This window comes from Pseudomonas sp. CGJS7, from assembly GCF_036961695.1.
Window position 1 is genome coordinate 1 of sequence record NZ_JBAMDI010000102.1, and the last position, 41,135, is coordinate 41,135.

Below are 41,135 nucleotides of genomic sequence, written 5' to 3' on the forward strand. Positions count from 1 at the left end.
CACCCCGCCCACCGCCGAGAACGACCAGTGACCCGCATTCGCCACCAATGGGTGCTGCCGGTCAGTCTGCTCGCCGCGCTGGCGCTGAGCCTGCTGCCGATGCCGCAGGTGCTGCTGCCGCTGCGCCCGTACTGGCTCGGCCTGGTGCTGGCGTATTGGGTGATCGAAGACCCAGACCGCGTCGGCCTGGGCTTCGCCTTCATCGTCGGCTTGTGCGGCGACCTGGTCTCCGACGGCCTGCTCGGCGAACAAGCGCTGCGGCTGGTGGTGATGGCCTTCATCCTGCAACGCTTCCGCGCGCGGCTGCGGTTCTTCCCGCTGTCGCAGCAAGCATTGGCGGTCGGCGGCCTGATGCTCAACGACCGCATCGTCACCGCCGCCGTGCACATGGTGCTGCGCGAGCCTTCGCTGCCGTCGGCCTACTGGCTCTCGCCGCTGACCGGCATGGCGCTGTGGCCGCTGATCTTCCTGCTGCTCGACGGGCTGCGCTTGGGCAGCTGGCGGAAACGCTGACATGGGCCCGCGCCGCCGCCTGCTGCACAGCAAACGGGTGTTGAAGAACACCGCGGCCGAAGCCGACCAATTCCGCTTCCGCGCCGCCATCGCCTTCGCCTGCGTGCTGATCGGCGTGATCGGCCTGGGCCTGTGGTACTTCCGCCTGCAAGTGTGGGAGCACGACGACTACGCGATGCGTTCGGAACAGAACCGGGTCAAACTGCGCCCGGTGGTGCCTGGCCGCGGCCTGATCTACGACCGCCAGGGCCGCATCCTGGCCGACAACGTCCCCGCGTTCCGGATCGAAGTCACCCCCACCGAAGCCGGCGACAGCGAAAAATGGTTGCCGCAGCTGGCCAAGGTGATCGCGCTGACGCCCGAGGACATCGCCCGCTTCGAATCCGAGCGCAAAGCTACCCGCGGCTTCAAACCGATCGTGCTCAAGCTGCGGGTGAGCGACGCCGAAGTCGCCGCGTTCGCGGTCGACCGCTGGCGCTTCCCCGGCGTGGAACTGGTCTCCTACCTCAACCGCCGCTATCCCTACGGCGAACTGTTCGCCCACGTGATCGGCTACGTCGGCCGCATCGACACCAAAGACCAAGAGACGATGGGCCGCAACGGCGTGCTCACCCACACCGGCAAGACCGGCCTGGAGCGCTCCTACGAAGACCAGTTGCGCGGCCAGATCGGTTACGAGCAAATCGAAACCAACGTCGACGGCCGCCCGATCCGCCAGGTCGGCCACGTCCCGGCCAAACCCGGCGCCGACCTGCGCCTGAGCATCGACCTGGACCTGCAACGCGCCATGGTCACCGCCTTCGGCGACATGGACGGCTCGGCGGTGGCGGTGGACCCGCGCACCGGCGAAGTGCTGGGCATGGTCAGCCTGCCCAGCTACGACAGCAACCTGTTCGTCAACGGCATCTCCAGCGCCAACTACAAAGCGCTCAACGACGACCCCTCGCGCCCGCAGTTCAACCGCAACGTCCTCGGCGGCGGCCCGCCGGGTTCGACCATGAAACCGTTCATGGCTCTGGCCGGCCTGGACAGCGGCGCGCGCCGCGCCGAAGACAAAACCCTGTCGACCGGTGAGTTCCACATCGCCGGACAGAAACGCGGCTACCGCGACTCGCATGGCGGCGGCCATGGCTGGGTCGACCTGCGCGAATCCATCGCCCAATCGGTCAACACCTACTACTACAAGCTCGCGCTCGACATGGGCATCGACAAAGTCGATACCTACATGACCCGTTACGGCTTCGGCCAGAAAACCGGCATCGACCTGCTCGGCGAAAACGTCGGCATCCTGCCGTCGCCGGCGTGGAAGGCCAAGCGCAACAAGAAAGAAGGCTGGTACCCGGGCGAAACCGTCATCGCCGGCATCGGCCAGGGCTATTGGGTGGTGACCGCGCTGCAACTCGCGCGCGGCACCGCCGCCATCGCCGACGGCGGCAGGCTGCGGCAACTGCATCTGGTCCGCGAAATCCGCACCGGCTACGAATCGCCGTGGGTGCCCAAGGTGTTGCAGCCGACCACGCTCATCACCGACAACCCCGGCCACCTGCAAGCCGTGCACGAAGGCATGGAATCGACCATCCACGGCGGCCGCGGCACTGCGCGGATCATGGCGCGCGGCGCGCCGTACCGCATGGCCGGCAAGACCGGCACCGCGCAGAAAGTCAGCCGCAAAGGCAACGTCAGCATGAATCCGCATTCGCTGCCGTTCCACCTGCGCCACCAGGCCTTGTTCGTCGGCTACGCGCCCGCCGAAAACCCGACCATCGCCGTGGCGGTGGTGGTGGAACACGGCGGCTACGGCGGCAGCACCGCCGCGCCGATCGCGCGCAAGATCTTCGACGCGTGGCTGCTCGGCAAAATGCCCGAACCCGAACCGGCCAAACCCGGCCAAGGCCCGGCCGTGGCACCGCTGGCCGCCACGCCTAACGCGACGCCTGCCGGCGCCACCGCCGCCACGCCCGAAGCCGCCGCGCAAGACGCCGCGCGTCCCGTGCCGGTGCCGGTCAACGGCGCATGGGCCGCGTCGGTGGCTGCGGTCAACGCACGCGTCGCCGCCCAGCCCGGCCACACCCCGCAAATTCTGCAGCGCCCGGAAATGCGTCGCCCCGCGTGGCCCGGCTACACGCCCGAAGACGACACTCGCGATCCGCCGGCCCGCAACGACGACGCCCTGATCGAACCCGACGTCGACCCCGAACCCGAACAAGACGCCGTCCCCTCGACGGAGCCGCGTCGATGAAAGTGATTCTGCGCTACCTGTGGGACATGAGCCTGCGCTTCACCCGCACGCTCGACCTGATGATGCTCGCCGCCTTGCTCGCGCTGATGGCCATCGGCCTGGCCGTGCTCTACAGCGCCGGCGAACACTCCACCCGCATGGTCTTCGCCCAGGGCTCGCGCTTCGCCGTCGGCCTGGCCGCGATGTGGGGCCTGTCGCGCATGTCGATGCCGCAACTGCGCAACTGGACCCCGGTGATCTACGCCGTCTCGTTGGTCCCGCTGCTGCTGGTGCTGCTGATCGGCACCGGCAAACACGGCCGCCACTGGATCGACCTGAAAGTCTTCTACTTCCAGCCGGCGGAGCTGCTGAAACTCAGCCTGCCGATGATGGTGGCCTGGTACCTCAACCGCCAGCAACTGCCGCCCAAGTTCAGCACCGTGCTGATCGCCGGCGTGCTGATCGGCGTACCGACCGTACTGATCCTGCTGCAACCCGACTTCGGCACCGCGATGCTGGTCGGCATCAGCGGCGCGTTTGCGCTGTACCTGGCCGGGTTGTCGTGGTGGTGGTTCGTCGCCGCGTTCGGCGCTGTGTCCGCGATCGCGCCGGTTGCGTGGTTCTGGTTGCTGCGGCCGTATCAGAAGGATCGGATTTTGACCTTCTTGAACCCGGAGACCGATCCGCTGGGGACTGGGTGGAACATCATTCAGTCGAAGATTGCGATTGGCGCGGGCGGGATGACCGGCAAGGGGTGGCTGCAGGGGTCGCAGTCGCATTTGAACTACCTGCCCGAACACACCACCGACTTCATCTTTGCGGTGCTTAGCGAAGAGTTCGGGTGGGTGGGTGTTGTTACCGTGCTGGCCCTGTACCTGTTCGTTGTTGGGCGGTGCTTGTGGATTGCGGCCGATGCGCGTGATGGCTACTCGCGTTTGATCGCTGGCGCGTTGGGGCTTGCGTTCTTCGTCTACGTCATCGTCAACGGAGGCATGATTTCTGGCCTGCTGCCGGTGGTCGGCGTGCCGATGCCGCTGCTGAGTTACGGCGGCACCTCGGCTGTTTCGTTGCTTGCCGGCTTGGGCGTGGTGATGGCGGTTCGCGCCCACAAACCCGTACACGGCGGCCGCTGACTGCGCCGCCTCGGCCGCTCCCTGTAGGAGCGGCGCGAGCCGCGACCGCGAAGCCGCAACTACGCCGTAACTCGCATCAAAGTTCCGCACAGCCAAAACCTATGCTCCGAATATGGATATCCGATGAGCACAACCCAGCCCGAACCCAACGACGCCCGATCCCAGTGGCCCGCCCGCTCATTGGCAACCCGATTCGCCGTCGCCTTAGTGGCTTTCCTTTCCTTTGGCCCGCTCATGACCGGCCTGGGGCTGCTGTTCGGCTTCTTGCCGAAGCAGTTTCCCGCCATTCAAAACCTGTACGCCGCCGGCGCCATGGCGCAATCGGTGTGGGTTGGCGCGGGAGTACTGGGGATTATGGCGATCGTTGCCTTGTTGCGATCGCCCCGGATTGCGATCGCCATGTGCATGGCGTTCGCTACTGCTCATGTCTTTGGCAGTTTGTGGGCGTGGGGCCAGTTTACCTTCGGTGCTTGGGCTGCGATTGCAGCGGTGCCGCTGTCTATAGTGGCGGGAGTTGTCGAGGCGCGTAGGGCGAACTCGGCGTAAGAAAGGCTTCAGGGTTAGGTGCCGTCACTCGTGACGCCGAAGCAAAACTTCGTCGCGCCCCGGGGCACTGGCAAGTGTCAGCCACGAACCGGCAACAACGCCGTACCTCGATCCATCTTCAGCAAGGAATCACGCCATGGGCTGCGACATAGACCTGTATGCGGAGTGCAGGGACAGCGAAGGCAAGTTCCGAGTCATGCCCGCGCCGAGCACGCTGCAGCAGCGCAACTACTGGCGCTACAGCTTCCTCGCCGGTGCCCGCAACTCGTTCAATATCGTTCCCATCAGCGAACCGCGTGGTCTGCCCGACGACGTCAGCGGCAAGATCGCAGACGAATCCGAGCGCCAGGAAGGCGATGCGCTGATGCATTCCTGGCTGACCCTGGAAGAACTGATTGCGTTCGACTACGACGCGCCACTACGGTTCAAGCAAGGCGGGCGAGGCGAGAACTGCACCGAAGCGACCTACCGAGAGTTTCTGGATGAGCACTTTGTGGAAGACATGCGCGAACTGCAGACACTGGGCGCTGAGCGTATCGTTTTCTGGTTTGTAGGCTGAGCTACCCAAATCCCCTGTAGGAGCGGCGCGAGCCGCGACCGCGAACCCGCAACGACGACGCAACCCCAAACGCCCACTGTAAGGACCCCGCCATGGGCTGCGACATCCACATCTACCTCGAACGCCGCGACGAAACCGGCAGCTACGTAGAAATCCCCGATATGCCCACGAACTACCCGTTGGGCACGCGCATCTACACCCGCTTCGCCTTCTTGGCGGACGTGCGCAACTCCTTCAACATCGTCCCGATCAGTTCGCCGCGCGGCTTGCCGTACGATATCAGCCCAAAGGTTCTCCACGAATCCGAAGGCTGCGAGGGCCTAGACCATGATTATTCGTGGCTGAGCATCGACGAACTCTTGAGCTTCGACTACGACCAACCTTTGCGCTTCCGCGAAGGAGGCCGCGGCCCCGGTTGTACCGCCGCCACCTATCGCGAACTGCTCGACGACGATTTCCTGCCTGAAGTGCGTCAACTCCAAGCCCTGGGCGCTACCCGCTTGGTGTTCTGGTTCGACAACTGATCTGCTGCATTGTCTCGCTCGCCCCTGTAGGAGCGGCGCGAGCCGCCCTCGCGAGCCCACAGCCACGACGCGACCGACACTCATGCTCTATAGCCGCCAAGGCGAGTACCTGACCATCAGCCGCATCACGGGTCCAAGTCATAACCTGCTGCAACTGCGACTCACAGAAGTGCTCGACGCCGAGCCGCAGATCGAGCGCATGCCCGCCATGGGCACCTGCGTACACGGCCGCTTGTCCGACCAAGCCGTACTCGACGCGGTCAAGGCCGGCATCGCCCGGGCAAACGCTGAGTTGGGCACCGCTTACGCCATCGATCGCGTCCGCTTCGTCGACAACGACTGCCCGCCAGAAGGGGTGTATGGAATGCTGGCTGCGCTCGTGATTCGCCGCCTGCATGCGGGCGCCGAATTCGCAGGGAGCTGAACCCGTAATCGAGCGACACGCCCCGCCCAGGAGCCCCGCCTCAGCTGCGCGCTGTGCGTTCCCGCCTTGCACGCCGTTGCGCCGATGGCTTGGCACCATCGATGGCTTCTGCATCCGGTACCTCGCCTTCATGCGAATCCCCAGCCAACTCTCGCGCCAACTCCGGGTGCTCCCGACAAAACCGCGCGTTCGCCGCCAACTCGCCCCAGCGCTGAGAGGATGCTAGTTCGTCGTCCGCTCGCTCGATCAAGCGGCGTTGGTGTTCGGGCTGTAAGGAGTGTTCCAGCGATTCCAATGCGACATCCAGCAGGTCGCGGGCTTCCGCGATTGCGCGATGGTGCAGGTCTATGGCTTTGCCATGAATGTGGTCAATAGCTGCTCTATCGAGCTTCACCAGAGGTATAGCCGCTCCAGGCTGGCCGGGGATGAATTGAAGCAACTGCAGTAACAGATCGGCTGAAATGGATAGTGGCGTTGGGTTCGGCATGGCGGAGTTCCTCGCTTTAAGCGCATCGGCAGGGAACACAACAGTAATAGCCGATCTCGAATATCTGAAAAGGAGATACTCCGAGAGAAGGGTAGGTTAGCCTCCCGGCCATGAGTCGAGCCGATCGATCAGGCGATTGCGGTGATGCCAAGGTGCCCGGTTGCGAGGTCACCCTCGGTGATTTGGACCGCGGAGGATGGACGTTGTCTGTTGTGTGCCCAGATGAGCTATCGATCGAGTAAGGCGAGAGGTCGAAGTTTATGATCCAGGTCAATGCGGATATCACTAAAATTGAGCCTTGTTCTGATTCCGATACTCAGGCAACGTTGTCGATATTGAGGAACAAGTTACGCCCTGGATCTACGGACTTCATTCGAACGATCCTTCGGTCATAAGATGAAGAACAATCCCTTTCCCGCAAGCGGGCAACGACATGCGAACTCAAAGGCTGTTCGGCTTAGCATCCGCGCTCTTGCTAGCGCTACCAGTGTATCCGTTTGCCAAAGAGCGCACGTCGGCAACGTCAAGCTCCGTTAAGACCGCCACAGCCGTAAAAGGTCCGTCCTACCCGACTGCACTTATAGGGCAATGGGAGCCAGGGTCCACCCCTTGCAAGCTTCCGTTGACGTATGACAGCGACGGCGGATTCAAGATCGCAGCACGAATGCTGCAGGGCTACGAGCACTCCGACACACCGAAGAAGGTCCAGATGATCTCTCAGGCGCCGAAGGCATGGCGTATCGAGGCGATTGAGGAATATGGAGAAGACAGGAACGCCGTGGTCGATATCTATGTTCTGAACGGTGACTACTTGACTGTAACCGACGGCGAGCGATCCACGACTTACAACCGCTGCCGTTGATGCGAGGGCAATAGGGGAGGGATACCCAATGAACGATACGGCACGCACGACCTACCGCGTCATCCAGAAAGGCGTGACGGTCAATGAACCCGTAACCGACTTCGATAGTTTGGTTACCCATCACCCAAGTGATAACAGAAATGCCCGCATGGTCGACGGCGTGATCGTTCGCGCTGAGGTCGGCAGGCGGCATGCCTACATCGGCGGCGAGATTCAGGAGGTGGAGTTCGCCAAGCCGGGCAACAGCTACGGATTGAAGCCGGATCAGGTATTGCTCAAGAAGGACTTCATTATCGAGCACCCCGATCACCCGACCATGAGCGACAAGGCAAGGGATGTGCCGGTTCCATCGCCTTTGGCCGGTTACGTCGGACGCGTGGATGCGACTCAGGGTCTGGTAGACATCTACGACAAAAAGGACGGTGATGTCATAGCTCGCGTACGCCACATGAGCGACATCGCGGTATCCGCGGATCAGACGATCGAATACGGACAGTCCCTGGGAACGCAAAGCAATATCAAGACTGGGGCTAAGCACGTCCATCTGGAACTGGACACTCGGTACTACCAGCAGTACGAAAACTACATTGCCGACTTGACCAATGGCCGCCTTCCGTTGGAAGCAGAACATCGGGCAGGGGTGCAGGCGCTTCCGGTGGTAGACGACGGCGTCGTTCGCCTGGGCGAGTCGGGGGAGCGAGTCAAAGACTTGCAGCGGGTAATGGCTGACGAAGGTTATAGAGCTGTCGGCGATCGGCCATTGGATCGGGACGGTGTCTACAGGTTGAGCATGCAGGGCGCATTGCTCGACTTTCAGCGCGATCATGGGCTGCCTCAAACCGGCGACATCGACGACGCCACGCTGCAGATGGCGCCCATGCTGCCGGATCGAGCCAGAGATATGGACCGCCCCGATCACACGGTTCCAGGCCGGTGGCTACCTGCGGATCAATCCACGCCTACGCCCACTGCTCCGGGCCATCCTGATCATCGGGATCACCGTCCGGGATTGGTCGAGCCCTTGCCGCCCGCGCTCAACCAGTCCAGTCGAGAACGCAGCGCCGGTTTGCTGGGGCCCGCCGACCTGGAAATGCTTGAGCAAATTCGTTCTGGTGTTCGCAAGATCGATGAGGGGCTAGGAAAGCCTTACGACGATGCGAGTGAAAAGATCAGTCGCAACTTGTTGGCGGCGTGTCGTGACAACAGCGATGCATATCGGCAGTCAAGCGGTTACTCGTTGTCTGAGAATGCGCTGACTCGTGTAGATCACGTCGTTCTAGGCAAGTCTGGGCAGTTGTTCGCTGTTCAAGGCGACTTGAACGATCCCGCGCACAAGCGGGCATTCGTTTCAGTGGATCAGGCGCTTGCTACACCTGTGGAACAGTCCGATCAGAAGACGCTGGCAGCGAATTTGGCGATCGAGCGGGAGAAGTCCGCCACTGCTTCGCAGGATCTCTTGCGAGACGATAACCTTGCCCAGGCCGCGAAGAAGTCGGTTTAGGAGGTTGGGATCAACGCGATCTTCAATATCCTTGGAAAACATCTCCCTTGTCATGGGGAAAACTCCACGAAAGCCATTGTGCCGCCGCAGGCGGTGGGGATTGGCGCGTCGAGCATGTCCGTCGGCTTGATCTTGGTTTCGCCGCCACCGAAGATCCCGTTGACGCTGAACTCCAATGACCACCCGGTTGATGTATCGAGCACTCCTGTCGGTTTTCCCCTGGGGCTGAGCAATCGATAAGTCGATGGCCAAATCGCGAGTACGGGAAGCTTATGCTTCTTCGTGATGAGGTAAACGCAACCTTGGCGGACTTGTAGCTTGCCTTCCATTTGAGCCGTCAGCGATACCGCGTTGGGATCGGGCTTGAGGCGAACTAGCGTCACTTCTTCTTGCGCGGAGCTTGGGCTCGCGAACGCGGCGGAAGCTGTCAGGGAAAAATACAAAAGAAGGCCGGCGCATAGTCCCGCTTTGAGAAAGATCGAGTGCGAACTCATTTGAACTCTCCAGGACTCGAAAAGCAGCGCTCAGGTAGTCGATGGAGCGGGACTATCAGGCCGCAGTAAATGGCTCGCCAATCCGGCCACTCGTGGAGCGATCTTACTGCGCACTGACGTCCAAGCCACACTGGTAAGCAATAAGGGCCAGACTCACCTGCAAAGTGAGCCTGGCCCTGTTTGGTTTGGTGTCATTCAATGACATCAGCCGTGCCGAGCGCGAATAAAAATCCATCGCTCAAAACGGCTTCCGCAAACCTAGCGACCATCAATTGACGTGGAAGTACGACAAATCCTCAACCCACGACCCACCATAGTTCCCGCAAGCGCCGGTTCCATAAGCAGACGAAATCGTCGAGTTAGCATTCTTCGCCGCGATGGCAGTGGCAAGGATCGCCTTGCCACCCGGAGTCGTGGCATCGAACGACAACGACGCGGTGTAGGCGGGATGGATGCACGCAGCGGGGGCGTCCAACGGTTTGTCGAAGGTGATCATCCCCAGGCCCGAGGAGTCGACGCGGATGACGGTGATCTTGGCGTTGCTGACGGTAGCGGCGGCGGCTTGGAACGACAGGCCGAGGGCGATCAAAACGAGGGCGAGACGCTTCATGGGTTGCTCCTTGTTACGTTCGAGGTAGGTGGCATGGCGCCCATGGCGTATCCATGGGCCGCCGTTGGCTAGTCGTTGAGCAGCAGCAGTTCGAGTACGGGCGCGATGTCGAATGGGCGTGCAGTAGAGACGGCATCGACGGCAGCTTTGGCGTCGACAATGCCGGTGCCGATGGGCTGCGATGGCGTGGACGGGAATGCGCGCGCGGTGCGTTTGATGATGTCTTCGATCTCGGCCGGGCTCTTGGGCGAACTCGCGCGCGCTTGGATCAGCGCGACCACGCCGGCGACATGCGGTGCGGCCATCGAGGTGCCGTTGTAGAAGGCGTAGCTCTCGCCGCCCGGTGCGGTGGTGCCGCTGTTGAGGGTGGACAAGATGCCGGTGCCCGGCGCGGCGACGTCGACCACCTCGCCGTAGTTGGAGGCTTGGCCGTTGTTCCAGATCGATCGCGCGCCGTTGCTGTCGACCGCGCCGACGGTGATGACGTTGGCGCAGTTGGCGGGGGTGAAGCCGCCGGCATTGGCGTTGCCGTTGCCGGCGGCCACGACCACGGTGGTGCCGCGGCTTACTGCGCCGTTGATGGCGTCGGTGTAAACGCCGGGGCAGCTGCCGCTGCCGCCGAGGCTCAGGTTGATGACGCGGGCCGGGTTGGCGTTGGCGGGGACGCCGCCGACGGTGCCGCCGGAGGCCCAGACGATGGCGTCGGCGATGTCGGAAGTGAAGCCGCCGCCGACGCCGAGCACGCGCACGGGCACGATCTTGGCGTTGAACGCGGTGCCGGCCACGCCGTTGCCGTTGTTGGTGACCGCCGCGACGGTGCCGGCGACGTGGGTGCCGTGCCAGCTGGATTGTCCGAAGGTGGAGTCGCCAGGATCGCTGGCGTCGGGGTCGCGGCCGTTGCCGTCGCGGGCGACGCTGAGGTTGCTGATGAAGTCGTAGCCGGGCAGCACGTTGGCGTTGAGGTCGCTGTGGGCGGTGATGCCGGTGTCGAGCACCGCTACGACTTGGCCGGCGCCGGTGGACAGGTCCCAGGCCTGGTCGGCGCGGATGCCGGCGTCGGCGTCGGTGTAGCCCCATTGCTCGGGATAGCGCGGGTCGTTCGGGGTCAGGGTGGGGTACATGCGCGCGTCGAGTTCGACGTATTCGACGGCGGGGTCGGCGGCGATTTGGCGCATCAGCGTTTCGGCGTCGGCGGCGCCGAGCTTGTGGCTGGAGCGGATCACTTCCGCGCCCAGCGCCATGCGTCGGAAGCGTTCGACGCGCAGTTGCCCGCCAGCGAGGTTGGGCAATGCGCGCGCCGCGGAATTCAGCGATTCGGCGATCGCCGTCGCGCTGGATCGCACTGCGCTGTCGCTTCGGTATTTGACGATGAATTGGTCGTAGTAGTCGTCGGCTTGCAAGGCCGACGCGTTCACGCTGCCGGCGCTGGCTGACAGGCTGGCGGTCAACGACAGCGCGAACACTATTGCCGTCGCCATGCCGCGGCGACGTATTTCGCGTGTGGGTGTTCGATCCATTGGAGCTTTCCTTCGTCCAGAGATAAACACGCCCCGTACTGCGGGCACGGCTGGAAGAAAGCGTCAGGATGCGGGGTGCCTGTTCCTTGGCTCTCTCCAGATTTCGGAGTGCACATAATCCATATGCCGCTGCGGCGGATATGCGGGCAGGCGACATCAAGCCGTTGTGAAAGATCGAAGACTTCGCTTCGGTTTACGACGGGATGCACGAAGGCGGTATCGATGCAGTCGCGGATTCGGGCGGCGGCGATGAGGGTTGGCGGGATTCCTGATGTGTTTCGTGGGGTGTCGACGTTCGCCGTCTGGTCCAACAGCGCGGGGCGGAATGATCGGCGCGGAAGTCGCAAAGCGGTCCAAGTGGCGGCTTCGTGTGGGGCCGGCGGCCAGCGCGCCACCCAGCTCAATTGCTGGCCGGAACCGCGTCCCGCCCCCCGCCACTCACCCGCCGATCCGACCGCTCCCGGCCCGATTCCCCCACTCGACATATAAGTCCCGCGACCCCGCCGGGCCGGCGATAGCGTGTGATCGCACCCCCATCGAGGCCACCCCCATGCTGACGTCGACCGATCTTATCCAGGCCCTGCGGCCGGCTTTCGTCGTGTACGCGTTGGCCATGGCCTCGACGGGGGCGGCGTTGGAGTTCGCCTCCGACGGGGCGCGGCAGGCGGCGCGGACGCCGGTGGCGTTGCGTTGGTTGGCGGATGGGGCGTCGGCGGATGCGCGTGCGCGGCGGCCGGTGGCGGCCGTTGCCCAGGGGGCGCGGGTGTTGGGGGCTGAGCTGCGCGAGCATGCCGCGAGTTGTGCCGGGGTGGCGGCTGAGGCGCCGTTGTCGAAGGCGGCTGCGGGTTGCGGCGTGGTTGTTGCCGATGCGTTGGCGGATTTGCGTTAGTGGCGCTGGTGATGGTGTTTCGCTCTCTGCGTAGAAAGCAAAGTCAAAATGGGTTCCGGCTTTCGCCGGAATGACGATTGGGGAGTTTCGCGGTTCCGTTAACGGATTCCAGTCATAACCATGAAGGCAACGCCACCCACCTACCGTCATTCCGGCGAAAGCGGAACCCATTTTGATTTTGCTCTCGTCATCGCGGTGAATCGCGCACGCCGCTCCAGCCAAACATCCCCCTCAACCGAAAAACCGGGCGCCGCCCACCGGCGCCCGGCACCCACCATCAGTTCGGATTAGGCTCCGGCTTCACCACCACACTGCCCCGGTTATCCGGCTGCGTCGGCGCATTGCGATAGTTGTCGCGCCATTCGTTCCACCCATAACCCAAGCGCAAGCCTTCATCGGTGACGTACCCGTAACCCCAGCCAGTTCCGCTGAATCGGTTGTCGACCACCGACATCGCGCGGCCGTAATCGTTGCCCCAGCGCGCTTCCAAGATGAGTTGATAGCCGCCGCCTTCGAACAGATTGCCTTCGATATGCACCTGGTCGATATCGGCCGCGGTCTGCAGAAACAGCGCCCCGGTGTCGTTGCCGGCGGAAATATCCAGGCGGTTATTGCGGAACCCCATCCGCCGCAACGGATTCACGCCGGTGCTGAAGTCGCGCACGGTGGCGGCGGAGTTGTGCGAGGCGTTGGAACCGCTGCCGTAAGAGCGCAGCTTGTGGACGTAGTTGCCTTCGGCGAGCGCGTCGAGCTGGGCGCCGGTGTTGTAGAAGCAGATGCCGCTGCCCATGCTGTGGATGTAGTTGCGCTGCAGGATGCCGACGCCGATGAAGGCGCAGGATTTGGCGATGCGCTGGGCGGTGATCAGCGCGCCGGAGATTTCCGAATCGCGGATGATCACCCGGCCCTTGGCCGGCGGGCATTGGTTGTTGACGCAGGCGCCGTAGTCGGTGGTGGTGATCAGGTGGGTGCCGCTGCTGATCGATTTGGGGCGGATGCACGAACGTTCGATAGTGATGTCGCCCGCGGACAGGTCCAGCGGCTTGTCGATCCGCACTTCGCTCAGCACCGAGCCCGGCGCGGGCTTGGACGCACCGGTGTAGAGCGGCAGGTTGTCGCAACGCAGGCCGACGGCGGTCAGGCCGGTGTTGGTGGGAGTGAGTTGCCAACCGCGCAGCGGTGTTTGCGCGGCGGCGGTGCCGGCGAGGGTCAGGCCGAGGGCGCAGCCCAGCAGGGCGCGCGCGGCGTGGTTGAAACGCGTGTTCGTCGCTTGATTCATAGGATGCCTTCGAGGTGTTTATTACCGAAAAGCCGCGTGAGCGGTCGGGTGCAGCGGTGTCGTTATGAGTGCGCGGCGACAGGTCGGGCGTGGCGCGGACACGGTTCAACCGGTCCGGTGGCTGCGCTGCGTCCCGTTGCAGCGCAGCCATCATCGGAGTTCGCAACGGCCGCACCTCGCCGCGCATCACGCTTTTACATTCGAAAGCGTATTGCGGCGCACAACGGCTGCGCGGAGGGAAAAGATCAGGACAGTGGCTGACCTGATAAGCGTATGGGCGCGACGATTCTGTTGCTGCGATAAGGCAGGCTAGGGGTCGTATCGGCATATGATCCCGGCCGGTTTGAGGGCCGCGGCTGCTTTCATTTGTCACTGTTGCGTCCGCGGCGGCCGGGGTAGGTTAGGGAGGCCGCCGTATCGGAAATTTCGATTCGCGATGACGACTGTTCCCGGTCTTACGAATGAATCCGCGCCGGTGTCGGCGTGGCCGATGCGCGCGTCGTCTTCGCGCCGCATCGCGCTGGCGTATCTGGGCGCGTGGTCGCTGCTGGGCCTGGCGTATCTGTCCGCGTTTCCGGCGTATCCCGGCGCCACCCTCGGCGGCCATCTCGCCGATGCGGCGACCAATGTCGCGCCCGGTGCGCTGTTGGGCGTGGCGGTGATCGCGGCGGCGCACCGGATCGCCTGGATGCGGCCGTCGCCGGGATGGTTCGTGGCGATACAGGCCGGGTTCGCGCTGGCGTATTCGGCGGCGTGGATGGTGGCGATGGCGGCGGTGGTGACAGCGCGTGGGTTGGATGTCGCCGGGTATTCGACCTTGATCCTGGGCTCGGGTCCGAACCGTTGGCAGGCGATTCAAGGCATCGTGGTGTATCTGGTGATCGCCGGGCTCGCCTACGCGTATCGCGGCGACCGGCATTCGCGCGAGCAGGCCTCGCGCGCCGACCGCGCCGAGATGCTGCGCAGCCGCGCTGAGTTGGCGGCGCTGCGCGCGCAGCTCAATCCGCACTTCATCTTCAATACCTTGCATTCGGTGCATGCGTTGGTTCGCCGCGATCCGGACGCCGCACAGACCGCGGTGGAGCGATTGGGCGATCTGCTGCGTTACGCGTTGGCGGCCAAGACCGGCGCGCACGACGATGTGCGGCTGTCGCAGGAGTGGGCCTTCGTGCTGACGTATCTGGAACTGGAGAGCCTGCGTCTGGGCGAACGATTGCGGGTGGACGCGAAGATCGCGCCCGAAGCCGAGGCCGCCGTCATTCCCGCCTTCACCTTGCAGCCCTTGGTCGAGAACGCGATCAAGCACGCGATAGCGCCGTCGGTCGCGGGCGGAACGGTGAGGATACGGGCCGGCGTCGAAGGCGATCGGCTGCGTCTGAGTGTGGAGGACGACGGCAGCGGCGGGGCCGTGGTCGATTCCACCGGCGTGGGTCTGTCGCTGGTGCGCAGGCGCTTGGCCGAGCGTTATGCCGGCGACGCCCGTTTGGATGCGCAAGCGCGCGCGGTCGGGTTCGCGGTGCGGGCCGATTTACCTTTGGTACGGAGCGACAGGCCATGACCGCGACGGCTTTGCGCACGCTGATTTGCGAGGACGAATCGTTGGCCCGACAGTCGCTGATCGAACTGGTCGAGGCCGATGCGCGGCTGGAACTGGTCGGCGCCGCCGCCTCGGGCGATGAGGCGCTCAAGTTGATCGATCAGCTGAAGCCAGAGTTGGCGTTGATGGACATCCGCATGCCGGGCCGCAGCGGTATCGATGCGTTGTCCGCGTCGACGCACGCGCCGGCGGTGATCTTCACCACCGCCGATCCGACCCGCGCGACCGATGCCTTCGAGCTGGGCGCTTACGACTATCTGCTGAAGCCGTTCGGGCAAGCGCGGTTTACCGCCGCGATCGACCGCTTGCTGGCGCGTCTGGGCCCGGTGGCGTCGCAAGCGCCGCTCAAGCGCCTGTTCGTGCGTCATCGCGACGCCATCGTCCCGGTGCGCATCGCCGATGTCAGCCGCCTTGAGGCGCAGGACGACTACGTGTTGCTGCACGCGCCGGGCGGCCCGTACTGGTGCTCGCTGACCTTGTCGGCGCTGGAGGCGCGGCTCGATCCGGAGCGGTTCGTGCGCGTCAGCCGCTCGCATATCGTCAATCTGGACCGGGTCGCGCGCTTGATCGCGCACGATGCGCGGCGCCTGGCGGTGGTGATGGCCGACGGCGTGGAGATCGTCGCCAGCCGCGAAAGTTCGCAGCGTCTGCGCGCGGCGATCGCCTGACCGACGCGCCGTTCGCCGGCTGGGCCGCCCGTCGGCCGGCCCGATTGCCGCGTACACCGATTGCTTCCCACGGATCCGCGCTCAGCGGACTAGCGTCGCCGGCACTCCACCGAGGACCGGCCCATGCTATCGCCCATCGATGTCTTCACCGCCCTGGCTCCCGCCTTCGTCGTCAGCGCGCTCGCCACGCCCGTGCCGGCGAGGGCGCAGCAGTTCGAACAAGGTTCGTTGCAACGCGTACTGGAAGGCGAGGCGGTCGCGCTGAGCCTGAGCGGCCTGGCGCCCGGTGCGCTGGTCGAGGTGCGTGCGGAGCGGTCGCTGCAAGCGCCGCAAACCGAGCAGCATTCGCGCGCGGTGTTCCGCGCCGACAGCGCGGGGCGGGTGGACATCGGCGCGCAGGCGCCGCTGTCGGGCAGTTACAGCGGCGTCGACGCCAGCGGCTTGTTCTGGTCGATGACGCCGATGCTGCGCTACGCGGCGGGTCCGAAGGCCAACGAGTTCCGCTTCACGGCCTTCGTGCAGTCGCGGCAAGTGGCGCAAACCATAGTGGTGCAGCTCGACCGAAATCCCGATGTGGTGGTGGAGCCGGTCGATGCGTTCGCCGGCGCCATCGTCGCGCGTCCGCCGAAAGCGGGGCGGTATCCGACGTTGATCGTGCTCGGCGGCGCCGAGGGCGACGATTCGACGGCGCGCCACATCGCACCGCGGCTGGCTTCGGAAGGCTATGTGGTGCTCGGTCTGCCTTACTATTCGCCGAAATTCTCGGCTTCGAGCCAAGCGCGGTTTCCTGGGTTGCCGTCGCGTTTCATCGATATCCCGGTGGATCGCCTGGAGCGGGTCTGGACGTGGTTGAAGGCGTATCCCTACGTGGACCCGCGGCGGATCGGTTTGTACGGCGTGTCCAAGGGCGCGGAATTCTCGTTGATCGCCGCGTCCAATTACCCGTGGATCAAGGCGGTGGCGGCGATCGTGCCCAGCGATGTGGTGCGCGGCGGTTGGGGCTATGGCGATGCGACCGACGGTATCGCGCACTCCTCGTTCTCGTTGAACGGCAAGCCGTTGCCGTTCACGCCTTATGTCGGTTTCCGCGATGAGTTGATCAAGATATCGAAAGGCCTCGTTCCCGATTTCCGAACTGCCTCCGACGCCGGACGCTGGGCGAATCCGCAGCGGGCCGCGGCTTCGCGCATTCCGGTGGAACGTTACAGCGGACCTTTGCTCGTGGTCGGCGGCATGAGCGATGCGGTGTGGGCGTCGGGAATCGCGGCGCAGAACATCGCCGAGACGCGCGCGGCGGCCGGTCTGCCGACGACGGCGTTGATCTTCAAGGATGTCGGCCATGGGCTTTCCGGCAATGGCTGGAAACCGGATGTCGAAGGCTTCGGCGGTTTGCCGCCGGCCAACGCCCGCGCGCAGGCGCAGGCGTGGGCGGCGACCTTGCGGTTCTTGCGGCAGTCGCTCAAGCCGGAGCAAGTGCTGCATTGACTCGCCCGCCGCACGCGGCACTGTGGATGCACGAATGCCTGCGCAGACCAGCGTCCGCGCAGGCATCCGAATCCTCAGCAACTGACGGTGAACGAACCGATGTAGTCCGGCGTGACCGTGCCTTGGATGCTGATCTGGCCGGTGCACTGGTTGTGCACCGCTCTGCCGACCTGCACGCCGTTCTGGTAATACGTGCGGACTTCGCCGGGCGCCGGCAGGTAATTGGGTTTGGCCGACAGCGAAGCGCTGGCCAGCACTGTCAACATCAGCGCCATCGTCAGACTGAGCTTGATGCGGTTCATCCTTGTCTCCTGAATGCGCGTCGGCCGATTGCCGACAAGGCGAGGGTGGTGGCTCGGCGTTGCAAATGCATGGCGCGGCGCACCACGCGATGAACGGCGATGCGTTGAAAAGCGCAGCGAACGGCGGCAGAGTCCGCGTTATCGGCAAACTATCGGCCATTCAAGAAGGTGACTCCATGGAACTGGGCGCGTTCTCCGTCAGCCTCGCAGTCAAAGACATCGCGGCCTCCAAGGCGTTCTACGAGAAGCTCGGCTTCGCCGCATTCGGCGGCGATCAATCGCAGGGCTGGTTGATCCTGAAGAACGGATCGACCGTGATCGGCCTGTTCCAAGGCATGTTCGACAAGAACATCCTGACCTTCAATCCGGGTTGGGACCAAAGCGCGCAGCCCTTGGCGGAGTTCGCCGACGTGCGCGAGGTGCAGAAGTCGCTGGATGCGCAGGGCGTCGCCCTCGACGCGCGCGCGGACCCGCAGAGCAAGGGGCCGGCGCATATCCTGCTGACCGACCCCGACGGCAACACGATCATGTTGGATCAGCACGTCTAGCCGAATGCGCACCGATGGGAGCGCGGCTAGGCGCGCTCCCATCGGTCGATTCAACCGCCGCGCATTCAACGCATGGCGTTGATCCGCGCGATCGCCGCGCGCAGATTCGGCAACGGGCCGATATTGCCGCCGCTGCCGGCCTGCGGCGTACCGGTGCTGACCAGCAAGTCGCGCATCTGCCGCGGCGTCAGGGTGATGCCGCGTTGCTTGGCCACGCCCGACAACGACACCACCGCCGCGGCGACGATCGGCGAGGCGCTCGACGTACCGGAGAAGGTCTTGGTGTAGTACGCGTTGGTGCCGCCGTTGTAGAGATTGCCGTAACCGGTGGTGGTCACGCAGCGGCCCCAGGCTTGCACGTTCACCCGCCTGCCGTAGGTGGAGAACGATTGCCTGGCGCGTTCGGCGGTGCTGTCGCTGCACCAGGTGGTGGAGCGCGGGCCGCCGGCGCCGACGATGATCGAGCCCGAATCGGCGCGTCCGCGCGGGAAGGTGGCGCCGAAGCAGGCGGTGTTGTCGAGGTTCTGATTGCCGTTGCCGCCGGCCTGGACCACGTGGATGCCCTTGTTCACCGCCACCACGATGGCGTCGTAGATCGACGGCACCCATTCCACCGGCACATAGCCGTTGCAGTTGCTGGGGCCGGAGGTCTGCTGCTCGATCAGGATCACATCGCCCGCGCGCAAGGCGTTGGCGGCGGTGAGCACGGCGTTGGCCGGGTCGTAGCCGTTGGTGTTCATGGCGTTGGTGAAATGCGCGGTGGCGCCGGTGACCAGGCCGGTGACGCCGATCCCGTTGTTGTCGGCGATCAACTGCCCCATCACCGCGGTGCCGTGGTTGTTGTCGGTGAACGGATCTTTCGGGGTGCCGTTGTTGATCGCCGCGCCGGGCGCGCGCAACTTGGACAGGTCTTCGTGATTGGTGTTCCAGCTGTATTCGATATCGAGCACGCGCACGCCGGCGCCGTTGCCGCCGGGGACGGTGCGGGCGTATTCGGCGTCGATGCCGTTGTTGGCGGCGGGCAGTTTGTAGTACTGGTAGTCGTGATAAGCCGGCGAGGCCGGCGCGCGCACCGGCAGCGGCGCGGGATAGGCGATCTCGACGATGCCCATGGCGTTGAGTTCGTCGATCGCGCGGGCGATGTCCTGGCCCGGGCGCACGCGCATGCGATACCACTGCGACAGGTCCGGCTGCGCTTGCGCGGAAGCCTTCTGCGCGCTCTGAGTGGCGGCCAAAGTCGCGGTTTCTTCGGCGCGGAACAACGGCTCCACCGTCGCGATCGGGCCGTTGCCGCTGGTCAGGCTTTGCAGCGCCAGCAGCGGGCCGAACTTGGCCGAGGCCAGCGCGCCGCCGCTCATGCGCACTTGGCTGTCCTGAGCGAATTTGACCTCGATGAATTCGCGCGAGTCGTAGCGGCCGAGGGTGGTCTTGACCGGCTTCTGCGAGATCGCCTGCTGAGCATCGGAGGGCGAGGAAGGGGCCGCCATCGCGGCGGGCAGCGCGGCGAGCGCCAGGCAGGGCAGCACGGCGCGGAACAGGCGCGACAGCGCCGGGACGTGCGGAGGAACGGTGCGCATACGGAGATCCTGGGAAGAAGAGCCTGAGATGGAGCGCGACTCGGCCGGCGTTGCCCGGGCAGCGCGGTGGGGGATCGTGGAGGCGATCCGGCGGCGAGAATAGACACGCCCGAAGCGGTGCTTGATTGCGCGGCGTCACGGTTCTCCGGACCGGTCGCAAGGCGTTTTTCGGCGTGCGCAAACTTGGATCGCGCGCACGGCTTGGCCGCCCGGAACGGCGGCGTATTGCCGCCGCGAAGCAACTAGGCGTGGCACGGTTAGCAGGTTTGACCGTGGCCGTGGCGCTTGCCACGAGGCTTCGCCATGCCATCCCGGGCAGGCGCGGTTTCGAACCGGCGGCACGGTCGGTATTGCGATCCGTTCGCATTTGCTAAGATGCGCGGATCAGCCGCTGCGCACGCAGTCAGCCAGACCTCTTTAGCCGAGGCCGACTCCGTGTCCGCAGCCCGTTGCTTCCGCGCGCCCGCGCGTTCCTTGCTGTCCCTTTCTCTGGCCCTGGCGTTGCCGTTGACGGCCGCGGCGCAAACCGCGCCGGACGGCGCCGCCGACGCGCAGACGCTAGATACCGTTCGCGTCAACGCTTATCGGGTCACCTCGCATGCGCAGGGCGCGACCAAGACCGACACGCCGGTGGCCGAAACGCCGCAATCCATCGCGGTGATCGCGCGCGAAGAACTCGACGCGCGCGGCGTGCAGAACCTCAACGATGCGATGCGTTACGTCGCCGGCGTATCGCTGGAAAGCAGCGGCATCGACAACCGCGTCGACGATTTCCGCATCCGCGGCTACGACGCCGGCAGCTGGAGCAACAACGTCACCCTCGACGGCATGCGCGCGCCGCAGGGCAGCCAGTGGAACCGCACCATGTTCGACAGCTGGAACCTGGAGCGGGTGGAAGTGCTCAAGGGCCCGTCGGCGGTGATGTACGGCCAGGTGGCTCCGGGCGGCATGGTCAATCAGGTCAGCAAGACGCCGCAGCCGGGTCATCGGCCGATCCTGCAGCTCAGCCTGGACGGTCACGGCCAATACAGCGCCGCGTTCGACGTCGGCGTCGCCAATGCCGACGACAGCCACCTGGGCCGTCTGGTCGGCTTGTACCGCGACGGCGACACCCAGATCGACCACACCGAACAAAAGCACTGGTTCCTCGCGCCCAGCTACACCTGGCAGTTGGGCGAGCGCACGCGCCTGACCTTGCTCGGCATGTATCAGAAGGACCGCGGCGGCTCGACCTATCAGTTCCTGCCGATGGACGGCACGCTGGTGGCCACCCGCTACGGCCGGATGAAGAACACCACCTTCATCGGCGAACCGAGCTGGAACACCTACAACCGCGACCTGTGGACCGCGGGTTGGTTGTTCGAACACGCCTTCAACGACAACTGGACGTTGAGCCAGAGCGCGCGTCGCACCCACGTGGAATCGCTGTTCCGCAGCGTCATCACCAGCGGCGGCCTCAACCCCGACGGCCGCACCCAGAACCGCCGCGCCACCTGGGGCGAAGGCGATTCCGACGGCGACACCATCGACACCCGGATTCAAGGCAAATTCCGCACCGGCGCGCTGGCGCACACGCTGCTGTTCGGCGTGGACTGGCAGAAGGCCGACTGGAACGGCGCCCGCGCCGCGATGAACAACCCCGCGCCGATCGACATCTTCCGCCCGGTCTACACCGGCTACGTGCCGGTGACCCGCAGCCTGAGCCTGTCGCGCGGCGTCAACGAGCAATTCGGCGCCTACCTGCAAGACCAGATCGCGGTCGGCAACTGGCGTTTCCTGCTCGGCGGCCGTTACGACCGCACCGACGACGACACCTCCACATCCACGCTCACCGTCGCCACCGGCCAGACCACGCCGTGGCTGCGCACGCGCCTGAAGAACGAGGCCTTCACCGGCCGCGCCGGCGTGCTGTACGCCGCGCCCAACGGCTGGTCGCCGTACTTGAGCTATGCCGAATCGTTCCAGCCGCCGACCACCGACATCAACCAGAGCTTCACCCGCACGCCGTTCGATCCGATCACCGGCAAGCAGTGGGAAGGCGGGGTGAAGTACCAGCCGTCGAGCTTCGACGGTTTGATCACCTTGTCGGGCTACGACCTGCGCCAGCAGAACATCCTGATCGACGATCCCGATCCGACCCACGTCACCTGCGGCACCAGCGGCGCGGTGCGTTGCCAGGTGCAGAGCGGCGAAGGCCGCGTGCGCGGCCTGGAACTGGAAGCGCGGGTCACGCCGCTGGAAGGCTTCAGCGTGATCGGCGCGGTGTCGCGGATGGATTCCGAACTCACCCGCGGCCTGCCCGATGTGCAGGGCAAGCAGTTGGCGCAGGTGCCGGAATGGACCGCGACCGGCTGGGTCGACTACACCTTCCACGACGGCCCGCTGCAGGGCTTGGGCCTGGCCGCCGGCGTGCGCTACAACGGCGAGAGCTACGGCGACAGCGCCAATCTTTACCGCATCCCCTCGTACACGGTGTTCGACGCGGCGATCCGCTACCGCATCGACAGCGGCAACGGCCCGAGCACTCAGTTCGCGCTCAATATCGGCAATCTGAGCGACAAGAACTACGTGTCCACTTGCGGCGGCGTGTCCTCTTGCTTCTACGGCAGCGGCCGCACGGTGCTGGCGAGCGTTCGGTTCGGTTGGTGACGCGCGATGCCGGCGGCGGGCTGTAAATCGACCTCATCGCCCGCCGCGGCTGCCGCGTGCTCGCAAGTCCGGGAGCGCGCGGCGTGAACCCGTGGTTGCTGATTCCCGCGCTGCTGCTCGCCGTCGCTTCGGGGGTGTTGTTCTATCTGGCCTCGCCGCAACAGCAATGGCGCGCCGCGGGGGCGTGGCCGTCGCGGCGCGGCGCGTGGCCGGGGCTGGTGTGCGCGTTGGCGTCGCTGGCGCTGATGTGGTCGGCGATGGGGCCCACCGAAGCGGTGGCGGTGTGGCTGACGGTGTTGATGCTGATCACGACGCTGGCGCCGTTCGTCGGCGCCTGGCGCGCGCGCCGTCGAGGGATTAAGCCGTGAACGATAAAGCGCCGCGGCTGCAGAGCAGCCATTGGTTCGGCAAGACCTCGGCCGGTCTGATCCTCGGCTTCGGTCTGGCGCTGGCGTTGTCGGGTCTGTTCGCCTGGCTGAGCCCGGGCGGGATCGACGGCGGTGGCGGCAAGGCGCAGTTCAACATGTGGTTGATCTCGCCGATCTGGTGCGTGGTGTTGTCGTTCGTGTTCTTGTTCCGCAGCAGCGCGCGCGCCTGGCTGTGGCTGGGCGCGGCCAATGCGCTGGCGTTCGCGGCGTTGTGGCTGCTGCGTTCGGCGGCGGGTTGAGGGACGCACGATGAAACTGCGCAACGACATCATCAAGGTCTACAAGGACGTGCACATCTGGGTCGGCATTCTGGCCGGCCTGATGTTGTTCATCGCCTTCTACGGCGGCGCCATCACCATGTTCGAAAAGCCGCTGGAGCGCTGGGCCACGCCGCCCTCGCAGCTGGCGGCGCCGGTGGCGCTGGAGCGCGCGCCGGAGCTGGTCGCCGCGGTGCTGGCCGCGCATCCGGAAGCGGCCAAGAACTATCTGGTGCTGGTGGAAACCGCGCCGGACATGCCGGCGCGGGTGATCTGGCGCGTGCGCGGCCAAACCCGCCGCGATGTCACCGAGTTCGGCGCCAGCTTCGGGCCCGACGGCCGCCTGCAGGTGGAGAAGATCCGCAAGACCCCGGTGGCGCAATGGATCGACGATCTGCACCAGAACGTGGGTCTGCCGTTTCCGCATGAGATCTCGCGCTTCTTCATGGGCGCGGTGGCGTTGTTGTACGCAGTGGCCCTGGTCTCGGGCCTGATCATCCTGCTGCCGACGCTGGTGAAGGACATCTTCGCCCTGCGCATCGGCAAGAACATCAAGCGCATGTGGTTGGATGCGCACAACGCGCTGGGCCTGGTCAGTCTGCCGTTCCACATCGTCATGGCCCTGACCAGCGTGGTGTTCGCCTTCCACGATGAGTTTTACGACGTCCAGGACAAAGTCGTTTACCCCCGCGGCATTCAATGGGGCGAAGAAGAACGCGCGCCGCCGCCGCCGACCGGCGCGCAGCCCTTGCCCGCGGCGGAGTTGTTGCGGCGGGTCAATGAGCAGTTGCCCGGTTTTCAGGTCTACGGCTTCAGCTACGAACAAGGCGAGGACCGGGTCGAAGGCCACGTCACCGGTCTGGACACCCGCCACGGCACGCGTGCGCGGACTTATTCGTCCACCCATCTGGACGTCTACACCGGCGAGGTGGACACGCACGATCTGCCCGGGCACATGGATGCCTGGAACGGCTCGGTCAACGCGTTCTTCATGCTTCACTTCGGCAGCTTCGGCGGCAACACCGTGCGCTGGATGTATCTGCTGATGGGGCTGGCCGGGGCGATGCTGTTCTATACCGGCAACTTGTTGTGGATCGAATCGCGGCGCAAGAAGGACCGCGGCAACGGCCCGGTCAAGCAGACGCGCTCGGCGCGCGCGCTGGGCCATCTGACCGTCGGCGTGTCGCTGGGCTGCGTGGCGGGCATTTCCGCGACGCTGGCGGCGACCAAGTGGTTGCCGATGCGGGTCGAGAATCTGGCCGCGTGGCATCAAGGCATTTACTACGCGGTGTTCGTCGCAGCGGTGGGCTGGGCGTTCGCACGCGGTGCGGCGCGCGGTGCGGTCGAGTTGCTGTGGGCGTGCGCGGCGTTGACCTTGCTGATCCCGCTATCGAGCCTGGCCGGCCATTGGGGCCTGGGCGGCGCCTGGAATCACGCCGGTTACGGCGTGGCGGTGGATCTGGCCGCGTTGGCCGCGGTGCCGGCGTTCCTGCTGATCGCCCGCTATACCCGTCGGCGCATGCACAACGGCCACAGCGACAGCGTGTGGGCGGGCGCCGCGCCGGCGACTGCGTAAGCGAGCGTCGATCGCCGCATCGCGCTCAAGTGCGACGCGGCCGGACGGTGAGGCATTGCGACACCGCGCCGATCGGGCCGTCGGCATCGTGAATGATGCTGTGGGTCAGGCCGATGCCGTTTGCGCCGAAACTGGCGGTGGTGTCGAAGCCGAGCCAATCGCCGCGCGGCGCGGCGAACAGATGCGCGGTGAGGTCGAGATTGGGGAAGGCGACCTGCTCGGTGGTCGCGCGTGGGGTCATGCCGTTGGCGGTGTCGAGCAGGCCCACCGCGCGCGCGGTGGCGCTGACGCGTTCGCCTTCGATCAAGGCCACGTCGGTGCGCAGCCAGAACGAGGCGCGGCCCGGTTCGATCTGCTGGCGGCGCACTTGCACGCTGCGGATGAATCCGCCCGGCCACAACGTGGTTGGATCCCACTCAGGCATTTCCTCCGGCTTGGCGATGCGCGCGAACGGCGTGCCGGCGACCGCGGCGGTGTCGTATTCCTGCATCAGCCACGCGCGCAGCACCACCGCCGCGCGTCCCGAGTGGCTCAAGCGCGCTTCCACCAGTTCGATGGTGCGGCCGGCGCGCAGCACGGTCACTTCGATGTCGACCGCATCGATCGGCAACACGCCCAGGATGTCGTAGGACAAACGCGCCAGCGGCAGCCGGTCGTCGCGCCGCGCGTCGCGGTCGGCCTCGACCGCGTGCGCGAGCAGGCCCAGGGCCGGCGCTACATGCTGTTCGGCGGGATTCCAGCCGCCGCCGACATGTTCGGTGGCGCGGAACCGCAGCGTATCGAGCCGCTGAAAATACGCCGCCTGCGGCGCAACGCCCTGCGAATTCATCTGCCAGCTTCTCCCGATTCCATGCCTTGCCGGGGAGCGGCGAGGGCGATGGGGTATATCACAACAAAACCGCGCGGCCGTCGCATGGCCGATCGTGCCGGTTCGCGCGCGGTCAGCGCGCCGCTTCGTCCTTCTTGCGCGCGGCGTAGACCTTGTTGGCGATCTTCCACTCGCCGTCGACCTGCAGCAGCACGAAGTAATCGGTGAACACCGTCGCGCCATGGTCGAGCGTCGCCTTGGCCATGGCCGCGCTGCCCGACACGTCGATCGAATCGACCGTGCGCACGCGGGTGGATTCATCGGCCGCCGGCTTGCCGGAGAAGCGCGAGGCATATTCCTCCAGCGTCCACGAGGTGAATTTCCCCTCGCGCATGCCTTCGATATGCGCGCTGGGCAGGAACGCCTTGCGCAGCACCGCCGGATCGCCGCTGGCGTGGCCCTGGAAGTACTGGCCGATGGTCGCGCGGATCGCCGTGGCCGCGGCGGCGTCCTGTTGCGCCGGCGGCGTGGCCGCGTGCGCGGCGCCCAGGGTCATCAGGGCGGCGGCGAGCAAAGCGGAGCGAAGAGCTGACTTCACGGGCGTTCTCCTGTGGGGGTGGCGGCAACATAACCCACCGGCGGGGCGGTGTCGCTGACGCCGCGGCCGGCCAGGCGCGGCGGATCAGGCGGCATAATGACGACTCGCTCAGATGCCGGACCGGCCAAAGGATTGCCCATGAAGTTCGCGATCGTCTTCGCCCTGCTTGCCGTCGCCAGCGGCGGCGCGAACGGCGCCGAACCGGCGTCGAAGCTCAAGGACACCGTCCTGGCCCAGGACCAGGCGGTGTTCGACGCCTTCAACCGCTGCGATGCGGCCGAGTTCCGCAAGTACTTCGATCCCGGCGTCGAGTTCTATCAGGACAACGACGATGTATCGGTCGGCGTGGATGAACTGGTCAAATCCTTCGACGGCCGCTGCGTCGGCGGCAAGTCGAATTTGCGCCGGGAGTTGGATGCCGCCGCCGCCGAGGTCCATCCGATTCAGGGCTTCGGCGCGGTCCAACTGGGTTCGCATGCGTTCTGGATCGTCGCCGACGGCAAGCCGCGCGAGTTGGCTGCGCGGCCGCGGTTCGTGCATTTGTGGAAGCGGCAGGGCGAGCGGTGGGTGATTACCCGGGTCATCAGCTACGGGCACTAACAGGGCGATTGAACCGCCTGTCTTTCTTGAGAAGCTCTCATGGACAAGTTCGAAACAGTTACCTTCCCTTCGGCGTTCTCTTATTGGGATCGTGTTCGCGCGGCCATGTATTTGATGCTCGAACGAAAATCCGGTTACGTCTTTGTAGCGTTCTGGCCATTGCTGGGTATCGGACTGGCGGCGATGACGGTCTTCAAGACCGGCCGATTCGAAGCCTGGACCTTGTTTCCGCTCTTGGTCTGCCTGCTGTTCGTGCCGGTGATGGTGCTGCTGGGTGCGGCCACAACGCATTACATGAACAAGCAAGCCAGAGAGCCGTTTACCTACACCTTCGATGCCGATGGAATTCGGGCGGTAGGCGTCACCTATGAGTACGCGCACAAGTGGCCGGCCATCTTCCAGGTGAAGCGGCGCTCGGGGTTTCTGATGTTCTTCTTTGCGCCTGCCTGTGCGCACTGCATTCCCCTGCGCACCATTCCAGACCCCGATTTGCAGGCGTCGCTGATCGCCATGGCGGCGGCCAACGGTGCCGATACGCGCAAGGCATAGCGAAGGAATCGGTGAAATGCTCGGTCGCGATAGCGACCTGCGGTTGAAACGGATAAGGGAAGGATTTCCTATGAAGCGTTACCGCACGCCACAAGAAAAGAAGCTGCTCAGCCTGAGCCGCGACTGCCGCAACCTCGTCGCGGAAAGCCAACGCGGCGCGCGCGACGCCATCGCTCAGCGCAAGCGCTGGGTCAATCAGTCTTATCGCAAAGCGGTTCATCAGCGTCTGTCCGCGCTCAAGGGCGGCGATCCGGCCGATCCGGAGACGGTGGAATCCGAGGTCGCGGGAACGCGGCGGCACGGTTGGCGCAAATCGCGCGATGTGCCGCTCGGCCTGGCGTTGCTGGTTCGGCGCTCGCGCCTGGGCGCCGACAGCGACTGATCGGCCTCGTTGCCGCGTGCTCGCCGATGGGCGAAACTGCGGCGAACGGGCTGGGTCTGCAGCCCATTATCGATCAGGTACCCGGACCTCATGGACAGAGCGGCCGTTGTTCTCCCGTTACTGCTGCTGGCGGCTTTCGCCAGTCGCGCCGAGCCTCCGCCGGAGGCGGCGTTGTGGAACGCCGGACGCAGTGCTGCTGCGGTGTCGACCCGCGTGGACGGGCGCGCGTCGGTCACCACGTTCGTGCGGCAGGCGGATGGCTCGTTTCTCAAGATCGATCTGAGCCAAGTCGAGCAACGCAACCTGGGCAAGCTCGGCCTTGGCGGAGCCGAATACGAGCGCGTGGAAACCCAGCCGCTGCAATGGCTGGAGCGTCGCGATGGCCTACTGCAACTGCGGATTCAAACCCGGGCCTGGCGACAGGGCCGACGCTATACCGTCGAGGAGCCCGTGATTTTCCAGGCCGACGGCAAGGTGCTTTGGCGTTAGCCCTCGACCGCCGATTTCCCCTTCACGCTTCGCTTCGAGCCCTCATTCATGCGTCAGCTGCCTGACCGTATCGAAACCCAAGTCGCTCAAGAGGCCTGGATCAAACCCACCGGCGTCACCCTGGCTTTGCGCGTGGCCGGCAGTGCGACCGTCGGCACCGCCGCGGCGGTGCGCAAAAGCAAGGAACTGCTGGCGATCCAGGAGCTGATGCGCGGCTTGGAGGTCGGCGAGGACAAGATCCGGATCGAATCGGTCGCGCTCGCGGCGGGCGAGCGCTGGTTGTCGGGTTCGTCGGTCGAGATCGATCTGGAAATCCGCGATGTGCCGCTGCCGGTGGCGTCGCAGGCGCTGGCGGGCTTGTCCGCGCTCAAGGGCGTGGCGCTCAAGGACATTAGCTACGAGTACGGCGATCTGACCCCGCATCGCGACGAATTGCTGCGTGGTGCGGTAACCGAGTCGATGCGCCAGGCGCGATTGATCGCCGATACCGCCGGCTTGAGCCTGCGCGCGATCCATTCGATGTCGCACCGGTGGGTCGAACCGAACGGCGAGGGCTTGTCGCAGAACTACGAAATGGCGCGCGGTGGGCGCCCGATGTTGGCGTCGGCCTCGGCCGAAGACGTGAGGGGTTATCAGTTGATGGAGCACCACGAAGGGCGGTTGGGCATCCTTATGCGCATGGAAGTGCGGGTGGGGGAGTTCGGCGAGAAGGGCTGATCGCGGTTTGCCGCTGACCTTCGCTCGCCGGTCGCGGCGTGCGAAATCGCACGCGCATCGCTCCAATTGCTAGCCGACCCTTCAAGCACGTCATTCCTGCGAAGGCGGGAATCCAGTGACTTCAGCGTCATCCTTTCAGCCCGTCATTCCCGCGAACGCGGGAATTCAGAGACTTCAGCGTCATCTCTCCAGGCCGTCATTCCCGCGTAGGCGGGAATCCAGAGCCTTCAGCGTCACCCCTCCAGGACGTCATTCCCGCGAACGCGGGAATCCAGAGACTTCAAACGTTCTCGCACGAAAGGCACTGGATGTTCGGCTCCGCCGAAGTAAAGCGGAGCCCGCTTTCGCGGGAATGACGGACTGGAGAGATGACGCTGAAGTCTCTGAATGTTGGACTTCGCTAAAGTGAGGCGAAGCCGCCTTCGCGGCAACGACGTCCTGAGCGGTGACGACTAAGACCCGCCGATCTCACCCACCTCCCGCCTCCCATCTCGGCACGAGGCATGCCCAGTCGCACTTTATTGCTGTTTCCATAGCGCAATAAATACGTCACACACATGCCCTAAGCGCACGCCACCCTGCAGACCCTGTCTATTCGGTCTGGAGGCGTCATGCTGCGCAATCTGTTGACGATGGTGTCGGTGCTGGGGCTGTGCGGCATCGCCGGCTCGGCGTGGGCCGCGACCTGCACCACCACCCACAACGAGGCCTACCTCGGCGGCAAGAAGCCGGCGCTCGACAACGCCGAGCTCACCCAGGGCGCCCTCTCGATCTGTTATCAGGACTACAACCTGTACGCCTCCAAGGCGACCGGCGGCAATCTGTGGTCGGCGCAACACCTGACCAAGGCCAAGGTGGAAGGCGCCGAAGCGATCAGCCGGATCGATTCGAATTTCTTCAGCGAGCCCGGGCTGGCCACCACCCACGCCAGCTACACCAACAGCGGCTACGACCGCGGCCACATGATGCCGGCCGGTGATGCCTCGACCACGCCGGCGCAGAAGCAGACCTTCTCGGTCGCCAACATCGTGCCGCAGACCGGCAAGCTGAATCGCGGCATCTGGGCGCGGATCGAGAACACCGTGCGCATCCTGGCCAAGAGCTACGACGAAGCCTATGTGGTGACCGGCCCGGATTTCGAGAACATGGACACCACCATCGCCAGCGGCAAGGTGGTGGTGCCCACCCAGACCTGGAAGGCGGTGTACGTGCCCGATGCCGGCGTCGCCGGCGCGTACTGGTGCGAGAACACGCTGACCCCGGTGTGCAAGGTGATTTCGATCGCCGAGCTCAAGCGCACGGCGTTCGTCGATGCGTTCCCGGGGCTGGCCTCTTCGCTGCGCAATCAGACCTCGGCCGATTGGAGTGAGGTGTTGGTGTTGCCGTAAACGGGCATGCGCTTGATCGCAGCCGCCGCCGAAGCGGGCGGCGGCCCGCGATAGTGAGGACTGCGCGGCGGCGCAAAATTCTGCGGGTTGCTAGCGAAGCCGCGCAGGCGCACTCTGGGCCGGTCCGGTCCTTTGGGGCCGGGCGTTGATCGGGCGCAGGATCCGGGTCGCGGCTTCGATACCGGCCGATCCACGCCTTCGGAGCTGATGTCGAAAGCCTGATCGCGCTCCTGGGTGGAGCGGCTTGTGCGGCAGGCGCGCGGCCGACGAATCTGCGGGCGGCCGATTCAGCTGAGTCCTCGCGGCGAATGGAGCGCACAGTGGATAAGGATCTGTCGACACCCGAAAAAGCCTTGCACGCGCTGGCAGACGCGTATCGCGACAAGGACATGGACCTGGCCGCGACCTATCGGGATTTCCCGCTCGAAGCCCGGCTGGTGCTGCAATACCTGGACAAGCGCGCGGGCGCGCCGACGGCGCAAGCCATCGCCGAGTTGGCCGCCACCTTGCAGGCGAAGTGGCGAGAGGCCGGCCCACCGGATCTGGCCAGCGTGACCACCCAGGTCGTTTCCAGCGAGCATTACGCGGAGTGCTTCTACGTGGTCACCGAACAACTGCGCGCCGCCGATGGCCGGGTTTCGTCGCAGCGATTGTTCATGGCCCAAAGCGGCGGCCCGTGGGTGGTGCTGTGTCCGGCCTTGATCTACGAAACCCAGCGCCAGGAAAAGAAACCGTGGTGGGCGGTGTGGTGAAACGCCGGGCAACGCCCACGCGGTGATACCCTGGGTGCAAAAACGCTTTCCGTCCGGCCCCGTCGCGCCGCACAAGGAAGAGTCCGCATGCCGCTTCGTCCGCAGGCCGAACGTTTCGTCGAGCGCTGGGCGCATCCGCTGATTCTGGCCGGCGCGCTGGCGCTTTGGTGGCTGCTGGGTCGCGGCGAGTTGGCGTTCTGGACCAGCATGGCGGCGGTGCTGCTGCTGTTGCAGGTGCTGGAACGCTGGGTGCCGGCGATGCCCGACTGGCGGATCGGCGCGGCGGCCACCGCACGCTTGATCGGCGTGTATCTGATCGGCCTGTGGGTGTCCGGGCTGATCGTCGATGGTTACCGCGAACTGCTGCCGCCGGCCTTGCACGTCGTTCGCGATCGGATCGGCGCGGCGTTGTGGCCGCAATCGTGGCCGTGGTTGGCGCAGGCCTTGCTGTTGTTCTTCGCCGCGGACTTGATCTATTACTGGATTCACCGCGCCATCCACCGCTCGGCGTGGCTGTGGCGGATCACCGGGCACGGCTTCCACCACGGTTTCCACAACCTGCAATCGCTCAATGTCGGCTCCAACCATCCCTTCGAACTGGTGTTCGTGGCACTGCCGTTGGCGCTGCTGGCCGGGCTGACCGACGCGCCGGCCGAAGCGGTGCGCATGGCCGGCGTGCTGTTGCTGACCAACACCACCCTGGCCCACGCCAATCTGCGCATGGACACGCCGGTGCTGCGGTTCTTCCTCACCGACAGCGGCGCCCACCGCCGCCACCATTCGGCGGTGTTCGAGGACAGCAACACCAATTACGCCTGCAACGCCATCGTTTGGGACCGGCTGTTCGGCACCTACAGCCGCGGACCGGTCGCGCAGACCGGCATCGGCCCGCGCCAGCCGCCGATCTGGCGGCTGTACCTGCTGCCGTTCCGCGAGCCGCCGGACGTGGACACGGTGGCCACCCGCTCGAATGCGCCGGAGTGAGACGCAGGTACGCCGATGGAGATCGGACGTGTTTGAACGCCGGGCGGCGCTGACGTATGTTCGGCGGCGCGCATGGGCGTGGCGGCGTCTGCGGCCGCTTCGACAAGACGGACGTTCCATCTGAGTCAGGACGCACGGATATGCACGACTTGAACTCCGAGACCAGCCTGAGCTTTCAGACCCACCGTTTCCGCGATTGGGCCGCGGCCGACGCCAAGCCGCAGGAAGGCCAGTGGGAGTGCGATTACGACGCGTGGCCGGCCTGGCATCGCGCGGTGTTGGTTTGCGTCGCCGATCACGTCTCCAGGCCGTGGTCGTTCGATGACATCGAACAGGTGCTGTACGCGATCGCCCGCGACAACGACACCCAATACCTGGCCCGCGAAATCCGCATGCGCCAGCCGGAGACCTTGCTGTTTCTGACCCGCGCCGCGTTGGCCCACGGCGAGGCGCAGGCGCGTTGGCAGTTGGCGGTGGAGCTGGAAATGGTGGCCGGCGAGGCGTCGGAACATCTGCTGCTGGCCTTGGCCACCGACGAAGACGAATACGTGCGCCGCCGCGCGATCCGCTCGCTGACCGCGATCGGTTCGGCCGCGGCCGAAGAACTGGCCTGGGCCGCGTGGTATCGCCCGGGCGAGCATCAGGAATGGGCGCGGATGTCGGCGCTGGAATGCCTGCGGCAGCTGAAGTCCGAGCGTTTGCGCCCGCTGCTGGCGGAGGCCTTGCGCGATACCCGGCCGTTCCTGCGTCAGCAGGCCGAGCGCATGCGCGATGAAGAACTCAAGTGGGCCAAGGCCTCGCTCGGCGGCGGGTGAAACGCCGGGTCTTCGGGCCAGCCGGAGCCGACGCGGCTCACGCAGCGCCGCGCCAACGCAACCACTAGCCGAATAGCGATGCGGGAACGCTCGCGCGGCCCCGCATCGCTCGATGGTTCACCGAGTTCGCGCGGCCGCCGTTACGGAGCCGCGTCGCCGGCCTTCTCCGCGATCGGACGCGCCTGCTGCACCAGCGCGAGCAGGAACTTGCCCGGCTCCTCGGTCATCGGCATGTGCGCGGAGTGTTCGAACCACACCAGCGACTTCTGCGGCGCGCGCACCTGGGCGAACCATTCGGCGCCGACGTCGGAGTTGACGTTGGTGTCGTGCCGGCCGAGCAACAGGATCAGCGGGCAGTCCAGGGTCTTGATCGTGCTCAGGTCCTGGCTCATCAGCTGCGGCAGCAGGATCGGGGTGGCGAAGTCGTTGCCTTTCCAGATCGCGCGCGCTTCATCGTCGCTGTAATCGGGCGAGAGTTTGGCCAAGCCGCTGTCGGCTCGATTGTTCTGGCGATAGGCCATGGTGCCGCCGTAATGCTGCAGCCATTTGCGCTGGGCGTAGATCTGCTCGATGGTCGGCGGATGGCCCGGCGCGGCGTACGGCGCCAGCGCCTTCAGTTCGCGCACCGCCTGGGCGTTGCCGTCGCGCTCGGCCAGGGCCAGGGTCGAGCGCCAGCCGCGGCGTTCGCTTTCGAGCATGTCGGCGGCCTGGCCGACGCCGATGTAGGCATGCAGCCACTGCGGATGCTTGCGCGCCACTTCCAGGCCCAGGTAGCTGCCGTAGGAATGACCGAGCAGGAAGATCTTGTCCTTGCCCAGATCCTTGCGCAGCCACGTCACCATTTCTTCGACGTCGGCGATCATCCGCTCCGGCGTCAGCGTCGCGGCGATGTCCTTTTCCGGGGTCAGCAAATGGGTCTTGCCGGCCGCGCGCTGGTCCCATTGCACCACGGTGAAGAACTCTTCCCAGCCGCGCGCGGACCACCAGCTCATCGGCATCGCCACATAGCCGGGACCGCCGTGCACGACCAGCAACACCGGGTTGCGCGGGTCGGTGCCGCGGATGTTGATCCATTGTTCGATCCCGCCGATGCGGACCTTCTGGCTGCGGTCGATGCCGCCGGGTACGACGATCTTGCGCGCGTCGGCGACGACGGCGACCGCTTCGGCGCGGCTGGCGGGCTTGGCCGGCTGGACCGCCGCGGGCGTCTCGGCGCGGGCGCCGGGCAGCGCGGTCAGTGCGGCGGTGGCGAGGATCAGGCTGCAAACGAGGGCTTTCACGCGGGCTCCGGGCGGTTGGGCGGTTCGGTCGGGTACCAGAGATACGGGCAAGGCGGAATCGGTTTACAGCCGATTCCAGGCCTGCGCGGCCTGCGCCCCGCCCGGACCGCCCGGACCGCCCGTGGTGCGGCGGGACCGGGGCCGGTAAGGTTTGCGGCCTGGCCCATCCTCGCCGATCCGATGCTGATCCGTCCCTACCGACCCGACGACGCGTTGGCGCTGCTGCAGGTGTTCCGCGCGGCGGTGCGCACCACCGCCGCGGGCGATTACAGCGCCGAGCAGATCGACGCCTGGGCCCCGGCCGAGATCGATGCGCAGCAGCGCGAGCGCTGGATCGAACGCATGCGCGCGATCGGCCCGTTCGTGGCCGAGGTGGAGGGCGCCATCGCCGGTTATGCCGACGTCCAGGCCGACGGCTACATCGATCATTTCTTCGTGGCGCCGGCTTACGGCGGGCGCGGGGTCGGTGCGGCGTTGATGGCGCATTTGATCGCGACGGCGCGGGCGCGCGGCTTGCAGCGCCTGGAGTCGGATGTCAGCCGCACCGCGCAAGCGTTCTTCGCCCGTTTCGGGTTCGAAGTGATGGCGCAGCAGCGTCCGGTCGTGCGCGGGGTGGAAGTGCCGAACGCGCGGATGCGTGCGGTGTTGGCGCTGCTGGCGGGTGAGTTGCGCTGCCCCTGCTGCGGCTGCAAAACCCTGGGCGAGCGAGGCGGATACGAAATCTGCGCGGTGTGTAGCTGGGAGGACGACGGGCAGGACGATGCCGATGCCGATGAAGTGCGTGGCGGCCCCAATGGCGATCTCAGCCTGACTCAGGCCCGCGGCAACTATCGCGACTTCGGCGCTTGCTGTCAGCGCTTGCTCGCGCACGCGCGACCGCCGCGCGCGGATGAGTTGTAGCAAGATGCGGTTCGCATTCGGCGCGGCGGAATCGGTACGCGCGCAATTTTTAGTTCGAACGAGTCTTCACGATGGATAGAGAACCCGAGGCCCTGACGACCGTGTCCGCCGGCAGCGTCCAGCAAGGCGATCTGTTCTGGTTGCCGCCCGATCCAAGCCGCGGCTCGGTACCCGGCGTGCCGCATCCGCACGTGGTGGTGCAGGACGATCTGTTCAATCGCTCGCGTATCTCGACGGTGGTGGTGTGCGCGCTGAGTTCCAATCCCGCGCGCGCCAGCGAGCCGGGCAATGTGCTGCTGGAACTGGGCGAGGGCGGGCTGGGCAAGCGCAGCGTGGTGGTGGTCTCGCAGGTGTCGTGCGTGTACAAGGCGCGGCTGGGCGAGCGGATCGGCGCGTTGTCGCCGGAGCGGGTGGCGCAGATTTTGGCGGGGATGCGGTTTTTGCAGGCTTCGTTTTTTCGCTGAGGGTGGCGTTTGGGGCTCGCGGGCCGGTGAGAGCGAAAATCAAAATGGGTTCCGGCTTTCGCCGGAATGACGGTGGGGGGAGTGGCGCGGCCATGGTGTTGCGGGCGGCGCTGAAAGAGAACGGGCCCGGTGCGTTCGCGCCGGGCCCGTTCGTCGATGCGGCGCGGTTTACATTTCGATGCAGTCGAAGCGCACGTCCGGATTGACGTCGGCTTCGTAATCCACGTCGTCGCGTTCGAAGCCGAACAGCTTGAGGAATTCGTGCTTGTAGCCGGCGTAGTCGCTGATCTCGAACAGGTTCTCGGTGGTGACCTGCGGCCACAGCGCCGTGCACTGCGCCTGCACGTCTTCGCGCAGTTCCCAGTCGTCCAGACGCAGACGCTGCTCATCGTCGGTGGCCGCGGGCTGGCCGTCCTGGCGATACATGCGCTCGCCGTACATGCGGTTGAGCTGTTCGATCGGGCCTTCGTGCAGGCCCTTTTCCTTCATCACCTTGAACACCAGGGCGATGTACAGCGGCAGCACCGGAATCGCCGAGCTGGCCTGGGTCACCACCGACTTGAGCACCGCCACGTTGGCGCTGCCGCCGTGCTTGGCCAGACGCGCGTTGAGTCGGTGCGCGGTCTGGTCCAGATCGACCTTGGCCTTGCCGAGCGCGCCGTGCCAATAGATCGGCCAGGTGATTTCGGTGCCGATGTAGCTGAAGGCGACCGTGCGCGCGCCGGGCGCGAGCGCGTCGGCGCGTTCCAGCGCGTCGATCCACAGTTCCCAGTCCTGGCCGCCCATCACCGTGACGGTGTCGGCGATCTCCTGCTCGGTGGCCGGCTCGATGGTGGCCTGGATCACCGTGTCCTTGTTGGTGTCGATGGCGCTGGAGGTGTACGGCGCGCCGATGGTCTTGAGCGCCGAGCGCACGATCTCGCCCGTGCCCGGCAGCTTGCGCACCGGCGAGGCCAGCGAATACACCACCAGATCGACCTGGCCGCCCATTTCGTTCTTGATCAGTTCGATCGCCTGCGCGCGCACTTCATCGGAGAACGCGTCGCCGTTGATCGAGCGGCAGTACAGGCCTTCGGCCTTGGCGAACTTGTCGAACGCGGCGGAGTTGTACCAGCCCGCGGTGCCCGGCTTGCTTTCGCTGCCGGGCTTTTCGAAGAACACGCCGAGCGTGTCGGCGCCGTAACCGAACGCCGCGGCGATGCGCGCGGCCAGCCCGTAACCGCTGGACGCGCCGATCACCAACACCTTCTTGGGGCCGTTGCCGCGCGCGCCGAGGGCGCGGGTGGTCTGGATCTGGTCGCGCACGTTGAGCTCGCAACCCAGCGGGTGCGTGGTGACGCAGATGAAGCCTCGGACCTTGGGCTTGATGATCAACGTGAATTCCTCGTTCTGTGGGGCGTGCGCCGCATCTTAGTGGCTGGGGCGGGTTTGAGAAACGCCGGTTTCGCCGCCAGGGCCGGCATTTTCGCCTGAACGGCGCGCGTGCGCAGGAGTACGGTGGAACGCTCGGTTGCCGCGCGCGGCCTTGTGGCGGCTGGATCGCGCTGGCTAAGCTGCGGGCCCGCTCGATCCATCGCGCCGGCGAGAATCCACGATGAGCCGCAGTTACCGCATCTATCAGGTCGACGCCTTCACCCGCGAGGCCTTCACCGGCAATCCGGCCGGGGTAGTGCTCGACGCCGACGGGCTCAGCGATGCGCAGATGCAGGCGATCGCGCGCGAGTTCAACAACTCCGAAACCGCGTTCGTGCTGTCGCCGCGCGACGACAGCCACGCGCTGTGGCTGCGTTACTTCACCCCGACCACCGAGGTGCCGGTCTGCGGCCACGCCACCGTCGCTGCGCATTACGCGCGCGCGGTCGAGCTGGGCTTGCCGGCCACTTCGCTGCGCCAACTCACCGGCGTGGGCGTGATGCAGATCGATATCGAACCGGACGGCGCCGGCGATTACCGGGTGTGGATGCGGCAAAACCCGCCGCAATTCGGTCCGGCCCTGAGCGATTCGGAATGCGCGGCCTTGGTCGCCGCGTTGGGGATCGATGCCGACGAACTCGGCGATGGGCCGGTGGAGATCGTGTCCACCGGCCACTCCAAAGTGATGGTGCCGCTGCGTCGGCGCGAACGGATGGACCGGCTCGCACCGGATCTGCCGGCCTTGGCTGCGCTGAGCCGCCGCATCGGTTGCAACGGTTTCCACGTGTTCGCCCTGGACGCGCCCGCGCCGGGCGTGCTCGCCCACGGGCGGATGTTCGCGCCGGCCATCGGCATCGCCGAGGATCCGGTCACCGGCAACGCCAATGGTCCGCTCGGCGCGTATCTGGTGCGGCATCGCCTGATCGATCCGGCGCGCTATCGCGACGGCTTGAGCGCGGTGATGGGGCAGGGCGAAGCGATCGGGCGTCCGGGCCGGGTGCGGGTCGAAGTCGCGGTCGAAGGCGCCGATGCGCAGCCGGTGTCGGTGCGGATCGGCGGCGATGCGACGATCGTGTTCGCCGCCACCATCCGGGTGTAGCGCCGCGAACGCGTCAGTGACGCGAGCCGGCGATCTGCGCCGGCGCCACGCCGAGCACCCGGCGCATGCAGCGGGCCATGTGGCTGGCGTGGGAAAAGCCCGCTTCCAAAGCGATTTCGCCCATGTTGCGGCGGCCTTGCAGCAGCAACGCGCGCGCGCGTTCGACCCGCCGTTCCAGCACGTAACGGTGCGCCGGCATGCCCACCGCTTGTTTGAACAAGGGCTTGAAGTGCGACAGGCTGAAACCGGCCACGCCGGCAAGTTCGGCCAGGCTCAGGTCTTGGTCCAGGTGCGCTTCGATGTAGTCGAGCACATGGCGCAAGCGCCACAGCGGCAAAGTGTGGCCGGGCGCGGCGGTGACGCCGGGCTTGCGCGATTGCAGCGCGAGCAAACGCGCGGCCAGCGCGCTGGCCAGGCCGTCGACGAACAAGCGCCCGCCCGGATACGCGTCGCGGTCTTCGGCCTGCATCATCCAGCCGATGCGTTCGATCTGCGGATCGCGGATATGGATCGACGGCGCCAGATCGCCGTCGTCGCGGCTCAGGCCCATCGCCTCGGAGGTTTCGCGCAGCAGCGACGGGCTCAGCCGCAGCAGCAGCGAGAAGGTCGGCTTGGACACGGTCCAGCGGGTGCTGGAACCGGCCGGCACCACGCAGAACTGGCCGTGCAGGCGCACGCCCTGGCGCTCGAACCGGCCGACCCGGTACGACACCGGCACCGGCGCGCCTTCGTGCACGCACAGCACGTGGCGGCGGTCGACCGGCGAATCGAACAGGCCCAGCGGCACCGGCGAGGTGAGCACGTCGAGCAAGGGCGTGCGGTCGGGGCCGACGCTGGCCAGCAGCGCGGGCGAGGGGGCGGGGTAGCACGGGGGGCGGTCGCTCATGGCGCGATCCTCGGATCGGCGCGTGGGCGGTCGACAGTGCCGGAGATCATGACTTTGTTTTTGTTTGATGTTCGCGATGCGGTGGTGCGGGTGGGGATCGTCGTGGTTGCGGATTCGCGGTCGCGGCTCGCGCCGCTCCTGCAGGGGCTTCGGATCGATCTGGGCTGCCTGTAGGAGCGGCGCAAGCCGCGACCGCGAATCCACAGCAACGACGCCACCGCTATTCAGCTTCAAGGCCCGTCGCGACGAGCCCGCAGGCCACCGCCGGCACGCCTTCCACTTCGACAACCCTACATGAATAAAATCGGTTAAGTCCCGCAAACCCAAGGTTTTTTGTCCCGCAATCGCGTGCTACCCTCGCGACGATGACCCGACGCCACACCGCCCGTTGCGCCCTGTTCGGCGCGCTCTCGATCGTGCTGGCCGCCTGCGCTACGCAGGCGCCTACCGCGCCCATCACCCCCGCGCCGCGCCCGGCCCAGCCCGCGCCCGCTCCGACCGCGGTCAAACCCGCCACCCCGGTGGTCGGTACCCCGGCCTTGCCCGATCCGGTGGTGCAGATGCCGATCGAACAGGCCCGCGCCCAGTTCGTGCGCGACACCGCGGCCAAATACGGCGTCGACGCCGCTTACATCGAGTCGGTGCTGGCCAAGGCGCAGATCCGCGACGGCATCGTCGCGGCGATGTCGCGCCCGGCCGAGGCCAAGCCGTGGCGCGATTACCGCCCGATCTTCATCACCCAGGCGCGCATCGACGGCGGCAAGGCGTTCCTGGCCGAGCACCGCGCCCAGCTCGAACGCGTGCAGGCGCAGACCGGCGTGCCGGCCGAGATCATCGTGGCGATCGTCGGGGTGGAAACCAGCTTCGGCAAGAACACCGGCAAGTACAACGTGGTCGACGCGCTGTACACGCTGGCCTTCGCCTACCCGCGCAGCGGCGATCCGGCCAAGCTCGATCGCGAGAACCGCCGCGAGGCGTTCTTCCGCGGCGAGCTCGGCCAGCTGTTCGCGCTGGGCAAGGAAGAAGGCATCGACATTACGACCCTCACCGGCAGCTACGCTGGGGCGATGGGCTGGGGCCAGTTCATGCCGTCGAGCTACCGCGAGTTCGCGGTCGACGGCGACAACGACGGCAAGCGCAATCTGTTCACCGATCTGGACGACGTGTTCTTCTCGGTCGCCAATTACTTCGTCAAGAAGGGCGGCTGGGTGCGCGGCGGTCCGGTGGTGGCGCGGGCCGGGCGCGATGCGCGCGCGGCCGATTTCGTGCCCGACAACATGGACCCGGTGTATTCGCTCAGCGACCTGGCCGCGCGCGGCTACCGTCCGCTGACTCCGGTGGCGCCGAGCGAGACCGCGACGCTGCTGAATCTCGATGGTGTGAACGGTCCCGAATACTGGCTCGGTTTCCGCAATTTCTACGCGATCACCCGCTACAACATCTCCAAGCATTACGGCATGGCGGTGTACCAGTTGGCGGAAGCGATCGCCGGACGGGAGAATCCCTTGGCCACTGCGACTGACTCGCCCAGTTCCGCCGCGTCCGCGCCGGCGGCCGTTGAACCGCAGGCGCCGCAGGCATGAGCGGCGCGGGCCCGAGGCGGCCGCCGATCGCCCACGCGATCGTCCGGCTGGCCGTCGCCGCGTTGCCGCTGGCGCTCGCCGCCTGCGCCAGTTCGCCGAAGAAATCCGCGTCGCAGCCGCATGCGCTGCCCGACCGCGATCGCGTCCACAGCAGCAGCCTGCCCGCGCACGGCGGACGCAAGAAGTCGCCCTACGCCGCCGCCCAGGAAGACCTGAGCAAGCGCGGCAACTACAAGGCCGGCGGCTTGTACGCGCCGGGGGTCAAGGACACCACGCCGGACTACATTCCCGACGTCGATGCCATCCCCGAGCCCGAGGTGGTGGCCGAGGCGCGTTCGCAGTTCGGCAACCGCTCGCCGTATCAGGTGCTGGGCAAGAGCTACAAAGTGCTCGACTCGCACGACGACTACGTCGAGACCGGCACCGCCTCGTACTACGGCCAGAAATTCCACGGCCGCCGCACCTCCAACCTGGAGGTGTACGACATGTACGCCTTCACCGCCGCGCACAAATCCTTGCCGCTGCCGAGCTTCGCCCGGGTCACCAACCTGGACAACGGCAAGGCGGTGACGGTGCGGGTCAACGATCGCGGCCCGTTTCACGACGGCCGGGTGATCGACTTGAGTTACGCCGCCGCGGTCAAGCTGGGCATCACCCAGCGCGGCACCGGCCGGGTCGAGGTGCGCGCGCTGCATCCGGGCGAAGCGCCGCCGCCGGTCTACGCCAGCGCCGCCAACAATCCGCCGCCGGCCGCGGCCAAGCCGGCCGCGCCGAGCGCGATCGAC

General features: G+C 65.9%; 45 protein-coding genes. 33 read left to right on the forward strand and 12 right to left on the reverse strand.

Annotated features, from left to right (window positions below; all coding sequences use genetic code 11):
- The 7 genes from mreD to V7787_RS38995 all read left to right on the forward strand — a co-directional run.
- Positions 1-513, forward strand: a 513-nt coding sequence (mreD, locus tag V7787_RS38965) for a rod shape-determining protein MreD (RefSeq protein ID WP_336092927.1), incomplete at its 5' end; no start/stop codon positions are given.
- A gap of 1 nt (position 514) precedes the next feature.
- Positions 515-2,752 carry a penicillin-binding protein 2 gene (mrdA, locus tag V7787_RS38970; RefSeq protein WP_336092929.1) on the forward strand — a complete coding sequence of 746 codons (2,238 nt, stop codon included), beginning with the start codon at positions 515-517 and terminating at the stop codon, positions 2,750-2,752.
- Positions 2,749-3,864, forward strand: a complete 1,116-nt coding sequence (gene rodA / locus V7787_RS38975) for a rod shape-determining protein RodA (protein WP_336092931.1) — start codon at positions 2,749-2,751, stop codon at positions 3,862-3,864. The genes mrdA and rodA overlap by 4 nt, the downstream gene beginning before the upstream one ends.
- Positions 3,865-3,987: 123 nt before the next feature.
- Positions 3,988-4,410 (forward strand): hypothetical protein, encoded by a 423-nt coding sequence (locus V7787_RS38980; RefSeq protein ID WP_336092933.1) that lies wholly within the window; start codon positions 3,988-3,990, stop codon positions 4,408-4,410.
- Positions 4,411-4,546: 136 nt separating this feature from the next.
- Positions 4,547-4,969 carry a hypothetical protein gene (locus tag V7787_RS38985; protein ID WP_336092934.1) on the forward strand — a complete coding sequence of 141 codons (423 nt, stop codon included), beginning with the start codon at positions 4,547-4,549 and terminating at the stop codon, positions 4,967-4,969.
- A 92-nt stretch (positions 4,970-5,061) separates the two neighbouring features.
- A complete protein-coding gene (locus V7787_RS38990) occupies positions 5,062-5,493 on the forward strand; it encodes a hypothetical protein (RefSeq protein WP_336092936.1) in 432 nt (143 codons plus the stop codon).
- Between the two features lie 82 nt (positions 5,494-5,575).
- Complete coding sequence (locus tag V7787_RS38995; RefSeq protein ID WP_336092938.1) at positions 5,576-5,917, forward strand: hypothetical protein; 342 nt, start codon at positions 5,576-5,578, stop codon at positions 5,915-5,917.
- A gap of 40 nt (positions 5,918-5,957) precedes the next feature.
- Here the strand turns inward: V7787_RS38995 and V7787_RS39000 are convergent, their stop codons facing one another.
- Positions 5,958-6,404: a hypothetical protein gene (locus V7787_RS39000; RefSeq protein WP_336092940.1), complete on the reverse strand. Its 447-nt coding sequence runs from the start codon at positions 6,402-6,404 to the stop codon at positions 5,958-5,960.
- Positions 6,405-7,026: 622 nt separating this feature from the next.
- Between V7787_RS39000 and V7787_RS39005 the strand changes: the two genes are divergently transcribed.
- Positions 7,027-7,266: a hypothetical protein gene (locus V7787_RS39005; protein ID WP_336092942.1), complete on the forward strand. Its 240-nt coding sequence runs from the start codon at positions 7,027-7,029 to the stop codon at positions 7,264-7,266.
- 28 nt (positions 7,267-7,294) lie between these two features.
- On the forward strand, positions 7,295-8,767 hold the full coding sequence (locus V7787_RS39010) for a peptidoglycan-binding domain-containing protein (protein WP_336092944.1): 1,473 nt from the start codon (positions 7,295-7,297) through the stop codon (positions 8,765-8,767).
- A 50-nt stretch (positions 8,768-8,817) separates the two neighbouring features.
- On the opposite strand, the gene V7787_RS39015 is transcribed toward V7787_RS39010, so the two are convergent.
- The 3 genes from V7787_RS39015 to V7787_RS39025 all read right to left on the reverse strand — a co-directional run bounded on the left by V7787_RS39015 (position 8,818) and on the right by V7787_RS39025 (position 11,388).
- Positions 8,818-9,261 (reverse strand): hypothetical protein, encoded by a 444-nt coding sequence (locus tag V7787_RS39015; RefSeq protein WP_336092945.1) that lies wholly within the window; start codon positions 9,259-9,261, stop codon positions 8,818-8,820.
- 268 nt (positions 9,262-9,529) lie between these two features.
- Positions 9,530-9,871: a hypothetical protein gene (locus tag V7787_RS39020; protein ID WP_336092946.1), complete on the reverse strand. Its 342-nt coding sequence runs from the start codon at positions 9,869-9,871 to the stop codon at positions 9,530-9,532.
- A 68-nt stretch (positions 9,872-9,939) separates the two neighbouring features.
- A complete protein-coding gene (locus V7787_RS39025; protein ID WP_336092947.1) occupies positions 9,940-11,388 on the reverse strand; it encodes a S8 family peptidase in 1,449 nt (482 codons plus the stop codon).
- A 550-nt stretch (positions 11,389-11,938) separates the two neighbouring features.
- On the opposite strand from V7787_RS39025, the gene V7787_RS39030 reads away from it, so the two are divergent.
- Positions 11,939-12,277, forward strand: coding sequence for a hypothetical protein (locus V7787_RS39030; RefSeq protein WP_336092948.1), 339 nt, complete (start codon positions 11,939-11,941; stop codon positions 12,275-12,277).
- A gap of 277 nt (positions 12,278-12,554) precedes the next feature.
- Here V7787_RS39030 and V7787_RS39035 read toward each other — a convergent pair whose 3' ends face one another.
- Positions 12,555-13,556: a hypothetical protein gene (locus tag V7787_RS39035; protein ID WP_336092949.1), complete on the reverse strand. Its 1,002-nt coding sequence runs from the start codon at positions 13,554-13,556 to the stop codon at positions 12,555-12,557.
- 490 nt (positions 13,557-14,046) lie between these two features.
- Between V7787_RS39035 and V7787_RS39040 the strand changes: the two genes are divergently transcribed.
- From V7787_RS39040 to V7787_RS39050, 3 genes are all read left to right on the forward strand, one after another.
- Positions 14,047-15,114: a sensor histidine kinase gene (locus V7787_RS39040; RefSeq protein ID WP_336092950.1), complete on the forward strand. Its 1,068-nt coding sequence runs from the start codon at positions 14,047-14,049 to the stop codon at positions 15,112-15,114.
- Complete coding sequence (locus tag V7787_RS39045) at positions 15,111-15,821, forward strand: LytR/AlgR family response regulator transcription factor (RefSeq protein ID WP_336092951.1); 711 nt, start codon at positions 15,111-15,113, stop codon at positions 15,819-15,821. Before V7787_RS39040 ends, V7787_RS39045 begins: the two co-directional genes overlap by 4 nt.
- Before the next feature lie 123 nt (positions 15,822-15,944).
- Entirely contained in the window at positions 15,945-17,306 is a 1,362-nt protein-coding gene (locus tag V7787_RS39050) for an acyl-CoA thioesterase/bile acid-CoA:amino acid N-acyltransferase family protein (RefSeq protein ID WP_336092952.1), read from the forward strand.
- Between the two features lie 74 nt (positions 17,307-17,380).
- Here the strand turns inward: V7787_RS39050 and V7787_RS39055 are convergent, their stop codons facing one another.
- On the reverse strand, positions 17,381-17,608 hold the full coding sequence (locus V7787_RS39055) for a hypothetical protein (protein WP_336092953.1): 228 nt from the start codon (positions 17,606-17,608) through the stop codon (positions 17,381-17,383).
- Between the two features lie 65 nt (positions 17,609-17,673).
- Between V7787_RS39055 and V7787_RS39060 the strand changes: the two genes are divergently transcribed.
- Positions 17,674-18,156: a VOC family protein gene (locus V7787_RS39060; protein ID WP_336092954.1), complete on the forward strand. Its 483-nt coding sequence runs from the start codon at positions 17,674-17,676 to the stop codon at positions 18,154-18,156.
- A 65-nt stretch (positions 18,157-18,221) separates the two neighbouring features.
- Here V7787_RS39060 and V7787_RS39065 read toward each other — a convergent pair whose 3' ends face one another.
- Positions 18,222-19,733 carry a S8 family serine peptidase gene (locus tag V7787_RS39065; RefSeq protein WP_336092955.1) on the reverse strand — a complete coding sequence of 504 codons (1,512 nt, stop codon included), beginning with the start codon at positions 19,731-19,733 and terminating at the stop codon, positions 18,222-18,224.
- Positions 19,734-20,168: 435 nt separating this feature from the next.
- Here V7787_RS39065 and V7787_RS39070 point away from each other — a divergent pair, with 435 nt between their 5' ends.
- The 4 genes from V7787_RS39070 (at position 20,169) to V7787_RS39085 (ending at position 24,643) form a co-directional block, all read left to right on the forward strand.
- Positions 20,169-22,382 (forward strand): TonB-dependent siderophore receptor, encoded by a 2,214-nt coding sequence (locus V7787_RS39070; RefSeq protein ID WP_336092956.1) that lies wholly within the window; start codon positions 20,169-20,171, stop codon positions 22,380-22,382.
- An 83-nt stretch (positions 22,383-22,465) separates the two neighbouring features.
- Positions 22,466-22,750 (forward strand): hypothetical protein, encoded by a 285-nt coding sequence (locus V7787_RS39075; RefSeq protein WP_336092957.1) that lies wholly within the window; start codon positions 22,466-22,468, stop codon positions 22,748-22,750.
- Positions 22,747-23,049, forward strand: a complete 303-nt coding sequence (locus V7787_RS39080; protein ID WP_336092958.1) for a hypothetical protein — start codon at positions 22,747-22,749, stop codon at positions 23,047-23,049. The genes V7787_RS39075 and V7787_RS39080 overlap by 4 nt, the downstream gene beginning before the upstream one ends.
- Positions 23,050-23,059: 10 nt before the next feature.
- Entirely contained in the window at positions 23,060-24,643 is a 1,584-nt protein-coding gene (locus tag V7787_RS39085) for a PepSY-associated TM helix domain-containing protein (protein WP_336092959.1), read from the forward strand.
- A gap of 25 nt (positions 24,644-24,668) precedes the next feature.
- Here the strand turns inward: V7787_RS39085 and V7787_RS39090 are convergent, their stop codons facing one another.
- Positions 24,669-25,472 (reverse strand): thioesterase family protein, encoded by an 804-nt coding sequence (locus V7787_RS39090; protein ID WP_336092960.1) that lies wholly within the window; start codon positions 25,470-25,472, stop codon positions 24,669-24,671.
- Between the two features lie 112 nt (positions 25,473-25,584).
- Positions 25,585-26,049, reverse strand: a complete 465-nt coding sequence (locus V7787_RS39095; protein WP_336092962.1) for a nuclear transport factor 2 family protein — start codon at positions 26,047-26,049, stop codon at positions 25,585-25,587.
- A 138-nt stretch (positions 26,050-26,187) separates the two neighbouring features.
- On the opposite strand from V7787_RS39095, the gene V7787_RS39100 reads away from it, so the two are divergent.
- From V7787_RS39100 to V7787_RS39140, 9 genes are all read left to right on the forward strand, one after another.
- Positions 26,188-26,649: a nuclear transport factor 2 family protein gene (locus V7787_RS39100; protein ID WP_336092963.1), complete on the forward strand. Its 462-nt coding sequence runs from the start codon at positions 26,188-26,190 to the stop codon at positions 26,647-26,649.
- Between the two features lie 39 nt (positions 26,650-26,688).
- Positions 26,689-27,198: a YcxB family protein gene (locus tag V7787_RS39105; RefSeq protein ID WP_336092964.1), complete on the forward strand. Its 510-nt coding sequence runs from the start codon at positions 26,689-26,691 to the stop codon at positions 27,196-27,198.
- Positions 27,199-27,214: 16 nt separating this feature from the next.
- Positions 27,215-27,580 (forward strand): hypothetical protein, encoded by a 366-nt coding sequence (locus tag V7787_RS39110; RefSeq protein ID WP_336092965.1) that lies wholly within the window; start codon positions 27,215-27,217, stop codon positions 27,578-27,580.
- Between the two features lie 90 nt (positions 27,581-27,670).
- A complete protein-coding gene (locus V7787_RS39115; protein ID WP_336092966.1) occupies positions 27,671-28,069 on the forward strand; it encodes a hypothetical protein in 399 nt (132 codons plus the stop codon).
- A 48-nt stretch (positions 28,070-28,117) separates the two neighbouring features.
- Positions 28,118-28,786, forward strand: a complete 669-nt coding sequence (locus V7787_RS39120; protein ID WP_336092967.1) for an SIMPL domain-containing protein — start codon at positions 28,118-28,120, stop codon at positions 28,784-28,786.
- Between the two features lie 611 nt (positions 28,787-29,397).
- Complete coding sequence (locus V7787_RS39125) at positions 29,398-30,174, forward strand: DNA/RNA non-specific endonuclease (RefSeq protein ID WP_336092969.1); 777 nt, start codon at positions 29,398-29,400, stop codon at positions 30,172-30,174.
- Positions 30,175-30,494: 320 nt separating this feature from the next.
- The gene (locus tag V7787_RS39130) at positions 30,495-30,926 is read left to right on the forward strand and encodes a hypothetical protein (RefSeq protein WP_336092971.1); all 432 of its coding nucleotides are present in this window, start codon (positions 30,495-30,497) and stop codon (positions 30,924-30,926) included.
- Between the two features lie 87 nt (positions 30,927-31,013).
- The gene (locus V7787_RS39135) at positions 31,014-31,910 is read left to right on the forward strand and encodes a sterol desaturase family protein (RefSeq protein ID WP_336092973.1); all 897 of its coding nucleotides are present in this window, start codon (positions 31,014-31,016) and stop codon (positions 31,908-31,910) included.
- Between the two features lie 140 nt (positions 31,911-32,050).
- Positions 32,051-32,725: a HEAT repeat domain-containing protein gene (locus V7787_RS39140; RefSeq protein ID WP_336092974.1), complete on the forward strand. Its 675-nt coding sequence runs from the start codon at positions 32,051-32,053 to the stop codon at positions 32,723-32,725.
- Positions 32,726-32,865: 140 nt separating this feature from the next.
- Here the strand turns inward: V7787_RS39140 and V7787_RS39145 are convergent, their stop codons facing one another.
- Positions 32,866-34,005, reverse strand: coding sequence for an alpha/beta fold hydrolase (locus V7787_RS39145; protein WP_336092977.1), 1,140 nt, complete (start codon positions 34,003-34,005; stop codon positions 32,866-32,868).
- 180 nt (positions 34,006-34,185) lie between these two features.
- Here V7787_RS39145 and V7787_RS39150 point away from each other — a divergent pair, with 180 nt between their 5' ends.
- Positions 34,186-34,905 (forward strand): GNAT family N-acetyltransferase, encoded by a 720-nt coding sequence (locus tag V7787_RS39150; RefSeq protein WP_336092978.1) that lies wholly within the window; start codon positions 34,186-34,188, stop codon positions 34,903-34,905.
- Positions 34,906-34,976: 71 nt separating this feature from the next.
- Positions 34,977-35,369, forward strand: a complete 393-nt coding sequence (locus tag V7787_RS39155) for a type II toxin-antitoxin system PemK/MazF family toxin (protein WP_336092979.1) — start codon at positions 34,977-34,979, stop codon at positions 35,367-35,369.
- A 168-nt stretch (positions 35,370-35,537) separates the two neighbouring features.
- On the opposite strand, the gene fabV is transcribed toward V7787_RS39155, so the two are convergent.
- The gene (fabV, locus tag V7787_RS39160) at positions 35,538-36,743 is read right to left on the reverse strand and encodes an enoyl-ACP reductase FabV (RefSeq protein ID WP_336092980.1); all 1,206 of its coding nucleotides are present in this window, start codon (positions 36,741-36,743) and stop codon (positions 35,538-35,540) included.
- A 220-nt stretch (positions 36,744-36,963) separates the two neighbouring features.
- On the opposite strand from fabV, the gene V7787_RS39165 reads away from it, so the two are divergent.
- A complete protein-coding gene (locus tag V7787_RS39165) occupies positions 36,964-37,881 on the forward strand; it encodes a PhzF family isomerase (RefSeq protein WP_336092981.1) in 918 nt (305 codons plus the stop codon).
- Positions 37,882-37,894: 13 nt separating this feature from the next.
- On the opposite strand, the gene V7787_RS39170 is transcribed toward V7787_RS39165, so the two are convergent.
- A complete protein-coding gene (locus V7787_RS39170; RefSeq protein WP_336092982.1) occupies positions 37,895-38,767 on the reverse strand; it encodes an AraC family transcriptional regulator in 873 nt (290 codons plus the stop codon).
- Between the two features lie 48 nt (positions 38,768-38,815).
- Between V7787_RS39170 and V7787_RS39175 the strand changes: the two genes are divergently transcribed.
- The 3 genes from V7787_RS39175 to V7787_RS39185 form a co-directional block, all read left to right on the forward strand.
- Positions 38,816-38,941, forward strand: coding sequence for a hypothetical protein (locus V7787_RS39175; RefSeq protein WP_336092984.1), 126 nt, complete (start codon positions 38,816-38,818; stop codon positions 38,939-38,941).
- A 191-nt stretch (positions 38,942-39,132) separates the two neighbouring features.
- Complete coding sequence (gene mltB, locus V7787_RS39180) at positions 39,133-40,350, forward strand: lytic murein transglycosylase B (RefSeq protein WP_336092986.1); 1,218 nt, start codon at positions 39,133-39,135, stop codon at positions 40,348-40,350.
- On the forward strand, positions 40,347-41,135 hold a 789-nt coding region (locus V7787_RS39185), incomplete at its 3' end, for a septal ring lytic transglycosylase RlpA family protein (RefSeq protein ID WP_336092987.1). The genes mltB and V7787_RS39185, both read left to right, overlap by 4 nt.

What these genes read in the sequence shown, in the direction of transcription:
- V7787_RS39060 (WP_336092954.1), top strand. Translation starts at nt 17,674, where the DNA reads ATGCATGGCGCGGCGCACCACGCGATGAACGGCGATGCGTTGAAAAGC.
- mltB (WP_336092986.1), top strand. Translation starts at nt 39,133, where the DNA reads ATGACCCGACGCCACACCGCCCGTTGCGCCCTGTTCGGCGCGCTCTCG.
- V7787_RS39050 (WP_336092952.1), top strand. Translation starts at nt 15,945, where the DNA reads ATGCTATCGCCCATCGATGTCTTCACCGCCCTGGCTCCCGCCTTCGTC.
- V7787_RS39085 (WP_336092959.1), top strand. Translation starts at nt 23,060, where the DNA reads ATGAAACTGCGCAACGACATCATCAAGGTCTACAAGGACGTGCACATC.
- V7787_RS39125 (WP_336092969.1), top strand. Translation starts at nt 29,398, where the DNA reads ATGCTGCGCAATCTGTTGACGATGGTGTCGGTGCTGGGGCTGTGCGGC.
- V7787_RS39115 (WP_336092966.1), top strand. Translation starts at nt 27,671, where the DNA reads ATGGACAGAGCGGCCGTTGTTCTCCCGTTACTGCTGCTGGCGGCTTTC.
- V7787_RS39065 (WP_336092955.1), bottom strand. Translation starts at nt 19,733, where the DNA reads ATGCGCACCGTTCCTCCGCACGTCCCGGCGCTGTCGCGCCTGTTCCGC.
- V7787_RS38990 (WP_336092936.1), top strand. Translation starts at nt 5,062, where the DNA reads ATGGGCTGCGACATCCACATCTACCTCGAACGCCGCGACGAAACCGGC.
- V7787_RS39035 (WP_336092949.1), bottom strand. Translation starts at nt 13,556, where the DNA reads ATGAATCAAGCGACGAACACGCGTTTCAACCACGCCGCGCGCGCCCTG.
- V7787_RS38995 (WP_336092938.1), top strand. Translation starts at nt 5,576, where the DNA reads ATGCTCTATAGCCGCCAAGGCGAGTACCTGACCATCAGCCGCATCACG.
- V7787_RS39135 (WP_336092973.1), top strand. Translation starts at nt 31,014, where the DNA reads ATGCCGCTTCGTCCGCAGGCCGAACGTTTCGTCGAGCGCTGGGCGCAT.
- V7787_RS38985 (WP_336092934.1), top strand. Translation starts at nt 4,547, where the DNA reads ATGGGCTGCGACATAGACCTGTATGCGGAGTGCAGGGACAGCGAAGGC.
- V7787_RS39170 (WP_336092982.1), bottom strand. Translation starts at nt 38,767, where the DNA reads ATGAGCGACCGCCCCCCGTGCTACCCCGCCCCCTCGCCCGCGCTGCTG.
- V7787_RS39150 (WP_336092978.1), top strand. Translation starts at nt 34,186, where the DNA reads ATGCTGATCCGTCCCTACCGACCCGACGACGCGTTGGCGCTGCTGCAG.
- V7787_RS39045 (WP_336092951.1), top strand. Translation starts at nt 15,111, where the DNA reads ATGACCGCGACGGCTTTGCGCACGCTGATTTGCGAGGACGAATCGTTG.
- V7787_RS39000 (WP_336092940.1), bottom strand. Translation starts at nt 6,404, where the DNA reads ATGCCGAACCCAACGCCACTATCCATTTCAGCCGATCTGTTACTGCAG.
- V7787_RS39110 (WP_336092965.1), top strand. Translation starts at nt 27,215, where the DNA reads ATGCTCGGTCGCGATAGCGACCTGCGGTTGAAACGGATAAGGGAAGGA.
- V7787_RS39105 (WP_336092964.1), top strand. Translation starts at nt 26,689, where the DNA reads ATGGACAAGTTCGAAACAGTTACCTTCCCTTCGGCGTTCTCTTATTGG.
- V7787_RS39175 (WP_336092984.1), top strand. Translation starts at nt 38,816, where the DNA reads ATGACTTTGTTTTTGTTTGATGTTCGCGATGCGGTGGTGCGGGTGGGG.
- V7787_RS39165 (WP_336092981.1), top strand. Translation starts at nt 36,964, where the DNA reads ATGAGCCGCAGTTACCGCATCTATCAGGTCGACGCCTTCACCCGCGAG.
- V7787_RS39025 (WP_336092947.1), bottom strand. Translation starts at nt 11,388, where the DNA reads ATGGATCGAACACCCACACGCGAAATACGTCGCCGCGGCATGGCGACG.
- V7787_RS39120 (WP_336092967.1), top strand. Translation starts at nt 28,118, where the DNA reads ATGCGTCAGCTGCCTGACCGTATCGAAACCCAAGTCGCTCAAGAGGCC.
- mrdA (WP_336092929.1), top strand. Translation starts at nt 515, where the DNA reads ATGGGCCCGCGCCGCCGCCTGCTGCACAGCAAACGGGTGTTGAAGAAC.
- rodA (WP_336092931.1), top strand. Translation starts at nt 2,749, where the DNA reads ATGAAAGTGATTCTGCGCTACCTGTGGGACATGAGCCTGCGCTTCACC.
- V7787_RS39015 (WP_336092945.1), bottom strand. Translation starts at nt 9,261, where the DNA reads ATGAGTTCGCACTCGATCTTTCTCAAAGCGGGACTATGCGCCGGCCTT.
- V7787_RS39055 (WP_336092953.1), bottom strand. Translation starts at nt 17,608, where the DNA reads ATGAACCGCATCAAGCTCAGTCTGACGATGGCGCTGATGTTGACAGTG.
- V7787_RS38980 (WP_336092933.1), top strand. Translation starts at nt 3,988, where the DNA reads ATGAGCACAACCCAGCCCGAACCCAACGACGCCCGATCCCAGTGGCCC.
- V7787_RS39010 (WP_336092944.1), top strand. Translation starts at nt 7,295, where the DNA reads ATGAACGATACGGCACGCACGACCTACCGCGTCATCCAGAAAGGCGTG.
- V7787_RS39100 (WP_336092963.1), top strand. Translation starts at nt 26,188, where the DNA reads ATGAAGTTCGCGATCGTCTTCGCCCTGCTTGCCGTCGCCAGCGGCGGC.
- V7787_RS39020 (WP_336092946.1), bottom strand. Translation starts at nt 9,871, where the DNA reads ATGAAGCGTCTCGCCCTCGTTTTGATCGCCCTCGGCCTGTCGTTCCAA.
- V7787_RS39030 (WP_336092948.1), top strand. Translation starts at nt 11,939, where the DNA reads ATGCTGACGTCGACCGATCTTATCCAGGCCCTGCGGCCGGCTTTCGTC.
- V7787_RS39155 (WP_336092979.1), top strand. Translation starts at nt 34,977, where the DNA reads ATGGATAGAGAACCCGAGGCCCTGACGACCGTGTCCGCCGGCAGCGTC.
- V7787_RS39040 (WP_336092950.1), top strand. Translation starts at nt 14,047, where the DNA reads ATGCGCGCGTCGTCTTCGCGCCGCATCGCGCTGGCGTATCTGGGCGCG.
- V7787_RS39140 (WP_336092974.1), top strand. Translation starts at nt 32,051, where the DNA reads ATGCACGACTTGAACTCCGAGACCAGCCTGAGCTTTCAGACCCACCGT.
- V7787_RS39090 (WP_336092960.1), bottom strand. Translation starts at nt 25,472, where the DNA reads ATGAATTCGCAGGGCGTTGCGCCGCAGGCGGCGTATTTTCAGCGGCTC.